The 57363-nt window shown below is 71.0% G+C and carries 52 protein-coding genes (1 of these 52 only partly in view); 38 read left to right on the top strand and 14 right to left on the bottom strand.

What is annotated here, in order from left to right; all coding sequences use genetic code 11:
* Nucleotides 1-59: the 5' portion of a uroporphyrinogen-III synthase gene (locus tag ACFY36_RS24350; protein WP_499748263.1), read on the bottom strand. It extends 1045 nt beyond the left edge of the window; the window shows 59 of its 1104 coding nt (coding positions 1-59); it begins with the start codon at nucleotides 57-59; its stop codon lies off the left edge, out of view.
* Nucleotides 60-695: 636 nt separating this feature from the next.
* Between ACFY36_RS24350 and rplM the strand changes: the two genes are divergently transcribed.
* From rplM to glmM, 3 genes are all read left to right on the top strand, one after another.
* Nucleotides 696-1139: a 50S ribosomal protein L13 gene (rplM, locus tag ACFY36_RS24345; protein ID WP_499748262.1), complete on the top strand. Its 444-nt coding sequence runs from the start codon at nucleotides 696-698 to the stop codon at nucleotides 1137-1139.
* Nucleotides 1140-1159: 20 nt separating this feature from the next.
* Nucleotides 1160-1657, top strand: a complete 498-nt coding sequence (gene rpsI, locus ACFY36_RS24340) for a 30S ribosomal protein S9 (RefSeq protein WP_245923377.1) — start codon at nucleotides 1160-1162, stop codon at nucleotides 1655-1657.
* A 140-nt stretch (nucleotides 1658-1797) separates the two neighbouring features.
* Nucleotides 1798-3150, top strand: a complete 1353-nt coding sequence (gene glmM, locus ACFY36_RS24335; RefSeq protein WP_499748261.1) for a phosphoglucosamine mutase — start codon at nucleotides 1798-1800, stop codon at nucleotides 3148-3150.
* On the opposite strand, the gene ACFY36_RS24330 is transcribed toward glmM, so the two are convergent.
* Nucleotides 3143-4321: a pyridoxal phosphate-dependent aminotransferase gene (locus ACFY36_RS24330; protein ID WP_499748260.1), complete on the bottom strand. Its 1179-nt coding sequence runs from the start codon at nucleotides 4319-4321 to the stop codon at nucleotides 3143-3145. The genes glmM and ACFY36_RS24330 overlap by 8 nt on opposite strands.
* A 5-nt stretch (nucleotides 4322-4326) precedes the next feature.
* Complete coding sequence (locus ACFY36_RS24325) at nucleotides 4327-5232, bottom strand: MmpS family transport accessory protein (protein ID WP_499748259.1); 906 nt, start codon at nucleotides 5230-5232, stop codon at nucleotides 4327-4329.
* Nucleotides 5233-5403: 171 nt separating this feature from the next.
* On the opposite strand from ACFY36_RS24325, the gene glmS reads away from it, so the two are divergent.
* Entirely contained in the window at nucleotides 5404-7275 is a 1872-nt protein-coding gene (gene glmS, locus ACFY36_RS24320; protein ID WP_499748258.1) for a glutamine--fructose-6-phosphate transaminase (isomerizing), read from the top strand.
* A 62-nt stretch (nucleotides 7276-7337) separates the two neighbouring features.
* On the opposite strand, the gene ACFY36_RS24315 is transcribed toward glmS, so the two are convergent.
* On the bottom strand, nucleotides 7338-8804 hold the full coding sequence (locus ACFY36_RS24315; protein WP_499748257.1) for an alpha/beta hydrolase: 1467 nt from the start codon (nucleotides 8802-8804) through the stop codon (nucleotides 7338-7340).
* Complete coding sequence (locus tag ACFY36_RS24310) at nucleotides 8801-9088, bottom strand: hypothetical protein (RefSeq protein ID WP_499748256.1); 288 nt, start codon at nucleotides 9086-9088, stop codon at nucleotides 8801-8803. The genes ACFY36_RS24315 and ACFY36_RS24310 overlap by 4 nt, the downstream gene beginning before the upstream one ends.
* Nucleotides 9089-9261: 173 nt before the next feature.
* Here ACFY36_RS24310 and ACFY36_RS24305 point away from each other — a divergent pair, with 173 nt between their 5' ends.
* The 12 genes from ACFY36_RS24305 (at nucleotide 9262) to ACFY36_RS24250 (ending at nucleotide 20688) form a co-directional block, all read left to right on the top strand.
* Complete coding sequence (locus ACFY36_RS24305) at nucleotides 9262-9630, top strand: holo-ACP synthase (RefSeq protein WP_499748255.1); 369 nt, start codon at nucleotides 9262-9264, stop codon at nucleotides 9628-9630.
* A 70-nt stretch (nucleotides 9631-9700) separates the two neighbouring features.
* Nucleotides 9701-11161: an NAD(P)H-hydrate dehydratase gene (locus tag ACFY36_RS24300; protein ID WP_499748254.1), complete on the top strand. Its 1461-nt coding sequence runs from the start codon at nucleotides 9701-9703 to the stop codon at nucleotides 11159-11161.
* 36 nt (nucleotides 11162-11197) lie between these two features.
* Nucleotides 11198-12316, top strand: a complete 1119-nt coding sequence (alr, locus tag ACFY36_RS24295; protein ID WP_499748253.1) for an alanine racemase — start codon at nucleotides 11198-11200, stop codon at nucleotides 12314-12316.
* A complete protein-coding gene (locus ACFY36_RS24290; protein ID WP_499748252.1) occupies nucleotides 12313-13371 on the top strand; it encodes an alpha/beta fold hydrolase in 1059 nt (352 codons plus the stop codon). Before alr ends, ACFY36_RS24290 begins: the two co-directional genes overlap by 4 nt.
* Nucleotides 13371-13835 (top strand): tRNA (adenosine(37)-N6)-threonylcarbamoyltransferase complex ATPase subunit type 1 TsaE, encoded by a 465-nt coding sequence (tsaE, locus tag ACFY36_RS24285; RefSeq protein WP_499748780.1) that lies wholly within the window; start codon nucleotides 13371-13373, stop codon nucleotides 13833-13835. Before ACFY36_RS24290 ends, tsaE begins: the two co-directional genes overlap by 1 nt.
* Nucleotides 13832-14524, top strand: a complete 693-nt coding sequence (locus ACFY36_RS24280) for a uracil-DNA glycosylase (protein ID WP_499748251.1) — start codon at nucleotides 13832-13834, stop codon at nucleotides 14522-14524. The genes tsaE and ACFY36_RS24280 overlap by 4 nt, the downstream gene beginning before the upstream one ends.
* A gap of 30 nt (nucleotides 14525-14554) precedes the next feature.
* The gene (gene tsaB, locus ACFY36_RS24275; RefSeq protein ID WP_499748250.1) at nucleotides 14555-15412 is read left to right on the top strand and encodes a tRNA (adenosine(37)-N6)-threonylcarbamoyltransferase complex dimerization subunit type 1 TsaB; all 858 of its coding nucleotides are present in this window, start codon (nucleotides 14555-14557) and stop codon (nucleotides 15410-15412) included.
* A complete protein-coding gene (rimI, locus tag ACFY36_RS24270) occupies nucleotides 15412-15849 on the top strand; it encodes a ribosomal protein S18-alanine N-acetyltransferase (RefSeq protein ID WP_499748249.1) in 438 nt (145 codons plus the stop codon). The genes tsaB and rimI overlap by 1 nt, the downstream gene beginning before the upstream one ends.
* Nucleotides 15842-16894: a tRNA (adenosine(37)-N6)-threonylcarbamoyltransferase complex transferase subunit TsaD gene (gene tsaD / locus ACFY36_RS24265; RefSeq protein WP_499748248.1), complete on the top strand. Its 1053-nt coding sequence runs from the start codon at nucleotides 15842-15844 to the stop codon at nucleotides 16892-16894. The genes rimI and tsaD overlap by 8 nt, the downstream gene beginning before the upstream one ends.
* A gap of 9 nt (nucleotides 16895-16903) precedes the next feature.
* Complete coding sequence (locus tag ACFY36_RS24260) at nucleotides 16904-17158, top strand: hypothetical protein (protein ID WP_499748247.1); 255 nt, start codon at nucleotides 16904-16906, stop codon at nucleotides 17156-17158.
* A gap of 51 nt (nucleotides 17159-17209) precedes the next feature.
* Entirely contained in the window at nucleotides 17210-18901 is a 1692-nt protein-coding gene (locus ACFY36_RS24255; protein ID WP_499748246.1) for an ABC transporter ATP-binding protein, read from the top strand.
* The gene (locus ACFY36_RS24250) at nucleotides 18898-20688 is read left to right on the top strand and encodes an ABC transporter ATP-binding protein (RefSeq protein WP_499748245.1); all 1791 of its coding nucleotides are present in this window, start codon (nucleotides 18898-18900) and stop codon (nucleotides 20686-20688) included. Before ACFY36_RS24255 ends, ACFY36_RS24250 begins: the two co-directional genes overlap by 4 nt.
* 63 nt (nucleotides 20689-20751) lie before the next feature.
* Here the strand turns inward: ACFY36_RS24250 and groL are convergent, their stop codons facing one another.
* Nucleotides 20752-22401 (bottom strand): chaperonin GroEL, encoded by a 1650-nt coding sequence (gene groL / locus ACFY36_RS24245; RefSeq protein WP_499748244.1) that lies wholly within the window; start codon nucleotides 22399-22401, stop codon nucleotides 20752-20754.
* Between the two features lie 72 nt (nucleotides 22402-22473).
* Nucleotides 22474-22782 carry a co-chaperone GroES gene (groES, locus tag ACFY36_RS24240; protein ID WP_015619077.1) on the bottom strand — a complete coding sequence of 103 codons (309 nt, stop codon included), beginning with the start codon at nucleotides 22780-22782 and terminating at the stop codon, nucleotides 22474-22476.
* 233 nt (nucleotides 22783-23015) lie between these two features.
* Here groES and ACFY36_RS24235 point away from each other — a divergent pair, with 233 nt between their 5' ends.
* The 9 genes from ACFY36_RS24235 (at nucleotide 23016) to ACFY36_RS24195 (ending at nucleotide 34334) form a co-directional block, all read left to right on the top strand.
* Entirely contained in the window at nucleotides 23016-24419 is a 1404-nt protein-coding gene (locus ACFY36_RS24235; protein WP_499748243.1) for a class I SAM-dependent methyltransferase, read from the top strand.
* A gap of 108 nt (nucleotides 24420-24527) precedes the next feature.
* Nucleotides 24528-25013: a Cys-tRNA(Pro) deacylase gene (gene ybaK, locus ACFY36_RS24230; RefSeq protein WP_499748242.1), complete on the top strand. Its 486-nt coding sequence runs from the start codon at nucleotides 24528-24530 to the stop codon at nucleotides 25011-25013.
* 368 nt (nucleotides 25014-25381) lie between these two features.
* Nucleotides 25382-26482, top strand: a complete 1101-nt coding sequence (locus ACFY36_RS24225) for a sugar ABC transporter substrate-binding protein (RefSeq protein WP_499748241.1) — start codon at nucleotides 25382-25384, stop codon at nucleotides 26480-26482.
* Between the two features lie 162 nt (nucleotides 26483-26644).
* Nucleotides 26645-27460 carry a sugar ABC transporter ATP-binding protein gene (locus tag ACFY36_RS24220; protein ID WP_498694397.1) on the top strand — a complete coding sequence of 272 codons (816 nt, stop codon included), beginning with the start codon at nucleotides 26645-26647 and terminating at the stop codon, nucleotides 27458-27460.
* Nucleotides 27457-28713, top strand: coding sequence for a sugar ABC transporter permease (locus tag ACFY36_RS24215; RefSeq protein ID WP_499748240.1), 1257 nt, complete (start codon nucleotides 27457-27459; stop codon nucleotides 28711-28713). The genes ACFY36_RS24220 and ACFY36_RS24215 overlap by 4 nt, the downstream gene beginning before the upstream one ends.
* A gap of 34 nt (nucleotides 28714-28747) precedes the next feature.
* Nucleotides 28748-29923 (top strand): ROK family transcriptional regulator, encoded by a 1176-nt coding sequence (locus tag ACFY36_RS24210; RefSeq protein WP_499748239.1) that lies wholly within the window; start codon nucleotides 28748-28750, stop codon nucleotides 29921-29923.
* Between the two features lie 46 nt (nucleotides 29924-29969).
* Entirely contained in the window at nucleotides 29970-30902 is a 933-nt protein-coding gene (locus ACFY36_RS24205; protein ID WP_499748238.1) for a hypothetical protein, read from the top strand.
* Nucleotides 30899-32608 (top strand): peptidase M16 family protein, encoded by a 1710-nt coding sequence (locus ACFY36_RS24200; RefSeq protein ID WP_499748237.1) that lies wholly within the window; start codon nucleotides 30899-30901, stop codon nucleotides 32606-32608. The genes ACFY36_RS24205 and ACFY36_RS24200 overlap by 4 nt, the downstream gene beginning before the upstream one ends.
* A 127-nt stretch (nucleotides 32609-32735) precedes the next feature.
* Nucleotides 32736-34334: a molybdopterin-dependent oxidoreductase gene (locus tag ACFY36_RS24195; RefSeq protein WP_499748779.1), complete on the top strand. Its 1599-nt coding sequence runs from the start codon at nucleotides 32736-32738 to the stop codon at nucleotides 34332-34334.
* Nucleotides 34335-34514: 180 nt separating this feature from the next.
* Here the strand turns inward: ACFY36_RS24195 and ACFY36_RS24190 are convergent, their stop codons facing one another.
* Nucleotides 34515-34904 carry a WhiB family transcriptional regulator gene (locus ACFY36_RS24190; protein WP_097322711.1) on the bottom strand — a complete coding sequence of 130 codons (390 nt, stop codon included), beginning with the start codon at nucleotides 34902-34904 and terminating at the stop codon, nucleotides 34515-34517.
* A 231-nt stretch (nucleotides 34905-35135) separates the two neighbouring features.
* Between ACFY36_RS24190 and ACFY36_RS24185 the strand changes: the two genes are divergently transcribed.
* Entirely contained in the window at nucleotides 35136-35984 is an 849-nt protein-coding gene (locus ACFY36_RS24185; protein ID WP_360245385.1) for a response regulator transcription factor, read from the top strand.
* Between the two features lie 137 nt (nucleotides 35985-36121).
* Here the strand turns inward: ACFY36_RS24185 and ACFY36_RS24180 are convergent, their stop codons facing one another.
* On the bottom strand, nucleotides 36122-36529 hold the full coding sequence (locus tag ACFY36_RS24180) for a DUF5319 domain-containing protein (protein WP_499748236.1): 408 nt from the start codon (nucleotides 36527-36529) through the stop codon (nucleotides 36122-36124).
* Nucleotides 36530-36653: 124 nt separating this feature from the next.
* On the opposite strand from ACFY36_RS24180, the gene guaB reads away from it, so the two are divergent.
* Genes guaB through ACFY36_RS24165 form a run of 3 tightly spaced genes read left to right on the top strand, consistent with a single transcriptional unit; the run spans nucleotide 36654 to nucleotide 40700 of the window.
* The gene (guaB, locus tag ACFY36_RS24175; protein ID WP_499748235.1) at nucleotides 36654-38141 is read left to right on the top strand and encodes an IMP dehydrogenase; all 1488 of its coding nucleotides are present in this window, start codon (nucleotides 36654-36656) and stop codon (nucleotides 38139-38141) included.
* A 15-nt stretch (nucleotides 38142-38156) separates the two neighbouring features.
* A complete protein-coding gene (locus ACFY36_RS24170) occupies nucleotides 38157-39275 on the top strand; it encodes a GuaB3 family IMP dehydrogenase-related protein (RefSeq protein WP_499748234.1) in 1119 nt (372 codons plus the stop codon).
* 9 nt (nucleotides 39276-39284) lie between these two features.
* Nucleotides 39285-40700 carry a M1 family metallopeptidase gene (locus ACFY36_RS24165; RefSeq protein WP_499748233.1) on the top strand — a complete coding sequence of 472 codons (1416 nt, stop codon included), beginning with the start codon at nucleotides 39285-39287 and terminating at the stop codon, nucleotides 40698-40700.
* Here ACFY36_RS24165 and ACFY36_RS24160 read toward each other — a convergent pair.
* The gene (locus ACFY36_RS24160; RefSeq protein WP_499748232.1) at nucleotides 40697-41764 is read right to left on the bottom strand and encodes an LCP family protein; all 1068 of its coding nucleotides are present in this window, start codon (nucleotides 41762-41764) and stop codon (nucleotides 40697-40699) included. The genes ACFY36_RS24165 and ACFY36_RS24160 overlap by 4 nt on opposite strands.
* Before the next feature lie 128 nt (nucleotides 41765-41892).
* Between ACFY36_RS24160 and ACFY36_RS24155 the strand changes: the two genes are divergently transcribed.
* The 3 genes from ACFY36_RS24155 to guaA all read left to right on the top strand — a co-directional run bounded on the left by ACFY36_RS24155 (nucleotide 41893) and on the right by guaA (nucleotide 46257).
* A complete protein-coding gene (locus tag ACFY36_RS24155; RefSeq protein ID WP_499748231.1) occupies nucleotides 41893-43671 on the top strand; it encodes a S8 family serine peptidase in 1779 nt (592 codons plus the stop codon).
* 104 nt (nucleotides 43672-43775) lie between these two features.
* Nucleotides 43776-44696: a S8 family serine peptidase gene (locus ACFY36_RS24150; RefSeq protein ID WP_499748230.1), complete on the top strand. Its 921-nt coding sequence runs from the start codon at nucleotides 43776-43778 to the stop codon at nucleotides 44694-44696.
* Between the two features lie 13 nt (nucleotides 44697-44709).
* On the top strand, nucleotides 44710-46257 hold the full coding sequence (gene guaA / locus ACFY36_RS24145) for a glutamine-hydrolyzing GMP synthase (protein WP_499748229.1): 1548 nt from the start codon (nucleotides 44710-44712) through the stop codon (nucleotides 46255-46257).
* 4 nt (nucleotides 46258-46261) lie between these two features.
* On the opposite strand, the gene ACFY36_RS24140 is transcribed toward guaA, so the two are convergent.
* On the bottom strand, nucleotides 46262-46462 hold the full coding sequence (locus ACFY36_RS24140; RefSeq protein WP_097322703.1) for a PspC domain-containing protein: 201 nt from the start codon (nucleotides 46460-46462) through the stop codon (nucleotides 46262-46264).
* Between the two features lie 204 nt (nucleotides 46463-46666).
* Here ACFY36_RS24140 and ACFY36_RS24135 point away from each other — a divergent pair, with 204 nt between their 5' ends.
* The 3 genes from ACFY36_RS24135 (at nucleotide 46667) to ACFY36_RS24125 (ending at nucleotide 50220) form a co-directional block, all read left to right on the top strand.
* Nucleotides 46667-47617 carry an NUDIX hydrolase gene (locus ACFY36_RS24135; protein ID WP_499748228.1) on the top strand — a complete coding sequence of 317 codons (951 nt, stop codon included), beginning with the start codon at nucleotides 46667-46669 and terminating at the stop codon, nucleotides 47615-47617.
* Between the two features lie 4 nt (nucleotides 47618-47621).
* Nucleotides 47622-49037: an NUDIX hydrolase gene (locus tag ACFY36_RS24130; protein ID WP_499748227.1), complete on the top strand. Its 1416-nt coding sequence runs from the start codon at nucleotides 47622-47624 to the stop codon at nucleotides 49035-49037.
* 301 nt (nucleotides 49038-49338) lie between these two features.
* Entirely contained in the window at nucleotides 49339-50220 is an 882-nt protein-coding gene (locus ACFY36_RS24125) for a CDP-alcohol phosphatidyltransferase family protein (RefSeq protein ID WP_499748778.1), read from the top strand.
* Between the two features lie 42 nt (nucleotides 50221-50262).
* Here ACFY36_RS24125 and ACFY36_RS24120 read toward each other — a convergent pair whose 3' ends face one another.
* The 3 genes from ACFY36_RS24120 to ACFY36_RS24110 are packed head-to-tail and all read right to left on the bottom strand — an operon-like array spanning nucleotide 50263 to nucleotide 53285.
* The gene (locus ACFY36_RS24120) at nucleotides 50263-51504 is read right to left on the bottom strand and encodes a phosphatidylserine decarboxylase (protein ID WP_499748226.1); all 1242 of its coding nucleotides are present in this window, start codon (nucleotides 51502-51504) and stop codon (nucleotides 50263-50265) included.
* 18 nt (nucleotides 51505-51522) lie between these two features.
* Nucleotides 51523-51873 carry a hypothetical protein gene (locus ACFY36_RS24115; RefSeq protein WP_499748225.1) on the bottom strand — a complete coding sequence of 117 codons (351 nt, stop codon included), beginning with the start codon at nucleotides 51871-51873 and terminating at the stop codon, nucleotides 51523-51525.
* Entirely contained in the window at nucleotides 51870-53285 is a 1416-nt protein-coding gene (locus tag ACFY36_RS24110) for a PspC domain-containing protein (RefSeq protein ID WP_499748224.1), read from the bottom strand. Before ACFY36_RS24110 ends, ACFY36_RS24115 begins: the two co-directional genes overlap by 4 nt.
* 154 nt (nucleotides 53286-53439) lie before the next feature.
* Here ACFY36_RS24110 and ACFY36_RS24105 point away from each other — a divergent pair, with 154 nt between their 5' ends.
* The 3 genes from ACFY36_RS24105 (at nucleotide 53440) to ACFY36_RS24095 (ending at nucleotide 57220) form a co-directional block, all read left to right on the top strand.
* Nucleotides 53440-54699 (top strand): PspC domain-containing protein, encoded by a 1260-nt coding sequence (locus ACFY36_RS24105; protein ID WP_499748777.1) that lies wholly within the window; start codon nucleotides 53440-53442, stop codon nucleotides 54697-54699.
* Entirely contained in the window at nucleotides 54696-55358 is a 663-nt protein-coding gene (locus ACFY36_RS24100) for a response regulator (RefSeq protein ID WP_499748223.1), read from the top strand. Before ACFY36_RS24105 ends, ACFY36_RS24100 begins: the two co-directional genes overlap by 4 nt.
* A 227-nt stretch (nucleotides 55359-55585) precedes the next feature.
* Nucleotides 55586-57220 carry a peptide ABC transporter substrate-binding protein gene (locus ACFY36_RS24095; protein ID WP_499748222.1) on the top strand — a complete coding sequence of 545 codons (1635 nt, stop codon included), beginning with the start codon at nucleotides 55586-55588 and terminating at the stop codon, nucleotides 57218-57220.
* Nucleotides 57221-57363 lie beyond the last annotated feature (143 nt).

The following is a 57363-nucleotide window of genomic DNA, read 5'->3' as shown; positions in this document are numbered from 1 at the left end:
GACGTTACTCCCACCGTGTAACCGGACAACTCGGACCGGTTGGCCACCTGGCTGGTCATGTTTTCCGAAGAAGTCGCGACGCGGCCGGCCGGTCCACCGAAGGGCACGCTCGGAGCCCGCCGTCCTCAGCGTCGACCCGCTCCCATGTCACGCTTGCGTTCTCCGCCGTACCTCCGGCCGGCGCGCGCCGCGACTCCTTCTCGCCGAACCGGGGAACCGGCTCGGCGGACACCGTCAGGTCCGTCCTCAACCCTGACGGTGGCTCTTCCATAGTGCGTCGGCCCGCGGCGTGCCGGCGATGACCGGCCCGCTTCGTCGAGGTCCCCGCACCGATGGCCATGCCGGAAGCGTGCCTTCCGGGAATTTCGCCCTCGCGTCCCGTTTGTTTCGAGCCTGCTAACCGTCGCTGGGTTGTGACCTCGGTGACCTTGGATCCCGGTGTCGGGCGTGTTCGAAAGGCCGGGTATGCTTGGCTCGCATATGTTTGGAGGTCACGTCGGCCTGGGTTTCATGAGGGCGACGGCGCGACCGCCGATCGCTGTGACCCTGCACGTTTTGACCACGCGCCGCGCGGCCGGGTATTGTTGCCTGCTGTTGTGCGACAGCTGCGAGCGTGCCCCCCGGGGTAGGCTTGATGTTCGCGTTCGCCGCGACCAGCGCGCGACCCCAGACCGACGACAAGACAAGGTAATTCTGTGCGTACGTACAGCCCGAAGCCGGGTGAGATCGAGCGTCAGTGGCACATTATCGACGCTTCTGACGTCGTCCTGGGCCGCCTGGCCACCCACACCGCGACCCTTCTGCGCGGCAAGCACAAGCCGACCTTCGCGCCGCACGTCGACACCGGCGACTACGTGGTGATCATCAACGCTGGCAAGGTGGCCCTGACCGGCAACAAGCGGCAGACCAAGGTCGCTTACCGCCACTCGGGCTACCCGGGCGGTCTCAAGCAGGTCGGCTACGAGGAGCTGCTCACCAAGCGCCCCGAGAAGGCGATCGAGCTGGCCGTCAAGGGCATGCTCCCGCACAACAAGCTCGCGCGGCAGATCATCAAGAAGCTGAAGGTCTACCCGGGCGCTGAGCACCCGCACGCCGCCCAGCAGCCCCAGCCGTTCGAAATCAAGCAGATCGCGCAGTGAGCGCGGGAGAAGGCAGCAGCATGTCCGACATCATCGAGCCCGAGGTCGTCGAGACCGTCGAGGAGCCCGCTGAGACGGTCGTCGTGGTCGAGACGCCCGCGCCGGCCCCGGTCCGCGCCCCGCGTCCCGGTGACCGTCCGATCCAGACCGTCGGCCGCCGCAAGGAGGCCATCGTCCGGGTGCGTCTCGTGCCCGGCAGCGGCAAGATCACCTGTAACGGCCGCGAGCTGGAGAGCTACTTCCCCAGCAAGGTGCACCAGCAGCTCATCCGTGAGCCGCTCGTCACCGCGGAGAAGGAAGAGCAGTTCGACGTGATCGCCAACCTGCGCGGTGGCGGCATCACCGGCCAGGCCGGCGCGCTGCGCCTCGGCATCGCCCGGGCGCTCATCACGAACGAGCCCGACGACCGTCCGGCTCTCAAGAAGGCCGGCTTCCTCACCCGTGACGCCCGCGTCAAGGAGAGCAAGAAGTACGGTCTCAAGAAGGCCCGCAAGGCTCCGCAGTACTCGAAGCGCTGATTTTGCGCCGAGTCTGACACGGCCGGGTTGCGCCCCTCGCGGGGCCGCGGCCCGGCCGTTTGCGTTCCCTCCCCTTCATCGACGCACGCACCCCGGATCGGCCCCTCCCTTCCCTGGGCCGCCGGCGAAAGGAAACCGCCATGGGGCGACTCTTCGGCACCGACGGCGTACGCGGGCTCGCGAATGGCGACCTCACCCCCGAACTGGCCCTGTCCGTCGCGGTCGCGGCCGCCCGCGTGCTGGTCGAGAGCGACGGCAGCCACCCTCCGCTGGCGATCGTCGGCCGTGACCCGCGGGCCAGCGGCGAGATGCTCGAGGCGGCCGTCGTGGCCGGCCTGACCAGCGCCGGCGCCAACGTGGTGCGGGTCGGCGTGCTGCCCACCCCGGCCGTGGCCTACCTGGTCGCGCAGACCGGCGCCGACCTGGGCGTGATGCTGTCGGCCTCGCACAACCCGATGCCCGACAACGGGATCAAGCTCTTCGCCGCGGGTGGCACCAAGCTCCCCGACGAGCTGGAGGAGCGCATCGAGAAGGCCATCGAGGACGGGCACGGTCTGGTCGGCCGTCCCACCGGCGCCGGCATCGGCCGGGTCAACGACCTGCTCGACGGGGCCGAGCACTACATCAAGCACCTGGTCGGCTCGACCCCGCACTCGCTGGCCGGGATCAAGGTCGTGGTCGACTGCGCCAACGGCGCGGCCAGCGAGGTCGCCCCGGTGGCCTACGAGGAGGCCGGCGCCGAGGTCATCGCGATCCACGCCGAGCCGGACGGCCTGAACATCAACGACGACTGCGGCTCCACCCACCTGGAGAAGGTGCAGGCGGCCGTCCTCGAGCACGGCGCCGACCTGGGCATCGCGCACGACGGCGACGCCGACCGCTGCCTGGCCGTGACGGCCGCGGGCGAGGTCGTCGACGGCGACCAGATCATGGCGATCCTGGCCCTGGCCATGCGCGACGCGGGCACGCTGACCGACGACACCCTGGTCGCGACCGTGATGAGCAACCTGGGCCTGCGCATCGCCATGAAGCAGAACGGCATCAAGCTGCTCGAGACCAAGGTCGGCGACCGGTACGTGCTGGAGGCGCTGGCCGCGGACGGCCTGGCCCTGGGCGGCGAGCAGAGCGGGCACATCGTGATGCCGGCGTTCGCCACCACGGGCGACGGCGTGCTGACCGGCCTGCACCTGATGGCCCAGCTCGCGGCGAGCGGCAAGTCCCTGGCCGACCTGGCCTCGGTGGTGCACACCCTGCCCCAGGTCCTGATCAACGTGAAGGTCGGCGACCGGGAGGCCGGCGCGGCCGCCCCGACGGTGCAGGCGGCCGTGGCCCTGGCCGAGGACGAGCTGGGCGAGACCGGCCGGGTGCTGCTGCGCCCGTCGGGCACCGAGCCCCTCGTCCGGGTGATGGTCGAGGCGGCAACCGAGGAGCAGGCCCGCGCGGTGGCGTCGCGGATCGCGGACGAGGTGCGGGCGGCCAGCCCGGCTAGCTAGAGAGCTTGGAAAGGCGGCGGGCTGCCTCCTCGATGACCTCTTCGCGCTTGCAGAAGGCGAAGCGGATGAGGTGGCGGCCCGCCGCTTTGTCGTCGTAGAAGACCTGGGTGGGTACGGCCACGACACCGCACCGCTCGGGGAGGGCGCGGCAGAACTCGATGCCGTCCGTGCCACCCGACCGGGTGATATCGGCCGTGACGAAGTAGGTGCCCTCGGAGGGCAGGACGTCGAAGCCGGCCTCGGTGAGGCCGGTGACGAGCCGGTCGCGCCGGGCCTGCAAGCCGGCGCGGAAGCCGGTGAAGTAGTCGTCGGGCAGGCCGAGAGCGACGGCGACGGCGGGTTGCAGCGGCCCGGCGTTCACAAAGGTCAGGAACTGCTTGACCCGCATGAGGGCGGAGACGAGCGGGGCCGGGCCGGTGGCCCAGCCGACCTTCCAGCCGGTGCAGGAGAAGGTCTTGCCGGCCGAGGAGATCCGCAGCGTGCGCTCGCGCATGCCGGGCAGGCTCGCCAGTGGCACGTGGGGCTCGGCGGCGTCGGTGAAGACCAGGTGCTCGTAGACCTCGTCGGTGACGGCGTACGTGCCGTACTCCTGGCAGAGACCGGCGATCAGGATGAGCTCGGCGCGGGTGAAGACCTTGCCGGTGGGGTTGTGCGGCGAGTTGAGCAGGACGAGACGGGTGCGCGGGCCGAAGGCGGCGCGGAGCTGTTCCTCGTCGAAGCCGTAACGGCCGTCGGGGCCGGGGCGCAGGGTCACCGGGCGGCGGACGGCGCCGGCGAGAGAGATCGAGGCGGCGTACGAGTCGTAGTAGGGCTCGAAACAGACGACCTCGTCACCGGGCTCGCAGAGGGCGAGGATCGCGGCCGCGACGGCCTCGGTGGCGCCGACGGTGACCACGATCTCGGAGTCGGGATCACGAGACAGGCCCCAGAAGCGCTGCTCGTGGGCGGCGACGGCCTGGCGCAGGGCGGGAATGCCGGGCAGCGGCGGATATTGGTTGGCGCCCTCGCGGAGGGCCCGGGCGGCGGCGTCGAGCATCTCGGCCGGTCCGTCGGTGTCGGGGAAACCCTGCCCGAGGTTGATCGAGCCGGTGCGGACGGCCAGCGCGGACATCTCGGTGAAGATCGTGGTGCCGAACGGGCGCATCCGTTCGACGAGGGGATCGCTCGTCATCGTCCCTATTCAAACGCGAAGTGGTTGCAGGTGACTGTGCCGAAGGTACCGGGGTCGGAGGTGTTCCGCGCGACCTCTTCGCCGTTGACGAGGACCCGGCAGCTGATCGTGCCGTCGGGATCGCCGAGGCGGAAGGCGGTGACGTTGAGCACGGTCGGGGTGTCGATCTCGCCGGTGAACTTCCAGGGCAGCTTGACGCTCTGCAGGCGCTGGGGAGACTCGCTGAGCGACTCGACGTAGAGCAGCTGGGAGGCCGGGCCGTCGCCGGTCACCTCGTACGTCACGGTGACCTTGGCCCCGAAGGCCGGCCCTTCGGTCGGCACGGCCGGCACCTCGGGCTTGATCGTGGGCAGCGGAGGGACGGCATCCTTCGCGGTTTGTGTGACGTTGCGCGCGATGAGCACGCCGGCGGTCGCGACGCCGCCGCAGAGCAGAAGGGTGACCGCGATGATCACCGCCACGATGGGCACGCTGCTCTTCCGCGGCGGCCGCGCAGGCGGCGGATATCCACCGGGGTCGGCCGTGTAACCGGCGCCTCCGTCGTACGCGCCGCCGCCTCCTCCTGCGCCTCCGTCGTACGCGCCGCCGCCCCCTCCTGTAGCGCCGCCGTATCCCCCTCTTCCCCCTCCTCCCGCGCTGTGCGGGTCGTAGGGGGTGCCGTAGCCAGGTGGCGGATAGCCGGGTGGGACGTTGTCGGAGGTGGTGGCCGGGAACTCCGACGTGGGTGGGTAGTCCGGGTCCGGCGGCTGGGGGAGTGAGGCGTACCCCGGGCTGAATGTCGGCGATGGCCGGTAGGGGTCTGCGGCGAGCGGGTCACCCGACGGGGTGGACCAGGGCTGGCCCGAGGCCGGCGCGGGCGTCGTCCGGTCGGGGTCCGGCTGCGGCTGGTCGGGCCGAGAATTGCTGCTCAACGTCTCTCCCGGGGCGAGCGCTGGTCAGATGTCCGTCAGCCGACGGTACGCCGGTGACGCCAGCCGATCGGCGGCGCCACCCGCCGTTCGGACCGTTTTGCGCATACCGCATGCTCGAAAGGGTGCTTCTCGCGCATGACGAATGAGCGGACGTCGGCTACAGTGCCCGTCATGTGTGGCATCGTGGGGTACGTCGGCGGTCGTCCGGCGCTCAGCATCGTTCTCGACGGCCTGCGCCGGCTGGAGTACCGCGGATATGACTCCGCCGGCGTCGCGGTCATCGACGGCGGCACCGTTCTGACCGAGAAGAAGGCCGGCAAGCTCGCCAACCTGGAGAAGGCGCTGGCCGCGGGCTTCTCCGAGGGGCCGACCGGCATCGGGCACACCCGGTGGGCGACCCACGGCGGCCCGACCGACCGCAACGCCCATCCGCACCTGTCGGCCGACGGCCGGGTCGCGGTCATCCACAACGGCATCATCGAGAACTTCGCCCGCCTGCGCGCCGCGCTGGAGGCCGACGGCATCGAGTTCACCAGCGACACGGACACCGAGTGCGCGGCCCACCTGCTCGCGGCCGAGGTGCGCAAGCTGCGCGAGTCCGGCGCCGTCGACGGCCCGCAGCTGCTGGCCGAGGGCATGCGCCGCACGGTCAGCCAGCTCGAGGGCGCGTTCACGCTGCTCGCCGTCGACGCCGACGTGCCGGACGCGGTCGTCGCCGCCCGCCGCAACTCGCCGCTGGTGGTGGGCCGCGGCAAGGGCGAGAACTTCCTGGCCAGCGACGTGTCGGCGTTCATCGAGCACACCCGCGAGGCGATCGAGCTGGGCCAGGACCAGGTCGTCCTGATCACCCCGGACGCCATCGAGATCACCGGCTTCGACGGCTCGCCCGCCGTCGGCCAGGAGTTCCACATCGACTGGGACGCGTCGGCCGCCGAGAAGGGCGGATACGACTACTTCATGCTCAAGGAGATCGCCGAGCAGCCGCAGGCCATCGCCGACACGCTGCTGGGCCGCCTCTCCGACCGTGGCGAGATCGTGCTCGACGAGGTGCGCCTCACCGACCAGGACCTGCGCGACATCGACAAGGTCTTCATCGTCGCCTGCGGCACGGCCTATCACGCCGGCATGGTCGCCAAGTACGCGATCGAGCACTGGGTGCGCATCCCGTGCGAGGTCGAGCTGGCCAGCGAGTTCCGCTACCGCGACCCGATCCTGGACCGCTCCACGCTGGTGATCGCGATCAGCCAGTCCGGCGAGACCATGGACACGCTGATGGCGCTGCGCCACGCGAAGGAGCAGAAGGCCCGCGTGCTGGCCATCTGCAACACGAACGGCTCGACGATCCCCCGAGAGTCCGACGCGGTGCTCTACACCCACGGCGGCCCGGAGATCGCGGTGGCGTCGACGAAGGCGTTCCTGACCCAGCTGGTCGCCACCTATCTGATCGGCCTGCACCTGGCCCAGATCCGCGGCGTCATGTACGCGGACGAGGTCGCCGCGGTGGTCGAGAAGCTGCGCAGCACCCCCGACGCGCTCCGCGAGCTGCTCAACTCCATGGAGGACGTCCGCGCCCTGGCCCGCGACCTGAAGACCGCCTCGACGGTGCTCTTCATCGGCCGCCACGTCGGCTTCCCGGTCGCCTTGGAGGGCGCCCTGAAGCTGAAGGAGCTGGCCTACATGCACGCCGAGGGCTTCGCCGCCGGCGAGCTCAAGCACGGCCCGATCGCCCTGATCGACCAGGGCACCCCGGTCGTCTGCGTGGTCCCCTCCCCGGCCGGCCGAGGCGTCATGCGCGACAAGGTCGTCTCGAACATCCAGGAGGTACGGGCCCGGGGCGCCCGCACCATCGTGATCGCCGAGGAGGGCGACGAGGACGTCCGCGCCTACGCCGACCACCTCATCGCGGTCCCGCAGACCCCCACCCTGCTGGCCCCGCTGATGACCACGGTCCCGCTGCAGATCCTGGCCTGCGAGATCGCCGCCGCCCGGGGCCACGACGTGGACCAGCCCCGCAACTTGGCCAAGTCCGTCACCGTCGAGTAACCACCCGCGGCACAAGCTCCCGAGGCCGCCCCAGCGCCCACAGCGCCGGGGCGGCCTCCGTGTCATCGGGTTGTGCCGAGGGCGATGGCGGCCATCGTGTCCAGGGCCGGGTTGCCGGGGTCCCAGTAGCCGACGTGGCCCTTCGGGGCGCTCGCGAAGACGCGGGCGCCGAAGCCGGGGTCGCTCGGGTTGTGGCCGAACCACAGGTCGTCCTCCGGGCGGCCGAAGGCCAGCCACGGGCCCACGAAGGGGACCGCCACGGCCGCGGCGAGGTCGCGGGCCAGGCCGTCCGGGGCGCGGGCGGCCCACTGGATCACGTCGTTGCGGGCCGTTGAGGACCAGACCTCTCCGGACCGCGGGTGCAGGTCGCGCGCGGAGTCGACGCCGACGCCCGGTGAGCCCACGAAGACGACGCTGTCGGCGTCGATGCCGGGACCGGCCGCCGCCCGGCCCACCACGAGCGAGCCGTAGCTGTGGCCGAGCACCGTGTGCCGCGCCGGCGGCCCTTCGTGACCGGCCCGAAGTCCCTCCTGGAACCGCCGCAGGGTCGGTGCCGCCGCCTCGGCCTGGCGTGGACGGGCGGCCTCGTCGACGAAGTCGGGGGCGTCGTAGTCGAGCCACAGCACGGCGCTCGAAGCGACCCGCGGCCCCAGCTCGGCGGCCCGGTTCACGACCCGCTCGGCCCGCGTCAGCTCCCCGCCGAAGGACACCAGGTCGGCCGTCATGCCCGGCACGTGGGTGAGCACGGTGCCGGCCCGGTCCGGATCGCCGAGAGCCACCACCGCCCGCCCTTCCCCGGCGAGGTCGAGCCGCAGCAGGTAGGCCCTCGGACCGTCGCCGTCGGCCAGCCGGTCGCTCAGGGCGGCGAGCCCGTCGCGTACCTCACGCAGCCGGTCCCGGTCGCCACCGCGGGCGTCGGCGACGGCCCGATCGATCTCGGCCCGCCGGTTGTCGAGCAGCAGGCGGTTGGCGACGTCGCGGTCGGACGCCGGGACGCCGTCGAGCCCGGCCAGCGCGCCCGGCTCGGTGACCAGCAGCCACTGCCGGTGGGCTGGTGACAGGCCGGCCCACCATTTGTGCACCTCAGCGGGTGATGCCGTGCAGTTCGGCCTGGGCCCATCGGGTGGCTCGGCCGTAGTCAGAAGCGTGTCGGTTAGCCGGCTAAGGTCACCGGCGGCCTGCGCGTCGGCACTCGCAGCGACCGCGTCTCCGTCGGCGGGGGACGCGCGGGACAGCAAGCGCCGGGCGCGTTCCAGGGCAGCGGCGAACTCGCTGACGATCTGGTCGGCCCGCCAGCAATGGAGGCGGAAGAGCACGAGCCGGCGCCGGAGTCCCTCGAGGCGGTGGGTGGCGGCCGCGGAGGCCGCGCCCGTCCAGGAGCGGCCCAGCGCCACCAGCCGGGCGGCCAACTCGGCCGCCAGCCGGCCGGCCAGGTCGGCCCACCGGCGCCAGGAGAGGGCGAGCGCCCGCCACCGGCCGGGGTCGGTGACCCGGAGACGAGCGTGCACGACGCCGGGGTCGCTGGTCATCGGCTCAGCCTCAGGCGAGTGACGGCCCGGGCGTCGGCCAGCTCGTAGTCGGCGGCGGCGGCCGTGACGCGCCGGGCGGTCTCGGCCACCTCGGCGCCGATCATGCCGAGCTGATGGCGGGCCGCCTCGGCGGCCAGCGTGGCCGCGTCGGCCGTGACCCACCGGGGAGTGGTGTCGGGGGATGGAGCCTGGGCCGTCCCGGAGATGATCCGGGACGCCGTGCCGGCCACGGCTGAGGCGTCATGGCGCAGCTCGTCGGTGTCGACTTCGAGATCGGGTTGCATCGGCGGCCTCCAGGCGGTGCGAAGGGATGCGCCGACGTTAGGGGCCGCGGGATGTCCGTGGGCGGCCCTGTGGACAACCGCCCCGGATCACGCGGCGGAGTCGTCCACAGGAGTTGAGCACAGCCCCGGCTGGTGCTAGGGCCGCCCGGCCAGGGGACCGTTAGGGTGGGCGAGTGATCGTGGCTGTCGGCATCGACGTGGTTCTGGTGGAGCGCTTCGCGCGCGCCCTCGACAGGACACCGCTGCTGGGGGTCCGGCTCTTCACCGAGGACGAGCGGCTGACCGGCTCCGGGAGCCCGCGCTCGCCCGAGTCGCTCGCCGCGCGGTTCGCGGCCAAGGAGGCGGTGGCCAAGGCCCTCGGCGCTCCGGCCGGGCTGCGGTGGCACGACTGCGAGATCGTCTCCGATCCCGACGGGCGCCCCTGGTTGACGGTTTCCGGTACGGTCGCCGCGGCCGCCACCGCGCGAGGGATCAACCGGTGGCACCTCTCCCTGTCGCACGACGGGGGAATCGCCTCGGCGATGGTGGTCGCCGAGTCCTGACCAGCGCCGATGCGAAATTGTCGTACCCACGGCATAGAACTCTCGGCACACCCAGCGGCTGGAGGACGAGATGCGGCAGGCATGGCGGGTCGCCGATGTGCGGGCGGCCGAGAAGGCTCTGATGGCCACGCTGCCCGAGGGCACGCTCATGCAGCGGGCGGCGGCCGGGCTGGCCCGCCGGTGCGCCCTGCTGCTTCAGGACAGCGGCGGCGTCTACGGCGCCCGGGTGCTGCTGCTGGTCGGCAGTGGCGACAACGGCGGCGACGCCCTCTACGCGGGCGCCGCGCTGGCCCGCCGGGGCGCTCAGGTCCGAGCTGTGCTGCTGCGGCCCGAGCGGGTCCATCTCGCCGGCCTGGCCGCGCTGCGGGCCGCCGGCGGCTTCACCGCCCGCGATCTGCCCGACCGCGCCGACCTGGTGCTCGACGGCATCGTCGGGATCGGGGCGAGCGGTGGTCTGCGCCCGCCGGCCACGGTGATCGTCGATGCGCTCGGTGGGCTGCGAGGGCGTACGGGCGCTCGGGCTCCGATCGTGGCCGTCGACGTGCCGAGCGGGGTCGCGGTCGACACCGGCGACGTTCCCGGCGAGGCCGTGACCGCTGATGTCACCGTCACCTTCGGCTGCTACAAACCGGCCCATTTCGTGGGTGCCGCGGCGCCGCGCTGCGGTCAGGTCGAGCTGGTCGACATCGGTCTCGGCCCGGTTCTGCGGGCCGATCCGGCCCTGCGCGTGCCCGACGCCGACGACATCGTGGGCTGGTGGCCCGAGCCGGGCCCGGCCTCCGACAAATACACCCGCGGGGTCGTGGGCGTCGCGACCGGCTCAGCGACCTATCCGGGCGCCGCGATCCTGTCCACGACGGGCGCGCTGGCCGGCCCGTCCGGCATGGTGCGTTATGCCGGCAGCGGTCATCAGGAGGTGGTCCGGGCCCATCCGTCGGTCGTGGCGGTGCCCAAGGTCAACGACGCCGGCCGGGTGCAGGCCTGGGTGTGCGGCTCCGGGCTCGGCACCGACGAGGAGGCGCGGACCGCGCTGCGCAGCGTGCTCGCGACCTCGGTCCCGGTGGTCCTCGACGCCGACGCGCTGACCCTGTTGGTCGACGGCAAACACGCCAAGGACCTGCGGCGCAACGCGCCCCTGGTGATCACGCCGCATGACGGCGAGTTCAAGCGGCTGGCCGGTGAGGCGCCGGGCGCCGACCGCGTGGGCGGCGCGCTGCGGCTCGCCTCGTGGATGAACGCGGTGGTGCTGCTCAAGGGCGATCGCACGATCGTGGCCACGCCGGCCGGTGAGGTCTGGATCAACCCGACCGGCTCGTCCGCGCTGGCCACCGCGGGCAGCGGCGACGTGCTGGGCGGGCTGCTCGGCTCGCTGCTGGCCGGCGGGTTGCCGCCCGAGCGGGCCGCCGTGGCCGCAGCCTATGCGCACGGGCTGGCCGGGCGCCGGGCCGCAGCCGACGGGCCGGTCACCGCTCCCGACGTGGCCGCCGCCCTCCGACCGGTCGTCGGAGACCTCCTCCGGGGCAAGCCGTGACGGAAATCGTCATACCGAATAAGTAGGCTGGGAATCATGTGGCAGGCCGAGGTCCGGGTCGATCTGGACGCAATCCGGGACAACGTCGCGTTGCTGCGCGGGCGCACCACCGCCGAGGTCATGGCGGTCGTCAAGGCCGACGGCTACGGGCACGGCATGGTGCCGGCCGCCCGGGCCGCGCTGGCGGGCGGGGCGACCTGGCTGGGCGTCGTGACCCTCGAGGAGGGCCTCGAGCTGCGGCGGGCGGGCATCGACGCGCCCGTGCTGTCGTGGCTGCATTCGCCGGGCATGCCGCTGCACGAGGGCGTGGCGGCCGACATCGATCTGAGCGCGGGCAGCCTCGAACTGCTCGGCGAGCTGGTCACGGCCGCGCGGAAGGCGGGGCGGCCCGCCCGCGTACACCTGAAGATCGACACGGGTCTGGCCCGAGGCGGCGCGACGCCGGCGGAATGGCCGGCGCTGCTCGAAGCGGCGGCCAAAGCGCAGGCCGACGGTGATGTCGACGTGGTCGGCATCTGGAGTCACTTCGTCTACGCCGACGAGCCCGGCCACGAGACCATCGACCACCAGCTCGCCGTCTTCGCCGAAGGGCTGGCCACCGCCGAGCGGTTCGGCATCACCCCGCGCTATCGGCACATCGCCAACTCGGCGGCCACGCTGACCAGGCCCGACACCCACTACGACATGGTCCGGCCGGGCATCGCGGTCTACGGGCTGTCGCCGATCGCGGGCGAGACCTTCGGGCTGCGCCCGGCGATGACGGCCCGGGCCCGGGTGGCGCTCACCAAGCGCGTCCCGGCCGGGCAGGGCGTGTCGTACGGCCACACGTACTACACCGAGCGCGAGACGACCCTGGCCCTGGTGCCGCTCGGCTACGCCGACGGCGTGCCGCGTCACGCCTCCAACGCCGGGCCGGTGCAGCTCGGCGGCAAGCGGCGGACGATCGCCGGGCGCGTCTGCATGGACCAGATCGTCCTCGACATCGGCGACGACCGGGTCGAGTCCGGCGAGGTGGCCACCCTGTTCGGGCCGGGCGACGACGGCGAGCCGACCGCCGACGACTGGGCCGAGGTGGTCGGCACGATCAACTACGAGATCGTGACGCGGTTCGGGAGCGCGCGGGTGCCGCGGGTCTACGACGGGGGCCGCCCATGAGCCGGGCCAAGCAGGTCGGCATCGCGGGCGCCGCGGTCGGTGTTGTGGCGGCCGGTCTCGCGACCGCGTTCGCCGTCGAGCGGGCGCTGGTGCGCCGTTCGGTGAACGCTCCCGGTGATCCGCATGTGGACGAGCCGTTCGGCGATCAGGCGTTCGACCATGAGCTGACGGTGACCGCGGCCGACGGCACCGACCTGCATGTCGAGATCGTCGAGCCCCGGAAGACGACCGGAAAGCCGACGATCGTCTTCGTGCACGGCTTCGCGCTCGACATGGGCACCTTCTACTTCCAGCGCAAGGCCCTGACCGAACGCGGCGACCAGCGGCTGGTCTTCTACGACCAGCCGGGGCACGGCAAGTCGAGCCGGCTGAAATCGGGCGACTACGACATCGCCGCGCTGGGCAAGTCGCTGGCCGCGGTGCTCGACGCCACCGTGCCGGACGGGCACATCATCCTGGTCGGCCATTCGATGGGCGGCATGACCATCATGGCGTTCGCCGAGCAATATCCGGAGTGGTTCGGCGAACGGGTCACCGGCGTCGTGCTGATGTCCACCTCGGCCGGCCTGATCGACAAGGCCAAGATCGGCGTCCCGTCGCTGGTGGCCCGGGCCAGCGCCCCGTTCTTCCCGCTGTGGGGCAAGGCGGCCCAGCTCGGCGGGAGCCACATCGACCGGGCCCGGATGGTCTCGTCCGACCTTTCCTGGCTGCTGACCCGCCGGTACGGCTTCGGTGAGCCGAAGCCCAGCCCCTCCCTGGTCACGTTCGTCGAGAGCATGAACTCGAAGACCTCGGCCGAGACGCTCACGAAATATCTGCACACGCTCTACACCCACAACCGCTTCCCGGCCCTGTCCGCCCTGCGCGGCGTGCCGGTGCTGGTCATCGTCGGCACGAAGGACTATCTGACGCCGGTCACCCACTCCGAGCAGATCCTCAAATATCTGCCCCAGGCCGAGCTGGTCAAGATCGAGAACAGCGGGCACGTGGTGATGCTGGAGAAGGCGGACGAGGTCAACGCGGTGCTGCTGCCCTTCCTGGAGAAGATCTCGTGATCAAGCTGCCGACGGTCGACGACACCCACGCGTTCGGCGAGCGGCTCGCGGGCATCCTCCGCGCCGGCGACCTGGTGCTGCTCACCGGGCCTCTCGGCGCCGGCAAGACGGCCCTGGTGCAGGGCATCGGGGCCGGGCTCGGCGTGACCGACGCCATCACCTCGCCCACGTTCGTGATCGCCCGGGTCCATCGCGGGCGTACGCCGTTGGTGCACGCGGACGCGTACCGGCTGGGCGACAGCCCCGACCCGCGCGCCGAGATCGACGACCTCGACCTGGACGCCTCGGCCGACGACGCCGTCACGGTCGTCGAATGGGGCGCCGGGATGGTCGAGCAACTGAACGACGAATATCTGCAGGTCCGCATCGACCGGCTGGACGACGACACGCGGGTGATCGAGCTGATACCGCACGGCGGCGACTGGGCGAACAGGGTGAAAAACGAACTGAAGGGGAAACCGTGAATCTGGCGGAACTGCTGCCGGCCGACTGGCGAGCCGAGCTCGCCGGCTTTCTCGACGAGAAGGAGACGGCCGCGCTGGGCGAGTTCGTGGCGGCCGAGTACGCGGAACACACGATCTATCCGCCGATCGAGGACCTGTTCGCGGCGTACCGGCTCTGCCCGCCGGAGCAGACCCGCGTGCTGATCCTGGGCCAGGACCCGTACCACGGCGCCGGCCAGGCGCAGGGCCTGAGCTTCAGCGTGCGCGACGGCGTGCGGATCCCGCCGTCGCTGCGCAACGTGTTCAAGGAGCTGGCCGAGGACGTCGGTGTCGCGCCGCCGAAGAGCGGCGACCTGACCGGCTGGGCGCGGCAGGGCGTCCTGCTGCTCAACGCGGTCCTCACCGTCCGGGCCGGCGCGGCCGCGTCGCACGGCGGCAAGGGCTGGGAGGCCTTCACCGACGCGACGATCAAGGCGCTGAACGCGCGTGAGGAGCGGGTGGTCTTCCTGCTCTGGGGTGGTTACGCGCGTAAGAAGGCCGCCCTGATCACCAACCCGGCCCACGCGGTGCTCGAGGCCGGTCACCCCAGCCCGCTCAACCCCAAGGGCTTCCGTGGGTCGCGGCCGTTCAGCGCGGCCAACAAGGCACTGGCCGACGGCGGCCGTCCCGTGATCGACTGGGACCCGCGAGCCGAGCCGGTCGCCGGATAACGGTGACCGCGGCGCGTTAGGGTCGGGGACGTGCTCGTACTGGCTCTGGACACCGCGACCCCCGCGTCGACGGCCGCCCTGGTGGAGGTCACCGCCGACCGCCTCATCGGGGTCGCCGAGCGGCGCACCGTCGACCCACGCGCCCATGGGGAGAAACTCGCGCCCGAGATCTCCGCCACGCTCGCCGAGGCGGAGGTCCGGCCGGGTGATCTCGGCGCGATAGTCGCCGGGCTCGGGCCGGGGCCGTTCACCGGTCTGCGGGTCGGCCTGGCCACCGCCGCGAGCATGGGACAGGCTCTGGGCATTCCCACGTACGGGGTGTGCTCGCTCGACGGGATCGGCCGGGCCGCCGGGCCCGGGCGGGTGCTGGTCGCCACCGACGCCCGGCGCCGCGAGGTGTATTTCGCGACCTATGTGGACGGTGTGCGGCTGTTCGGTCCCGAGGTCGCCAAGCCGGCCGACGTGGCCGAGGTGCTCGGTCAGGCGTACCGGAAAAGGACCAGCGAGGCCGCCGAATCGGCCGCCCTGTCCGAGTCCGAGATCATCGAGTCGGCCACGGCGCTGGCCGGCGTCGAGGCCGCCCGTCTCGCGGCCGTCCTGGCGCGGGCCGAGATCGACGCCGTGGTGGACGACCCCGACGAGGACCGGAGCTACTGGGCCAAGAAACTCCGGGCGTTCGACCGCGCGGCCGGCGAGGGCGCTCTCAAGTACGGGGACATCTTCGGCGTACCCGTGGAAGAGCACCTTCTCTATCCGCCCGGAGCCGCCCTCGTCGCGCTCGCGGCCGAGCGCATCCGGTCGGCCGCGCCCAGCGAGCAGCTCACACCTCTCTATCTCCGCCGGCCGGACGCCGTCGAGCCGGCCGGGCGCAAGCCGGTGCTCACCTGATGCGGATAGAGCGTTTCCGCTGGTGGCACATCGCCGATGTGATGGCGATCGAGGCCGACCTGTTCGGTGAGGAGAAATGGTCGCCGGCGATGTTCTGGAACGAGCTCGCCCAGCGGCATTTCTACTTGGTGGCGCTGACCACCCAAGACGAAGTGATCGGTTACGCCGGTCTCTCCACCATGCCGGACGAGGCCTGGGTGCAGAACATCGCGGTCAAGCGTGACGGCCAGCGGCGCGGCACCGGCCGGGCCCTGCTCGAGGCGCTGCTCGCCGAGGCCACCCGGCTCGGCATCAAGCAGACGCTGCTGGAGGTCGCGGTCGACAACGCGCCCGCGCAGCGGCTCTACGCCACATACGATTTCGAGCCCGTCGGAATCCGGCGCGGCTACTACCAACCCAGCAACACGGACGCCCTGGTGATGATGCGCAATGCCTGACGAGCCCCTGGTCCTCGGCATCGAGACCTCCTGCGACGAGACGGGCATCGGCATCGTCCGCGGGCACACCCTGCTGGCCGACGCGCTGGCGTCCAGTGTGGACCAGCACGCCCGCTTCGGCGGTGTCGTGCCCGAGGTGGCCAGCCGCGCCCACCTCGAGGCTCTCGTGCCGACCATGCAGCGTGCGCTCGACGAGGCGAAGGTCACCCTGGCCGACATCGACGCGATCGCGGTGACCAGTGGTCCCGGTCTGGCGGGGGCGCTGCTGGTCGGGGTCGCGGCGGCCAAGGGGTACGCCGTGGCGGCCGACAAGCCGTTGTACGGCGTCAATCATCTGGCGGCGCACGTGGCCGTCGACACCCTCGAGCACGGCCCGCTGCCCGAGCCCGCGATCGCCATGCTCGTCTCCGGCGGTCACTCCTCGCTGCTGCTCGTCGACGACCTCACCAACGGCGTCAAGCCCCTCGGCGCCACGATCGACGACGCGGCGGGCGAGGCCTTCGACAAGGTCGCGCGTCTGCTGGGGCTGGGCTTTCCGGGAGGACCGATCATTGACCGTACGGCTCGTGAGGGCGGCTCCGCGTCGATCGCGTTCCCGCGTGGGCTGACCGCGGCCAAGGATCTCGCGGCGCACCGTTTCGACTTCTCCTTCTCCGGGCTCAAGACCGCGGTGGCCCGCTGGGTCGAGGCCCGGCAGCGCGACGGCGAGCCGGTGCCGGTCGCCGACGTGTCCGCCTCGTTCCAGGAGGCCGTCTGCGACGTGCTCACCGCCAAGGCGATCGACGCCTGCCTGACCCATGGCGTCCGCACGCTGGTGATCGGCGGGGGAGTGGCCGCGAACTCGCGCCTGCGGGTGCTGGCCGAGGAGCGGGCGGCCAAGCACGGCATCGAGGTCCGCGTGCCCCGGCCGCAGCTGTGCACGGACAACGGCGCCATGGTCGCGGCTCTTGGATCGCGGCTGGTCGCCGCTGGTGTCGTACCCAGTCGTCTCGATCTGCCCGCCGATTCCGCGATGCCATTGACCTCGGTCAGCGTGGCGGGGTAGGAAGCGAACATGATCGCGCGGATGTGGGAGATACGGGCGTCCAAGAGCGGCTTCGACGAGCTGCTGGCCTGGGTCTGTGATGTGGCCGTGCCGCGGATCGAGGTGCTTCCGCAGCACGTGTCGAGCGACGTCTACTCGTCCACCGACAACCGGATCGTGGTCATCTCGAAGTGGCGGAACACGCCGGAGAACCTGCCCGCGCCGCCGCCCCATCTGATCGCCCGGGCGGCCCATGTGTGGGACTTCAACCAGGTCGACCGCTGAGAGAAAACGCGTCGCGAACTGTCGTACCCCCGCCGTAACGTCGGGGCCCTGATGAAACAGCTCCCCGATGCCGATCCCGGCACCCCCGACGGCCGGTCACCGGTCCGCTATCTGCGATGGCTGATCCGGCGCGACCGGTTCTCCGTGTACGCGGCGATCGTCATGGCCGTGCTCTGGATGCTCTGCCAGGCCGTCGTGCCCGCCGTGGTCGGCAAGGCGATCGACGCCGCCACCGACCGTGACCGGCGCGATCTGGTGACCTGGTCGCTGGTGCTGCTGGCCGCCGGTCTCGGCCAGGCATTCTTCGGCGTGGTGCGCCATCGGTTCGCGGTCGTCAATTTCCTCGGCGCGATGTTCCGGACCGTGCAGGTCACGGTCCGGCAGGCCGGCCGGCTCGGTTCGGCGCTCCCCCGCCGGCTCGACACCGGCGAGGTCGTCGCCATCGGCACGTCCGACATCCGCCAGATCGGCTCAGCCATCGACATCACCGCCCGGGGCACGGGCTCGCTCATCGCCGTGGTCGCGGTGACCGTCATCCTGCTCACCACGTCGGTGCCGCTCGGCCTCGTAGTCGTGCTCGGCGTGCCGCTGCTGATGGCGGTCGTGGGCCTGCTCATCCGCCCGCTCCACCGGCTCCAGCAGGCCTCCCGCGACCAGCAGGGCCTGCTCACCGGCCGGGCCGCCGACCTGGTGGGCGGTCTTCGGGTGCTGCGCGGCATCGGCGGCGAGGCGGTGATGGGCGAGCGCTACCGGGCCGAGTCGCAGCGGCTGCGCGGGGCCGGCGTGCGCACGGCCCGTGTCGAGTCGCTGCTCGAGGCGGCCCAGGTGCTGCTGCCCGGCATCTTCCTGGTGCTGGTCACCTGGCTCGGCGCGCGCTTCGCCCTCACCGGCCACATCACGGTGGGCCAGCTGGTCTCCTTCTACGCGTACGCCGCGTTCCTGGTCACGCCGCTGCGGCAGCTCACCGAGGCGATCGACAAACTCACCCGGGGGCACGTCTCGGCGCGGCGGGTCGTGTCGATGCTGGCCGCCCGGACCGACCTGCCCGACCCGGCCGAGCCACGGCCGGCGAGCGAGCTCGCGGGCGAGCTGGCCGATCCGGCCTCCGGCGTGACGGCCCGGCCCGGCGAGGTCACCGCGATCGTCGCGGCGGTGCCGGCCGACGCCGCCGCCATCGCCGACCGCCTCGGGCGATACGCCGAGGGTGGGACCGTCGGCGGGCGTCCGCTGTCGTCGTTCGACCTGGCCACGGTCCGCGAGCGGATCCTGGTCGGCGACAACGACGCGCGGCTGTTCACCGGGCCGTTGCGCTCCGATCTCGACCCGGCCGGCGACGACCGGCTTCCCGCGGCGCTGCACGCGGCGGCCGCCACCGACATCGTCGAGGCGCTGCCCGGCGGCCTCGACAGCGAGGTGGCCGAGCGTGGGCGCTCCTTCTCCGGCGGGCAGCAACAACGGCTGCGGCTGGTTCGCGCCCTGGTCGCCGATCCCGACACGCTGGTGCTGGTCGAGCCGACCAGCGCCGTCGACGCCCACACCGAGGCGCGGATAGCCGACCGGCTCGTCGTGGCCCGGGCCGGGCGGACCACCGTGATCTGCACGTCCAGCCCGCTCGTGCTCGACCGCACCGACCGGGTGCTCTATGTGGATCAGGGCCGAGTGGTTGCCGCGGGCACCCATCGCGAGCTGTTGGAGACCGAGCCGGGCTACGCGCGGGCGGTTCTGCGAGAGGACGCCGCGTGAGCAACCTGTTGCCGGTGGCCGACACGGCCCAGGTCCGGCGGTACGCCCGCGACCTCTTCCGGCGCTACCCACGCGCCCTGACCGTCGCGGTCGGGCTGCACGTGCTGGGCGCGCTGGCCGGGCTGGTCGGCCCGCGCCTGCTCGGCGATCTGGTCGAGGCGATCCGGCACGGCGAGGGCGTCGGAGTGGTCGACCGGCTGGCCGCGCTGATCGCCGGATTCGTTGTGCTGCAAGCGATCCTGGTCCGTTTCGCCTATCTGGCCTCGGCCCGGCTCGGCGAGCGGGTGCTGGCCCGGCTGCGCGAGGAGTTCGTCGACCGGGTGCTCGCGCTTCCGCTCTCCACAGTGGAACAGGCGGGCTCGGGCGACCTGCTGACCCGCACCACCCGCGACGTCGACGCGTTGTCGCGATGCGTGCGGCTGGCCGTGCCCGAGACGATGATCGCGCTGATCACCGTCGTGCTCGTGGTGGGCGCGCTCGTCGTGGTCACGCCCGTGCTGGCGGTGTCGCTGCTGGTCGCGGTGCCGATCCTGGTGGTCGGCACGAGGTGGTATCTCCGGCGGGCCCCGGCCGGATATCTCAAGCAGAACGCGGCCTATTCCACGGTGACCGACGGGCTGGCCGAGACGGTCGAGGGCGCCCGCACGGTCGACGCGCTGCGCCGTCAGCGGCAGCGCGCCGAGCGCTCCGACGCCGACCTGAGCAAGAGCTGGGTGGCCGAGCGGTACACGCTGTTCCTGCGCATGGTGTGGTTCCCGGTGGTCGAGGCGGCCTACGTGCTGCCGGTGGTGGCCACATTGGTCCTCGGTGGGTGGCTCTATCTGCGCGGCACGGTCTCGCTGGGGCAGCTCACGGCCGCGGTGATCTACGTGCAGCTGCTGATCGACCCGCTCGACCGCCTGCTGGGGTGGCTCGACGAGCTGCAGATCGGCGGCGCGTCCCTGGCCCGCCTCCTCGGCGTCGAGGAGGAGGCGCGGGAGAGCGAGGCCCGCGAGATCAGGGAGCCGGTGGGCACGCGCGTCGAGGTCACCGGTGTGCGCTTCTCCTATGTGGCCGGCCGGGAAGTGCTGCACGGCATCGATCTGACGCTCGAGCCGGGGGAGAGGCTGGCCATCGTCGGGCCGTCCGGCGCCGGCAAGTCGACGCTGGGCCGGCTGCTGGCCGGTGTGCACGAGCCGACCAGCGGGACGATCACGGTGGGCGGGGTGCCGCTGGGCGAGCTGCCGCTCGACCGGTTGCGCACCGAGGTGGCGCTGGTCAGCCAGGAGCATCACGTCTTCATCGGCACGGTCCGCGACAACGTGGCCATGGTGCGGCCCGGCGCGGGCGAGGAAGAGGTGCGGGCGGCGCTGGCGGCGGTGCGCGCGCTGGAATGGGCCGAGGTGCTGCCGGACGGGCTCGACACGGTGGTCGGCTCGGGCGGGCAGGCGCTGACGGCCGCGCAGGCGCAGCAGCTCGCGCTGGCCCGGCTCGTCCTGGCCGACCCGCACACGCTGGTGCTCGACGAGGCGACGTCCCTGCTCGACCCGAGGGCCGCCCGCGATCTGGAGCGGTCGCTGGCGGCGGTGCTCCACGGCCGTACGGTGGTGGCGATCGCCCATCGGCTCTTCTCGGCCCACGACGCCGACCGCGTCGCCGTGGTCGAGGACGGCCGCATCACCGAGCTCGGCTCCCACGACGAGCTGGTCGCGGCCGACGGCCCCTACGCCGCGCTGTGGCGCTCCTGGCACGGCGAACGCGTCCCCGACCCGCTGGGCGAGGAGGAGGCCGCCACCGCCACCCGCTGACCCGCGCCGGGTAAAGCGAAAGGGCGCACCCGCCAGGGTGCGCCCTTTCGTGATGCTGTCCGGTCAGAAGCCCGGGCCGTGCTGGTGGCCGTGGCCACCGTGGCTGTGGCCGTGGCCGCCGGCGGCGGCGGGCTCCGGCTCGGCCGGCTTGTCGACCACGAGGCTTTCCGTGGTCAGCAGCAGGCCGGCGATCGAGACGGCGTTGGAGACCGCGTTGCGGGTCACCTTCACCGGGTCGAGGATGCCGGCCGCGGCCAGGTCCACGTACTCGTCCGTGGCCGCGTTGAGGCCGTGGCCCCAGCCCAGCTCGTTGACCTTGCCCACCACGACATAGCCGTCGTGGCCGGCGTTCTGCGCGATCCAGCGCAGCGGCTCCACCAGCGCCTTGCGGACGATCGAGACGCCGATCGCCTCCTCGCCGGTCAGGCCGAGGCCGCCGTCGAGCTCCTTCGCCACCTGGGCGAGGGCGGCGCCACCGCCGGGCACAGTGCCCTCCTCGACGGCCGCCTTCGTCGCTGCGATGGCGTCCTCGATGCGGTGCTTGCGCTCCTTCATCTCGACCTCGGTCGCGGCGCCGACCTTGATGACCGCGATGCCGCCGGAGAGCTTGGCCAGCCGCTCCTGAAGCTTCTCGCGGTCCCAGTCGGAGTCCGACGCCTCGATCTCCTTGCGGATCTGCGAGACCCGGTCGGCGACCTCGGACGACTTGCCGCCACCGTCGACGATGGTGGTGTTCTCCTTGTCGACCACGATGCGCCGGGCGCTGCCCAGCGACTCGAGGCCCACCTGGTCGAGCTTGTAGCCGAGCTCGGGGGCGATCAGCTCGCCACCGGTCGCGATGGCCAGGTCCTGCAGGATCGCCTTGCGGCGGTCACCGAAACCGGGCGCCTTCACCGCGGCGACCTTGATGGTCTTGCGCAGCGCGTTGACCACCAGGGTCGAGAGCGCCTGGCCCTCGACGTCCTCGGCCACGATCAGCAGCGGCTTGCTGTTCTGGAGCACCTTCTCCAGCAGCGGGAGGAGCTCCTCGATGCTGGAGATCTTCTGGGTGGTGAGGAGGATGTACGCGTCCTCCAGCACCGCCTCCTGCGACTCGGCGTCGGTCACGAAGTTCGGCGAGATGAAGCCCTTGTCGAACTGCAGACCCTCGGTGACATCGAGCTCGGTCGCCATGGCCGAGCCCTCCTCGACGGTGATGACACCGTCGCGGCCGACCCGGTCCATCGCCTCGGCGATCAGCTCGCCGATGGTGGCGTCCTGGGCCGAGATGGTGGCCACGTTCGCGATCGCCTTGTGGTCGGCGACCTCGACGGCCTTGCCGAGCAGCGCCTCCGAGACGACCTCGGCGGCCTTGTCCATGCCCCGCTTGAGCGAGATGGGGCTGGCACCCGCGGTGACGTTGCGCAGACCCTCGCGCACCAGCGCCTGGGCCAGCACCGTGGCCGTGGTGGTCCCGTCGCCGGCGACGTCGTTGGTCTTCGTCGCCACCTCCTTGACCAGCTGGGCGCCGAGGTTCTGGTACGGGTCGGTGAGCTCGATCTCCTTGGCGATGGTGACGCCGTCGTTGGTGATCGTGGGAGCGCCGAACTTCTTGTCCAGGACGACGTTGCGGCCGCGCGGGCCGAGGGTGACCTTGACCGTGTCGGCGAGCGAGTTGACCCCGTGCTCGAGCAGGTGGCGGGCGTCGTCCGAGAAGCTGAGAATCTTCGCCATGTTTAAGGTCCCTTCACGCACCACCGCCCTGGCCCGTGATCACGGGCCAGGGCGGTCAGCACTGTCAGTAGGTCACTTCTCGATGACCGCGAGGACGTCGCGGGCGGAGAGCACCAGGTACTCCTCGCCGGCGTACTTGACCTCGGTGCCGCCGTACTTCGAGTAGAGCACCGTCTCGCCGACCTTGACGTCAACCGGGATGCGGTTGCCCTTGTCGTCGATGCGGCCGGGGCCGACAGCGAGGACGGTGCCCTCCTGCGGCTTCTCCTTGGCGGTGTCGGGGATCACGATGCCCGACGCCGTGGTCGTCTCAGCCTCGTTCGCCTGGACCACGATGCGGTCCTCGAGCGGCTTGATCGCAACCTTTGTCGCGGTAGTCACGGGCATACCCTCCTGGGTACAGGTTTCGCCGGTCAAGGTGATGGCCGGTCTGATGCCTCATGCCACCGGGCGGGGCCGTCGTCGCGGGTGCCGGTCCGCCTGGTGCCTCACCGCCCGCCCGGATAGGCGCACGGCTGGCACCCTCGTGATGAGAGTGCTAATCGGAGATTAGGCCGGAACTAGCACTCCGTCAACCAGAGTGCCAATGAAGTCGCGCGGGGGAGAATGCCTGCGTGACTGCGGAATCGACGGCCTTGCTGCGTACCCCCGAAGGGATGAAGGCGCTGGACAGCGCCATGGAGGTCGCCGGGAGCGATCCGCTCGCGGCCGCTTCGGCGCTGCGGGCGCGCGGAGTGCCGCCGGAGCTGGCCTCGGCCGCGCTGACCCAGGTCGAGCTGCGCCGCCGCGCGGTCGCGAAGTTCGGCGCGGACGCGGCGTCGATGTTCTTCACCCGGGCCGGTCTCGAACAGGCGACGCGGGCCGTCGTCGCCGAGAGGCGGGCGCGGCGCCTCGCGGCGGCCGGGGTCAGGACCTTGGCCGATCTGGGGTGCGGGCTGGGCTCGGACGCCATGGCGGCGGCGAGGGCGGGCATTTCGGTGTACGCCGTCGACGCCGACCCGGAGACGGCCGCGATGGCCGCTGCCAACGCCGAGGCCCTGGGCTTGGATGTACGGGTCGAGTGCGCCGACGCCACGACGGTGCCGGTCGAGAGGTACGACGCGGTCTTCGCCGACCCGGCCCGCCGGAAGGCCGGCCGGGGGCGGGTGTTCGACCCGAGGTCGTACTCGCCGCCCTGGGATTTCATCGCTTCTCTGCCCGAACGCGTGCCGCGCACGGTGCTCAAGCTGGCTCCCGGCATCGATCACGGCCTGCTGCCGCCCGGGGCGGAGGGCGAGTGGACCAGCGTCGACGGCGACCTGGTCGAGGCGGCTTTCTGGTGCGGCCCCTTGGCCGAGGTGCGCCGCCGAGCCACGCTACTTCGCGAAAAATCCGATAAATCGGTCGCAAAGATGGGCGGCGCGTGGTTGGGCGGGGCGGCGGGGTCAGGCGGAGCGCAGGTTGGTGGGGCAGGCAGGGCGGGGCTTGGTGGCGCGGCGGTAGGTGGGGCGCAGGTTGGTGGCGCCGAGGTAGGCGGGGCGGAGCTTGGTGGGGCGCAGATGGGCGGCGCCGGGGTTGGCGGGGCGCAGGTGGGTGGCGCCGAGATGGACGGGGCGCAGGTTGGCGTCTCTGAGCTCACCGGGTCTGGTCTGGAAAAGGCGCCTGTGGGTGCGGTGGGGGCGTTTCTGTACGACCCGGATGGGGCTGTGGTTCGGTCGCATCTGGTGGCCGAGCTCGGTGCGGTCATCGGGGGGCGGCTGGGGGATCCGGAGATCGCCTATCTGTATACCGACGAGGCGGTGGCGACGCCGTTCGCCCGGCGGCTGGAAATCACCGATGTGATGCCGTTCTCGCTCAAGCGGCTTCGGGCTCTGCTCCGGGAACGTGGCGTCGGTCGCATCGAGATTCGTAAGCGTGGGTCGGCGCTCGAACCGGAGCAGCTTCGTAAGGATCTTCGGCTGTCCGGCCCGCACGGGGCGTCTCTGGTGCTCACGCGGGTGGCCGGGGCGCCTACGGTCATCCTCTGCCGTCCGATCTGACCGAACGGGCACGACCTTCTGAACGCAGGGGAACGGCCGCCGGTTCGAGGGGCGTGTGTGAGCTAGCAGTCACTGAGGGAGATTCGGTGCGGTAGTAGCGTTCCGGGCATGCCGAAGAAGGCCGCCGCCGGAACCCCGGCCACCGCGTTGCTCACCGCGGAGAAGGTGGAGCACGCGCTGCATCCGTACGACGTGTCGCCGGACGCTCCGAACTATGGGGCGCTGGTCGCGCAAGCGCTCGGGGTCGAACCCGAAAAGGTTTTCAAGACGCTGGTCGCCGACGTCGAGGGCGCTCTGGTGGTGGGGGTGGTGCCGGTCACCGGCGATCTCGATCTCAAGGCGCTGGCGCACGCCGCCGGCGGGAAGCGGGCCGGCCTGGCCGACCGGGCCGCGGCCGAGCGCAGCAGCGGCTACGTGCGAGGGGGCATCAGCCCGCTCGGGCAGCGCAAGAGGCTGCCGACCGTGGTGGACGACTCGGCGCTCGCGCTTGATCTGATGTTCATCTCGGCCGGCCGCCGAGGGCTCCAGGTCAGCCTCGCGCCGGCCGATCTCATTCGCCTCACGGGCGCGAAAACCGCCCAGATTCGGACATAGCACGCGCTAAGCGCGGGCCGTTACGACAACGTTACGCGCCGGGTGGATCTTTCTCCCGAGAACGGTCCAGATCGGGCATCGGGGTGACTTAGCGTCACGTGGTGAGCGTGGTTAGCGATCTTGCTCAGCTGGTCTCCAGGCCCTCACCAGGGCCGAAGTCCCTGTATCACCGCCGTGTTGCCGGATTGTTATCCCCGGTTACGAGATCGGCTGGCGTCACCGCTTGTGCTACCGGTCGCAACGGGAATACGTTGCCGGACACAACAAACTAGATCCTGATCACACGGCGTCTCGGGGAGCGACACTCCCGACAGCGCAGAACATCGAATCCGATCGAAGGCCCGGATTTACCCGAAAGGACACAAGGAATGCGTAAGGGACTGTTCGCCCTTGCCGCGGTCGGCCTGCTGGCCACCGGCAGCGTCGCCGCGTGTGGCGACGACAGCAGCGATTCCGGCAGCAGCAGCGGCTCGAGCTCGACCGGCAAGGTCGGCGTCATCCTGCCCGACACCAAGAGCTCGCAGCGGTGGGGCACCGACGACCCGAAGTTCCTCAAGGCGGCCTTCGAGGCGGCCGGGGTACAGGTCGACATCCAGAACGCGCAGGGTGACAAGACCGCGTTCCAGACCATCGCCGACGGCATGATCTCCAGCGGCGTCAAGGTTCTGATGATCGTCAACCTCGACTCCGGCACCGGTAAGGCCGTCCTCGAGAAGGCCAAGAAGGCCGGTATCGCGACGATCGACTACGACCGCCTCACGCTGAGCGGCGGCGCGGACTACTACGTGTCGTTCGACAACGTGAAGGTCGGCGAGCTGCAGGGTCAGGGCCTGGTCGACTGCCTGACCGCCAAGAAGTACACCAAGCCGGTCGTCGCCGAGCTCAACGGCTCCCCGACCGACAACAACGCGACCCTGTTCGCCCAGGGTTACAACTCGGTCCTCGACCCGAAGTACGCGGACGGCACCTTCACCAAGGGCCCGAACCAGGATGTTCCGGACTGGGACAACGCGCAGGCCGGCACCATCTTCGAGCAGATGCTGACCTCGAACAAGAACATCAAGGGCGTTCTGGCGGCGAACGACGGTCTCGGCAACGCGGCCATCTCGGTGCTGAAGAAGAACAAGCTCAACGGCCAGGTCCCGGTCACCGGCCAGGACGCGACCGTTCAGGGTCTGCAGAACATCCTCGCCGGCGACCAGTGCATGACGGTCTACAAGGCGATCAAGAAGGAGGCCGACGCGGCCGCCGAGCTTGCGGTCTCGCTGGCCAAGGGTGAGAAGCCCACCACGGCCACCGGCACCACGAAGGACCCGGAGTCGGGCGCCTCGATCCCCTCGGTGCTGCTGACCCCGACCTCCATCACCAAGGAGAACGTCAAGGACGTCATCACCGACGGCTTCGTCACCAAGGACGCGGTCTGCACCGCCGACTTCGCGAAGGCCTGCACCGAAGCGGGCATCAGCTGATCTGAGCTGATATCGGGGCCTGCCCCGAAATCCTGACGACGGCGCCGTTCGCTTCCGATAGAGGAAGCGGGCGGCGCCAGAGTCAGGTGCCCCCCACCCTGCCGCCCCGGGCAACCCCCGCCGTGGGCGGCAAAACCGGTCACTCAGCGAAGGAGAAACACCGTGGCCGCGACACCCCTCCTGGAGCTCAGCGGGATCAATAAAGGCTTTGGTCCCGTTCAGGTCCTGCACGACGTCGGACTGAGCGTCTACCCCGGCGAGGTCACCGCCCTCGTCGGTGACAACGGCGCCGGAAAGTCGACGCTCGTCAAGTGCATCAGTGGCATCTACCAGATCGACTCCGGCACGGTGACCTTCGAAGGTAACCAGGTCTCGATCAACGGACCGAGCGACGCCTCCGCTCTCGGCATCGAGGTCGTCTACCAGGACCTCGCGCTCTGCGACAACCTGGACGTCGTCCAGAACATGTTCCTCGGCCGGGAGAAGAAGCGGGGCATCGTCCTCGACGAGCCCACCATGGAGCAGATGGCCGGCGACGCGCTCGCCAGTCTGTCGGTGCGCACCCTGAAGTCGCTGCGACAGCTGGTCGCCAGCCTCTCCGGTGGGCAGCGGCAGACCGTGGCGATCGCCAAGGCCGTGCTCTGGAACTCCAAGGTCGTCATCCTGGACGAGCCCACCGCCGCCCTCGGCGTGGCGCAGACCGCCCAGGTGCTCGAGCTCGTGCGCCGCCTGGCCGACAACGGCCTCGGCGTCGTGCTGATCTCGCACAACATGAACGACGTGTTCGCGGTCTCCGACCGCATCGCGGCGCTCTACCTCGGCCGGATGGCCGCCCAGGTCAAGACCACCGACGTGACCCACTCCCAGGTCGTCGAACTGATCACTGCCGGTCGCAGTGGCAACATCGGCCTGCCTCCCGAGAAGCCCGCGGACTTCAACGGCGACGTCGTCGACATCACGCCGGGAGGCGACAAGTGAGCACCACCACGACCACCACGGCCGGCGGCGTCAAGGTCGTCAAGCCGACCGTCAACAGCTTCATCCGCGATTACTGGGGCCGCATCCGCGGCGGTGACCTCGGCGCCCTCCCGGCCATCCTCGGCCTGATCGTGCTGAGCCTGATCTTCGGCATCTCGACCGACACGTTCTTCTCCGGCCTGAACTTCGCCAACCTGTTCAACCAGGGCGCGCAGGTCGTCTTCATCGCCATGGGCCTGGTCTTCGTCCTGCTCCTGGGCGAGATCGACCTCTCCGCCGGTTTCGCCTCCGGCGTGTGTGGCGCGGTCGTCGCGATCCTCCTGACCAACCACGGCTGGGAGTGGTACACGGCCATCCCGGCCGCGCTGGTCACCGGCATCGTCATCGGCCTCGTGCTCGGCTTCCTGGTCGCGAAGATCGGCATCCCGTCGTTCGTCGTCACCCTGGCCGCGTTCCTCGGCTTCCAGGGCCTGCTGCTCGTGCTGCTCGGTGGCGGCACGAACATCTCGACCCGCGACAACTTCTTCAACTCCCTCAACAACGACAACCTGTCCGTTGCCTGGAGCTGGATCCTCACCATCGTCGCGGTCGTCGGCTACGCCGCTGTGCAGTTCAACAACGTGCGCAGCCGGGCCAAGCGCGGCCTGGTCACCGACCCGATCGGCGTCGTGGCGCTGCGCGTCGGCGGACTGGCCGTGCTGCTGATCGTCGCGACCGTCGTGCTCACCCAGGAGCGCGCGATCAACCCGGCGATCAACTCGCTCAAGGGCGTGCCGATCGTCGTCCCGATCATCGGTGTGTTCCTGGTCCTCTGGACGTTCGTCCTGGGCCGCACCGCCTACGGCCGGCACGTCTACGCGGTCGGCGGCAACACCGAGGCGGCCCGCCGGGCCGGCATCAAGGTCGACCGGATCCGCATCTCGGTCTTCGTCATCGGCTCGTTCATGGCCGCGATCGGCGGCATCATGGCCGTCAGCCGGGCCAGCTCGGTCGACCCGAACACCGGTGGCAGCAACATCCTGCTGTACTCGGTGGGCGCGGCCGTCATCGGCGGTACCAGCCTCTTCGGCGGTAAGGGCAAGGTCATCAACGCCGTCATCGGTGGTGCGGTGATCGCCGTGATCGACAACGGTATGGGCCTGCTCGGCTTCAGCTCCGGCACCAAGTACATCGTGACCGGTCTGATCCTGCTCGTCGCCGCCAGCGTCGACGCCCTCGCCCGGCGCAGAGCGGCCGCTACCGGCAACCGATGAGCCGGACCATCCTGGGTACGGGGACGGCGCGCTGATGCGGGCCGGCCCCAGCCAGGAGGAGGTGCGGCGGCACAACCTCGGGACCCTGTTGCGTTACGTGCACGTGCACGGCGCCACGTCCCGGGCGGAGCTGACCAGCCTGCTCGGTCTCAACCGCAGCACCATCGGGGCCCTGACCGCCGAGCTGACCACCGCAGGGCTGGTCAGCGAGGCGGCACCACGTGAGACCGGCCGGGCCGGGCGACCGTCGCTGGTCGTCCGGCCCGAGTCGTCGAAGGTCTACGCGTACGCCCTCAGCATCGAGGTGGACCGCCTGCGGGCGGCCCGGGTCGGCCTCGGCGGCCGCATCCTGGACCGCCGTGAGACCGCCCGGCCGCGCGGCATGCAGGTGCTCGACGCGGTGCAGCCGCTCGCCGGTTTCGTCCATGACATGCGCAAGGACGTCCCCGGCGACGCGCGCTACGTGGGCACCGGGGTCGCGGTGGCCGGCATGGTCCGCCGGGCCGACGGGGTAGTGCGCCTGGCGCCCACCATCGGCTGGGTCGAGGAGCCGGTCGGCGAGGCGCTCGGGGCCGAGCTCGGCGACGCCGGCAAGCTCACCGTCGGCAACCACGCCGACGTCTCGGCCCTGGTCGAGCACAGCCGCGGAGCCGCCGTCGGCTGCGACAACGTCATCTACCTCTACGGCGACGTCGGTGTCGGCGCCGGCATCATCGCCGACGGCCACCGGGTGGCCGGTCACGGCGGGTACGGCGGCGAGGTCGGCCACATGGTCGTCAACCCGTACGGCCGGGAGTGCAGCTGCGGCTCGCGCGGCTGCTGGGAGACCGAGATCGGCGAGTACGCGCTGCTCAAGCACGCCGGCCGGGGCGACCGGACCGGGCGCGACGCCGTGCTGGGCGTGGTCGACGCGGCCATGCGCGGCGACAGCCAGGCCCAGTTCGCCGTCCGCCAGGTGGGCGACTGGATCGGCTTCGGCGTCGGCAACCTGGTCAACATCTTCAACCCGGAGGCGGTGATCTTCGGCGGCACGCTGCGCGACGTCTACCTCGTCGCCGCCGCGCAGATCCGCAGCCGTCTCACCTCGATCGCCCTGCCCGCCTGCCGCGAGCACATCCGCCTGCGCACGCCCGAGCTGGGCGACGACGCGGGGCTCATCGGGGCCGCCGAGCTCGCCTTCGAGCATCTGCTGAACGATCCCGTCGGCTGAACCGGCGGGCACATGGTGAAGATCAAAATCATCTATGCTGCCCGCCATGCCAGCCGAAGTGCTGTTCGATGTGGCCGATCACTACCCCGAGGCCCGCGTCGTCCGGACAGCTATGACCGCCCGCGACTGGACCGCTGTCCGCGCCGTCGCCGACCCGTTGACACCCACCGGCCGCTCGATGCTCCTGAGCGTGGTGGCCGAGGTCCCCGGCGCCGAGGAGACCCTGCAGAAGGTCCTCGCCGACGACCCGGACGACAGCACGGCCGCCGCGGCCCTCGGCCGCCGCTGGACCATCATCGGCTGGAAGATCCGGACCGGGGCCCGGGCCCAGCACGTGAGCGCCGGCCAGTTCGCCTCCTTCCACGAGCGGCTGCGGCGGGCCGAGGCGGTGCTGATCGAGGGCGTCGCCCGTAACCCCGGCGACCCGGCGCTGTGGACGGCCCGGCTGACCTCCGGGCGCGGCCTCGAAGTGGGCCTGGCCGAGATCCGCCGCCGCTACGACAAGGTCATCGCGCTGACTCCGCACCACCTGTCCGCGCAGAGCGCCCTCCTCCAGTCGCTCTGCCCGAAGTGGAGCGGCAGCTGGGAGCTGCTGCACCCGTGGGCCCGCGAGGCGGTGCTGGCCGCGCCCGAGGGCGCGGTGCAGGGACTGCTGGTCGTCGACGCGTACCTCGAACACTGGATCGAGCTGCCGGAGGACGAGGGCCGGCGCTTCTTCGAGGGCGAGCAGGTCCGGGCCGAGATCTACGAGGCGGCCCGGCGCAGCGTGCTCCATCCCGCCTTCGGCCGCGACTACGGCTGGGTGCACGCGGCGAGCAGCTTCGCCCTCATCTTCAGCATGCTCGGCGACCGGGCCTCGACCGCCGCGATGTTCCGGATGCTCGGCGATCTCGCCGAGGAATATCCGTGGCACTATCTCGGCGACCCGGCCACCGAGATCCGCGCGCGTCGCGCCTGGGCCCTCGGAGGTACCCGATGATCAAGCAGCTGGATGTCGACGGCGTACCCACCCTGCTCGCGCCGGGCACCGGGCCGGCGCACGCCGGGCTGGCCTTCCGGGTCGGCTTCGCCGACGAGCCGCTGTACCGCCGCGGCATCACCCACCTGGTCGAACATCTCGCCCTGTACTCGACCGGGGTCGCCGACTATCACTACAACGGCGCCACCGGCGTCGAATACACGTTCTTCCACATGCAGGGCTCCGAGGAGGACCTGGCCGCCTTCCTCACCGGCGTGTGCTCCTCGCTGCGCGACCTGCCGATGCAGCGCCTGGCCGTCGAGAAGGACCTGCTCCAGGCCGAGGCCAACGGCCGTAACCAGGGTGCGGCCGACAGCATGTCGCTGTGGCGGCACGGCGCCCGCGACTTCGGCATGCCGAGCTATCCCGAGTGGGGCCTGCCCGCGATCACCGAGGACGACCTGCGGGCCTGGGTGGAGCGCTACTTCACCCGGGAGAACGCGGTGCTGTGGCTGGCCGGCGAGGGCGTGCCCGAGGGCCTGCGGCTCGACCTGCCCAGCGGCGCCCGCCAGCCGGCGCCCACGCCGTCGTCGGCGCTGCCGGTCAGGCCGGCCTACTTCACGGCCAACTCCGGCGTCCTCGTCTGGGACGCCGAGGTGGAACGGGCCGCGCGCTCGTCGGTCTTCGCCGGCGTCCTGGAGCGGGCGATGCGGCGCGAGCTGCGGCAGGAAGCCGGGCTCTCCTATACGGCGCAGGCCAACTACGAGCCCCTCGGCGCGGACCGGGCGCTGGTCACGGCCGTCGCCGACTCGCTGCCGGACAAGCAGGGCGCGGTTCTCGGCGGCTTCGTCGACGTGCTGGCCGCGCTGCGCGTGGGCCGGATCGACGAGGCGGACGTGACGGCCGTCGTGAAGCAGCGGACCGAGGCGCTGCGCCACGCCGAGGAGCAGGGAGCGCGGCTGCCCGGGCAGGCGCTCAACCTGCTCGCCGGTCGGCCCGTGCAGAGCGCCGACGAGGCGATCGCCGAGACGCGCGCGGTCGGCCCGGCCGAGGTGGCCGAGGTGGCGGTCGCGGCCTCGGCCGACGGCCTGCTCATGGCTCCGCGCACGCGCGCCGACTGGGCGGGCTTCACGGCCGCGCCCAACCGGTCGGAGGCGGCGGTGCCGGGCACCGCGTACGCCTCCCTCGAAGGCCCGGACGAAACCCTGGTCATCGGGCCGGAAGGCGTCAGCCTGGTGCGTGCGGAGGGTCCGGCGACCGTACGCTTCGACGCCTGCGCGATCGTGCGGGCGTGGCCCGACGGCGCGCGGTACTTCATCGGACACGACGGCATCGTGGTGGCGATCGAGCCGACCCTGTGGTCCGGCGTCCCGGGCGCGCTGCCCTGGCTCGACTCGCACATCCCGGCCGCGCTCCGCGTCGACCAGCCGCCGCGCGACCCGGCGCAGATCCCGCAGCCGGACGTCTCCGGCTGGCCCGCCCCGCAGCGGTCCCGCCCGCTGACCTCCGGGGCGCGCGTGTTCACCACCCTCGGCGCGGTCGGCCTGGGCCTGGTGGCGCTGGTTTTCACCGTCGGCGCGCTCATCCTGGGCATCGGCATGACCGACGACAGCTTCACCCCGTCCGACCGGGTCGCGGTGTCGGTGGTCCTCGTCATCTGCCTACTGATCGCGGCCGGCGCCGGATTCGGCATCCACCGTCTGCTCCGCCGCCTCTACCGAGGCTGAGATTACGAGGTGCTTACGGCGTCGTCGCGGGCGCTGGTGAGGGGAGCAGGATGGAGAGGTGAATCTTTCTGTGCGCTCCGGGCTCTCCGGTGTGGCGGCGGCCGCGGTCGCGGTGGGTGCGGCCGAGATCGTCGCGGTGCTGACCGGGCCGCTGTCGGCGCCCCTGCTCGCGGTGGGCGGCGTGGTCGTGGACAACGTGCCGGGGCCGGTCAAGGACTTCGGTGTACGGGTCTTCGGTGTGCACGACAAGACGGCGCTGATCGTGGGGACGGCCGTTCTGCTGGCGATCTACGCGTACGGCGCCGGGCTGCTGGCGGCCCGGCGCTGGTGGGCCGGGGTGGCGGCGATCGGGCTGTTCGCGGCGATCGGGGTGGCGGCCGCGATGACACGCCACGACGCGGGAGTGTTCGCCTGGCTGCCGACGGTGGCGGGGGCGGCGCTGGCCGTGTGGGCCCTGCGCAAGCTGCTGGAGCTGGCGGGCGCGCCGTCGGTGGCCACGGCCGGCAGCGCGCGGCCGGTGGTCGCGACGCCGGTTGCTGTGGGGTTGAGCGCGAGCAGGCAGGACAGCCCGCAGCGCGCGGACGGCCCGGACCACGACGGACCCGAGTCCGTCGGGCCCGGTGCTTCTGACGACGCGTACTTCAAAAGCCCGGAGAGACTCACGCAGAGTGAGAGACGACGGTTTTTGAAGGCTCTGGGGCTGGCGGCGGGGTTCGCGGTCGTCAGTGGGGTGGCGGGGCGGCTGCTGACCGGACGGCAGGCGGTCCGGCAGGCGCGGAGTGAGCTGGTGCTGCCCCAGCCCCGGCAGGCGCCGCCGACGGTGCCGACGGGCGTGCAGGTGCCAGGGGTGACGCCCTACGTTTCGAAAAATGCGGACTTCTATCGGATCGACACGGCGCTTTATCCGCCGCAGGTCGATCCGTCCACATGGCAGCTGCGGATCCACGGGATGGTGCGCAATCCGATCACGCTGACCTGGGAGCAGCTGCTCCAGCGGCCGATGATCGAGCGGTACGTGACGCTCGCGTGCGTGTCCAACGAGGTCGGCGGCGATCTGATCGGTAACGCGCTGTGGCTGGGCACGCCGATCAAGGAGCTGCTGGACGAGGCCGATCCGCTGCCCGGCGCCGACCAGGTGGTGCAGCGCTCGGTCGACGGGTGGACCTGCGGAACGCCGACGGCCGTGCTGCGGGACGGACGGGACGCGCTGCTCACGATCGGGATGAACGGGGAGCCGCTGCCGGTCGATCACGGGTTCCCGGTGCGCATGGTGGTGCCTGGTCTGTACGGCTATGTGAGCGCTTGCAAATGGATCACCGAGATCGAGTTGAGCCGCTTCGAGGACTTCGACGCCTACTGGGTGCCGCGCGGGTGGTCGGCCCAGGGACCGATCAAGACGGAGTCGCGGATCGATACGCCGCGTGACGGGGCCAAGCGCGAGGCGGGCCAGGTCGTGATCGGCGGGGTGGCGTGGGCCCAGCACACGGGCATCGCGAAGGTCGAGGTGCAGGTCGACGACGAACCCTGGGCCGAGGCGACGCTGGCCGCGACGGTCTCGGTGGACACGTGGCGGCAGTGGAGCTATACGTGGCAGGCGACCGCGGGGGAGCATCGGCTGCGGGTGCGGGCGACCGATCGGAACGGGCAGACCCAGACGAGCACCCCGGCGCCGCCCGCTCCGGACGGTGCCACGGGCTGGCATGCGATCAAGGTGAAAATCGACTGACCAGAACGCGCGCGTGCCACTTCGTCGCAGGCCGCACTACCGGTCCGTCTTGAAAGCGCAAGTCGCTCATACGGTGGCTTGCATGTCCACCGAAGCGGTTGTTGAAGAGCCGTCGAACAACCCGACCCGGCCCCCGGAGGGGGACCGGATCGTCATGATCATGCCGGGTGTGGCCCAGCGTCAGGCCGCCGGTGCCTGCCGCTGCGCGGGTACCGCCGACTTGTGGGGCCGGCCGAGGCGGGCCTCGAGACGAGCAAGGTCGACGCGTCCGTGATGACGGTCGGCGAGGTCCTCCCAGCCGACAGCGAGCAGCCGCAGCCGCTCCGCTTCGCTGAAGCCTCCCCAGACCCCGTACGGCTCACGCACCGCGAGGGCGTGGGCGGCGCACTCGGCCCGAACCGGGCAGGCGCCGCACATGGCCTTAGCTTTGGCCTCCCGGCGGTTGCGGGACGAACCGCGCTCGCCGTCGGGGTGGAAGAACTGAGCACTGTCCCGGCCCCGGCACAGACCCAGTCTCTGCCAATCCCAGAGATCGGCGATGGGCCCGGGCAGTCTGCGAACGTTCGACATGAAAAACCCTCCTCCCGCGTGGCCACGCGGAGTGTGGTCATGAGGGCCCTTGCTCAGGCCTGCCGCGGTGTTACCCCGGTGATCCCTGAATCACACGCACCATGTCGATGTCTTCTGAAGCCGCATGACATCGGTCGAGCAACTCATACCGATCTTTCCCATTTTTTCCATCTAAAGCGCGTAATGCTGCGGCCCTCGCGTGATCTCCTCTGAGAGAGAAGGAGGATCACTGTGCGTACCGTCCTCGTGTGCGTCCGTACCCCGCTGGCGGCCCAGACCGTCGCGTCCACCGCGGCCCGGCTCGGCATGACCGGCGTCGTCCGGACAGCGGTCAGCGAGACCGAGGCCATGATCCGCCTGGCTGAACGGCCGGCTGAAGTGGTCCTGGCTGACACCGCCGTGACCCGTCCCGACAGCGTCGGCTTCACCCGGCGTGTCCTCGCCCGTGCCCCGCAGGCACAGGTCGTCCTCTTCGGTGCCGAGGACCCGCGCGTCGCCGCGGCGGCCGTGGCCGCCGGCGCCCGCGGAGTCATCCGCGGCGTGGAGCACGACCTGGTCAGCGTGGTCGCCAAGGCGCTGCTGCTGCTCCTGCTCCCGGTCCGCCCGCAGGGCATGCCGATGAACGGGGCCAACGCCCAGCCGGCCACCGTCGCCGGCGGCGCCCGCAACAGCAATTCGACCGCGGCCCGGGCCGCCTATCAGAACGGTCTCAGCGTGGGCTCGCCCAACGCGGCGGCCGTGCCGGCCATGCTGCCGAACTCGCCGATGGTGCCGGCGCAGCGTGGTGATGCCCCGATCGATCCCGCGACCGGCCGGCCGATGGTGGCCTGGCCGGGCAACGAGACCCAGGTCGGCGTGGCCGACCCGGCCCCCGCCGGACGGCGGCTCACGCTCACCGAGCGCGAGTTGCAGGTGTTGCGGGGGATGGCCGACGGCAAGAGCAACGCCGAGATCGGGCGGGAGCTCTTCGTCTCGGAGGACACCGTCAAGACCCACGCGCGGCGGCTCTTCCGCAAGTTGGGCGCTCGCGACAGAGCGCACGCGGTGGCAGCCGGCTTCCGAGCCGGGTTGGTTGCTTAGCTAACTGCTCACCACGCAATCGCCGCCGGTGAGGAGGCGTGTGATTTTTCGACGCCCGCGGGGTTTGCGGGTGGCGGAAAATTGCCCGCCTCCTCACCGGTTACAAGGCGATTGCCCGCGGAGCGAAGCGGAGCCAGCTAGCTCTGCGGACCCCCCTCCTCTGTTCCCTCGGTCAAGGTGTCGTGTACGCCGTCGGCGTAACCGCGGGCGTACTCCCACGTGACGTAGTGATCAGGGTCCGGGTCGTAGGCCGGCTCGTGCACCCTCGGCCGCCCGCTGGTCAGCAGATGGCGCAGGTTGCCGCGCAGCAGATCCCAGTCGAAGTAGTGCGGCTCGTGGCAGTCCTCACACTCGATGACCAGGCCACGGACCCCGGTCGGACTCAGCAGCGCCTGGTAGATCTCCAGGTCGGAGAGGTCCTCGAGCACGTCCTGCCGTTCGGCCTCGGACAGCGGCTCGGGCTCGGCGTCCTCGGTGAGGTCGTCGAGCTCGGCGGCCGGGTCGGTGGGGTCGCCGTTGAACGGGTCGATCGGCTCTTCTTGCACCCCCTTACCGTACTCACCCTTCCGCGATGTGTGCTGGCCCGCACGGGCGGTCCGGCCGCCCGGGTGTCCCGAGGTGGATAGGTACGATGAACCATCCGTCCTCTTGCAGTTAGGGATGCTTTCCGTGGAGACAGATTCCGCTCGTACGGTTCCGCTAGGTCTGACTTTCGACGACGTGCTGCTCCAGCCCGGTGAGTCGGACATCGTGCCCAGCCGGGTGAACACGAGGACACGCCTGACCCGGAACATCGAGTTGACCATCCCGCTGCTCTCCGCCGCGATGGACACGGTCACCGAGGCGCGCATGGCCATCGCGATGGCCCGCCAGGGCGGCATCGGCGTGCTGCACCGCAACCTCTCGCCCGAGGACCAGGCGACCCAGGTCGACCTGGTGAAGCGGTCCGAGTCCGGCATGATCACCAACCCGGTCACCTGCGGCCCGGACGCCACGCTGCGTGAGGTCGACCAGCTCTGTGGGCAGTTCCGCATCTCCGGCGTGCCGGTGACCGACGCCGAGGGCGTGCTCGTCGGCATCGTGACCAACCGGGACATGCGCTTCGTCAGCGACCAGGACGCCAAGGTCCGCGACGTCATGACCAAGATGCCGCTGATCACCGCGCCGGTCGGCGTGAGCAAGGACGAGGCGCTGAGCCTCCTGCAGAAGCACAAGATCGAGAAGCTTCCGCTGGTCGACGACAGCGGCCGCCTGCGCGGGCTGATCACGGTCAAGGACTTCACCAAGAGCGAGCAGTTCCCCGACGCGACCAAGGACGACCAGGGCCGGCTGCGGGTCGCCGCGGCCGTCGGTGTCGGCGACGAGTCGTACAAGCGGGCGCGCGGCCTGATCGACGCCGGCGTCGACGTGATCATCGTGGACACCTCGCACGGTCACCAGCGCCAGGTGCTCGACATGATCGCCCGGCTCAAGCGCGACACCGCGACCGACATCATCGGCGGCAACGTGGCCACCTTCGCCGGCGCCAAGGCGATGGCCGAGGCCGGCGCCGACGCGGTCAAGGTGGGCGTGGGCCCGGGCGCGATCTGCACGACGCGCATCGTCGCGGGTGTGGGCGTTCCCCAGATCACCGCCATCATGGAGGCCGCGCGGGCGTGTGGCCCGGCCGGCGTCCCGGTGATCGCCGACGGCGGCATCCAGTACAGCGGCGACATCGCCAAGGCGCTGGTGGCCGGGGCCGAGACGGTCATGCTGGGCGGTCTGCTGGCCGGCTCCGAGGAGAGCCCGGGCGACCTGATCTTCCTGAACGGCAAGCAGTACAAGTCGTACCGGGGAATGGGCTCGCTCGGCGCCATGCAGTCGCGGGGGCAGGCGAAGTCGTACTCCAAGGACCGCTATTTCCAGCACGATGTGCCGGAGGAGAAGCTGGTTCCCGAGGGCGTCGAGGGTCAGGTGCCGTATCGTGGGCCGCTGTCGCGGGTGGTCAGCCAGCTCGTCGGCGGTGTCCGCCTGGCCATGGGCTACGCGGGCGCCGAGACGATCACTGACCTGCAGGAGCGCGGCCAGCTCATCAGGATCACGGCGGCGGGCCTCAAGGAGAGCCACCCGCACGACATCCAGATGACTGTTGAGGCCCCTAACTACCACTCCCGCTAAGAAGAGGTCGGAGCCATGCGCGACGTTGTGGAGATCGGTCTGGGTAAGACCGCCCAGCGGGGATACCACCTGGACGACATCGCCATCGTCCCGAGCCGGCGCACCCGCGACGTGGACGACGTGTCCACCGAGTGGCGGCTCGACGCGTACCCCTTCAAGATCCCCTGCGTCGCGCATCCGTCCGACGCCACCATGAGCCCGGAGTCCGCGGTCGCGCTGGGCCGCCTCGGCGGCCTGGGCGTGCTCAACGCCGAGGGCCTCTGGACCAGGTACGAGGACCCGACCAAGATCCTCGAGGAGCTGGCCTCGCTCGACGAGGACGCCGACGCCACCAAACGGCTCCAGGAGGTCTACTCCGAGCCGATCCGGCCGGAGCTGATCGCCGAGCGGGTGCGGGTCATGCGCGAGGGTGGCATCACCGTCGCCGTGCGCGTCTCGCCGCAGCACACGCTGGCCCTGGCCCCGGTGGTGCTCGACGCCGGCGTCGACCTGCTCGTCATCCAGGGCACCCTGGTCAGCGCCGAGCACGTGTCCACCACGGACGAGCCGCTGAACCTCAAGGAGTTCATCGCCGACCTCGACCTGCCGGTGATCGTCGGTGGCTGTACCGACTACAAGACCGCCCTGCACCTGATGCGCACCGGCGCCGCCGGCGTGATCGTCGGTGTCGGCGCCGACGAGTGGTCCACCACCGACACCGTCCTCGGCATCCGGGTGCCGATGGCGTCCGCGATCGCCGACGCCGCGGCCGCCCGCCGCGACTATCTGGACGAGACCGGCGGCCGCTACGTTCACCTGATCGCGGACGGTGGCATCTCCACTTCGGGTGATATCGCTAAGGCGATCGGGTGCGGCGCCGACGCTGTGATGCTCGGCGAACCCCTCTCGCTGGCCGAGGGAGCGCCCGCCGGAGGGGCCTGGTGGCATTCCTCGGCGAGCCACCCGCAGCTGCCCCGGGGTGGCTTCTGCATCGCCGGTGAGCCCGACGGCACCCTCGATGAGCTGCTGTTCGGCCCGGCCGACCGGCCCGACGGGCAGCTCAATCTGTTCGGCGGACTCCGGCGCGCGATGGCCAAGTGCGGCTACAGCGACGTCAAGGAGTTCCAAAAAGTCGCGTTGGTCCTCGACCGCTAATCTCGCGCCATGAGGCGTGCAGGGGTGCTGCTCGCGGTCGTTCTGGTGGCCGCGGGATGTTCGGACGATCCGGATGCGACGACGAGCCCGTCATCCTCGGCGCCGGCCTTCACGGCCGGCGCCGACGGTGCCGGCGATCCGTACTTCCCGAAGTACGGCAACGGCGGGTACGACGTCGGGGCGTACGACCTGAAGGTGAAGTTCGATCCGAAGACGGACCAGCTCACCGGCACCGCCACCATCACCGCGACCGCCACGCAGGATCTGGCGGCGTACAACCTCGACCTCTCCAAGCTGACCGTGAGCGACGTGACGGTCGACGGCGAGAAGGCGACCTCCTCGGTCTCCGGCGCCGAGCTGACCGTCAAGCCCTCCACCGGCATCGCCCGCGGCCGCGAGTTCACCACGGTCATCCAGTACGGCGGTCAGCCGTCCCGCCTGGCCAACGCCACCCTGGGCGAGGGCGGCTGGCTCGAGACGCCGACCGGCGCGATCGCGCTGGGCCAGCCCGAGTCGGCCAGCACCTGGTACCCGGTGAACGACCATCCCTCGGACAAGGCGAGCTGGCATCTGGAGATGACCGTGCCGTCGGGGCTCGAGGCGATCAGCAACGGCGTCCAGGGCGCGACCCGGGACGCCGGCGGCTGGACCACGTGGACCTGGACCGAGAGCTCGCCCATGGCCAGCTATCTGTCCTACGTGGTGATCGGCCAGTACCGGATCACCACGGCGACCCACGGCGGCAAGCCGATGATCACCGCGATCGCCGACTCGCTGCCGGCCGACGGGCCGGCCGCGGTGTCGATCGCCAAGACCGGCGAGATCACCGACTTCCTGGCCACGAAGTTCGGTCCGTACCCGTTCGACGCCAACGGCGGTGTGGTCGTCGACGAGCAGCGCATCGGCTACGCGCTGGAGACCCAGAGCCGCCCGGTGTACGGCCCGTCGTTCTTCAACGGCGGCGAGAACGAGACCGTCGTCGCCCACGAGCTGGCCCACCAGTGGTTCGGCGACAGCGTGGCGCTCGACCGCTGGCAGGACATCTGGCTCAACGAGGGCTTCGCCACGTACGCCGAGTGGCTGTGGGACGAGCACGAGAAGGTGCAGACCGTCGAGCAGGCCTTCGACGACACGTACGAGAACTACGGCTGGCTGCAGACGAATGAGACGACCGGCGACCCGGGCGCCAACCGGATCTTCGGCGACGCCGTCTACCAGCGCGGCGGCATGACCGTCTACGCCCTGCGCAAGACCATCGGCGACGCGGCCTTCGACAAGCTGCTCAAGCAGTGGACCACCCAGCACCGCGACGGCAACGCCACCACGGACGACCTGATCGCCCTGGCCGAGCAGGTCTCGGGCAAGCAGCTCGACGGCTTCTTCCAGAAGTGGCTCTTCGAGAAGACCAAGCCGCCGAAGCCCTAGTTTTTGTCGATCAGCTTGGGGTGGCTCGCGAGATAGCCGGCCGCCTTACCCTGCGCGACGGCGGTGACGAAGCCCTTGCCCTCGGAGGTCAGCCGCTCGCCCAGATAGCCGCTGTTCCCGGAGACCCCGTCGCCGGGCAGGGTGACCCGGGTGATGTTCTTCGCGGTCAAATTCCTCAGCGCGTACGCGTACTCGACCGGCCGCCGCCCGCCGAGGTAGACCAGCGTGTCGCCGAGCGCTTCGATGATGTTTTCCAGGGCGGCCGGGTCGTCGGCCAGGTCGCGGCTCAGCGCCTTGTCGAACAGGGCCGAGACCAGCTGCCGCTGGTGCCGCTGCCGGTCGTAGTCGCCGTTGGGCAGGCCGTAGCGCTGGCGGGCGTAGTCGATCGCCTGCCAGCCGTTGAGGTGCCGCTTGCCGGCCTGATAGACGGCCTGCGGGCCGATGTAATCGCCGCCGGAAAGCGGCCGCAGGGTGCCGTCCGGCTTGCGGTGCCGCGACTTGACCGTCTGGTCGATCACCAGGTCGACCCCGCCGAGCCGGGCCGTGAGCCGTTCCAGGCCGCCGAAGTTGAGGACGGCGCCGGCCTGGAACTCCTTGATGCCGGTGTACTGGCTGATCGTCTTCGAGAGCAGCTCGTACCCCTTCTTGACGTCCCGCTTGTCGCCGGCGCCGCGGCTCATCGCCTCGGTGAGCTTGTGGGTGCCGCCGCTGTAGCTCACCCGCAGATCGCGGGGCAGGGAATAGAGGTAGGCCTTCTTCAGCCCGGGCTCGACGTGCAGCAGCATGACCGCGTCCGCGTGCGGCTGCCAGTCGGGGATGCTGACCCGGGTGTCCACACCGATCAGCAGCAGGTCGAGCGGGCCGGTGATGTCCGCCCCGGGCGACGGCGGCGGCGTGGTCGGAGCGGTCGTGGGCGGCGTGGTCGCGGGCACGGCCGAGATCGACGGGGCTGGTGCGGCCGCCGGCTCGTCCCCCGATCGGACCGCCCAGGCGATGCCCCCGCCGACCAGCAGCGCCAGCACGACGGCGGCGCCGATCCATAGACCAAGCCTGCTGTTCCGCATGGCGGAACACTAATTCAGGATGATCACCAGCTCAACGGCGGCCCGATCCCGCACTGTGAAACAGGTCATTGCGATTCACCCGAACGGCCGTACGCTGGCCGCCGCCATCAACGGGGGAGGCAGCTTCGATGAAGCTCACCAAGCGACGGATCACCGTCGGCGCAATCGGCACGGCCGTCGTCGTGGCCATGACGAGCGTGACCACCTGGGCCCTGGCCGACACGCCGCAGTCGGGTTCGCCCGTGCGCCTGGTCATCGGCTACAAGGACGGCGCCAACCGCGTCGCGGCCACCAACACTCTTTCCGCGGCCGGTGCCCGCAAGCTCAACGCGTCCACCGACAGCGCGGCCCTCGACCAGATCCGCGCGTCGACCGTGCAGGTTCCGGCCGCCCGCAGCAAGGCCACGATCGCCGCCCTGCGCAACGACCCGAATGTGGCCTACGTCGAGGTCGACCAGCGGCGCACGGCCACGCTGGTCCCGAACGACGAGACCTACCAGGAGGGCGAGCAGCCCGAGATCGACGAGGTCCGCGCCCCGCTGGCGTGGGACACGACGACCGGCGGCTCCTCGCCCGTGAAGATCGCGGTCGTGGACACCGGCGTGAACGCGGTCGGCGACCTCGCCGGCGGCGCGGTCCTGGCCGGCTACGACTTCGTCAACAAAGACTCGTCCCCGGCCGACGACGCCGGTCACGGCACCCGGGTCGCCTCCCTGATCGCCGCCCGCGGAAACAACACCAAGGGCATGGCCGGTGTCTGCTGGACCTGCCAGGTCATCCCGGTGAAGGTGCTCGACAGTCAGGGCAACGGCTGGGACAGCGACGTGGCGGCCGGCATCACCTGGGCCGTGCAGCACGGCGCCAAGGTGATCAACCTGTCGCTCGGCGGTTCCGCCTCGTCCAAGGTGCTCTCCGACGCGGTGGCCTACGCCAACACCAACGCTGTGCTGGTCGTGGCCGCGGCCGGCAACAAGGGGGACGACGACGACCCGCTGACCAACCGTTCCTACCCGGCCGCCTACGGCGACGTGGTGGCCGTGGCCGCCACCGCCAGGCGGTCGAACGCCCTCGCCTCGTACTCCTACCGGAACAAGCCCGGCGACACCTGGGTCGACCTCGCGGCGCCCGGCACCGTGACATCCATGGACCGGTACGGCAACTACGACGTCAAGGACGGCACCTCGTTCGCGGCGCCGATCGTGTCCGGCATCGCCGGCCTGATCAAGGCGAAGAACCCGAGCTTCACCGGCTGGTCGCTGATGAACGCGCTGCAGAACTCGGCCGCGCAGCACAAGATCAGCGGCACCGGCGTCAACTACGGCAAGATCGACGCCCCGCACGCGCTGACCTACAACACCGACACCGTGGCGCCGCGTTCGACCGGCATCATCCCGTCGCAGAACGCGCTGGTCCGCGGCACGGCGACGATCACGGCGGGCGGCCTGACCGACAACAAGTCGGGCATCCGGCTGGTCCAGATGTTCGTCAACGGCGTCTACAAGGGCTACGCGGCCAAGGCGCCGTGGAGCGTCCCGCTCGTCACGAACGCGTACAACGGCCCGACCAAGATCAGCATGAAGGTCTTCGACAAGGCCGGCAACACGTTCCAGCCGTCGGTGCGCACGGTGATCGTCGACAACATCGCCCCGGTCGTGAAGATCACCTCGGCCCCGAAGAGCGGCTCGAAGATCACCGGCACCGTGACGATCAAGTTCGCCGCCTCCGACGCCCGTGGGCTCAAGGTCACCCAGCTGCTGATCAACGGCAAGGTGGCGCAGGTGCGGTCGACGACCACCCCGTTCACCTTCAAGGCGACCTCGGTGCCGAACAACACCACGGTGCAGGTGCGGTCGTACGACAAGGCCGGCAACGCGGGTCTCTCGGCGAAGTACACGTACAAGAGGTGAACAACCTGACCGCAACCGGGAGGGACCGGAACGGTCAGTGAGCGAACCGAAGTGAAGGGAGCCGGCCACTCAGGCCGGCTCCCTTTCGCTTCGGAGGTTCTCGCGTGCTCGGTCGGGTCGGAAAGCTCTTCGCTGGTCTGCTGGCCGGTGCCACGATGGTCGTGGCGCCCTCTTCAGACGCCGCGATGGCCTCGGCCGACGGCTGGTCGAAGCCGAACGACCCAGGCTTCTCGACCCAGTGGGGCCTCAAGCAGACGCGCGTCGACCAGGTGTGGAACACCCTCCGCGGCAACACCCGGGTGGTCGTCGCCGTGCTCGACACCGGCGTGAACCCGCTGCCCGACCTGCGCACCCGCATGCTGCCCGGCTACGACTTCGTCAACGGCGACAGCAACCCGGCCGACGACAACGGCCACGGCACGATGGCGGCCGGCGTGGTCGCCGCGGGCGGCGCCAACCGCACCGGCATCGCCGGCATCTGCTGGAACTGCCGCATCCTGCCGGTCAAGGTGCTCAACGCCAAGGGCAGCGGCAGCTACACCGCCATCGCCCAGGGCATCCGGTTCGCGGCCGACCGCGGCGCCGGCGTCATCAGCCTGTCGCTGGGCGGCAACGCCGACAGCAGCGTCCTGCGCGACGCGGTGACCTACGCCGAGGGCAAGGGCGCCCTGATCGTCGCCGCGGCCGGCAACAAGGGCGTCTCGGCCCCGCACTACCCGGCGGCCATCCCGTCGGTCCTGGCCGTCGGCGGCGTCACCTCCACCGGCGCCCGCTACAGCTGGTCCAACTACGGCTCGTGGGTCGACGTGACCGCCCCCGGCTGCAACCCGGCCCAGGGCCCGTCGGGCGCGATCGGCCAGTACTGCGGCACCTCGTCGGCCGCCCCGTTCATCGCCGGCGTGGCCGGTCTGCTCGCCTCGTCGCCGTCACGTCCGACCGCCGCCCAGATCCGCTCGGCCATCGTCGCCACCAGGACCCTGCCGTCGGGCCGGGTCGACGCTCTCCGGGCGCTCCAGGCCCTCTAGGTAAACTTTGCCGGTGAGTACTCCCCGACCCGTTCTCGTCGTCGACTTCGGCGCCCAGTACGCCCAGCTGATCGCCCGCCGCGTCCGCGAGGCGCGGGTCTACTCGGAGATCGTCCCGCATTCGATGCCGGTCGCCGAGATGCTGGCCAAGAACCCCGCGGCGATCATCCTGTCCGGCGGCCCGTCCAGCGTCTACGAGCCGGGCGCGCCCGTGCTCGACCCGAGCCTGTTCGACAACGACGTGCCCGTCTTCGGCATCTGCTACGGCTTCCAGGCCATGGCGCAGGCGCTGGGCGGCACGGTCGCGCACACCGGCTCCCGGGAGTACGGTCGCACCCTGCTCAGCGCGCAGGGCGGCACCCTGCTGCGCGAGCTCCCCGACGACCTGCCGGTCTGGATGAGCCACGGCGACAGCGTGGCGGTGGCGCCGCAGGGCTTCGCGGTGACCGCGTCGACGCCGGGCGCCCCGGTGGCCGCGTTCGAAGACCTGACGGCCAAGCGGGCCGGTGTGCAGTTCCACCCCGAGGTGGCGCACACGGTGCAGGGACAGGAGATGCTCAAGCGTTTCCTGTACGACATCGCGGGCATCGAGCCGACCTGGACCTCGTCGAACATCATCGACGAGCAGGTGGCCGTGATCCGCGAAAAGGTCGGCGACAAGCAGGTGATCTGCGGTCTCTCCGGCGGTGTCGACTCGGCGGTCGCCGCCGCGCTCGTGCACAAGGCCATCGGCGACCAGCTCACCTGCGTCTTCGTCGACCACGGCCTGCTGCGCGCGGGCGAGGCGGAGCAGGTCGAGAAGGACTTCGCGGCCGCCCTGGGCATCCGGCTCAAGGTGGTCGACGCGGCCGACACGTTCCTGGGCCACCTGGCCGGGGTGACCGACCCCGAGCAGAAGCGCAAGATCATCGGCCGCGAGTTCATCCGCGCCTTCGAGGCCGCGGCCCGCGAGCTCGACGCCGAGCGGCACGTCGAGTTCCTGGTGCAGGGCACCCTCTACCCCGACGTGGTGGAGTCGGGTGGCGGCACCGGCACGGCCAACATCAAGTCGCACCACAACGTGGGCGGTCTCCCCGACGACCTCCAGTTCGCGCTGATCGAGCCGCTGCGCACCCTCTTCAAGGACGAGGTGCGGGCGCTCGGCAAGGAGCTGGGCCTGCCCGACGAGATCGTCCAGCGCCACCCGTTCCCCGGTCCGGGCCTGGCCATCCGCATCATCGGCGCCGTCGACCGCGAGCGGCTCGACCTGCTCCGCGCGGCCGACCTGATCGCCCGTGAGGAGCTGACCGCGTCCGGCCTCGACCGTGACGTGTGGCAGTTCCCGGTAGTGCTGCTGGCCGACGTGCGCAGCGTCGGTGTGCAGGGCGACGGCCGCACGTACGGTCACCCCGTGGTGCTGCGGCCGGTCTCGAGCGAGGACGCCATGACGGCCGACTGGTCCCGCCTGCCCTACGACGTGATCGCCAAGATCTCGACCCGGATCACCAACGAGGTCCGCGAGGTCAACCGGGTCGTGCTCGACGTGACGAGCAAGCCGCCGGGCACCATCGAGTGGGAGTGACGACTCACCACTCTTCAGGCATCAGGAACCACATCAGGGGATAGGCGAGCAGGGCCGCGCCCCAGGTGGCGGCGGCCAGCACGACGAAGGCGACCCGGACCAGCACCGGGTCGATGCCGAAATAGCGGCCGATGCCGCTGCAGACGCCGGCCCCGACACGGTCGTCCTTGGGGCGGCGGAGGAGCTTGTAGGGTGCCTCGTTCATGCCCCCATGGTGGGACTGGACGGGGCCTTACGACCTCGGTGAAGGCCCGGATACGTACCCTGAAATGATGGTTACGGGCCGTGGTCGATCTAGTGCACGTTGTCCTTGGCAACGCTCTGATCAGGGATTACTCAGCGCGAGCACCCTGTCAGGAATCCGACAGATGTTTTCTGCAGTTAACATATTCCGGGCAGAATGCCGCCCGTGACCCCCGCACTCGAACCGCTCCGCCGGATCGCCGCCTACGCCGTCGCCCGAGACGACGAGGGCCGCGTGCTGCTGGTCCGGGCCTCCACCAGCTCCGGCACGCCGGGCGTCTGGTCCCTGCCCGGCGGCGCCGTCGACCACGGCGAAGACCCCAACCACACCGTCGTCCGCGAGACGGCTGCCGAGACGGGCCTGTCCGTGGCCGTCACCGGCCTCCAGGACGTCCTGGCCGACATGCGCTCCCTGCCGCACCGTGGCGTCACCATCCACACCGACCGCCTCATCTACGAGGTGTCGATCCGGGGCGGCACGCTGGTGGACCGCATCGGCCACCCGACCGACCTGGCCCGCTGGCACACCCTGGAGGAGGCCGGGCGCCTCAAACTCCGCCAGTTCACGGCGGACGCGCTCGGGCTGGGCAGCGCCTCGGCCGACCTGCGGCCCGAGCCGGCGCCGACGTTCCCGTCCTTCTACGCCTATCCCGGGCCGGACGGGCTGCACCGGGCCCAGCGTTTCGCGGCGTACGCGATCGCCACCGACCCGCAGGACACCAGCCTGCTGCTGACCCGCATCGCCCCCGGCTATCCGGGCGAGGGCCGCTGGCACCTGCCCGGCGGCGGCACCGACTACGGCGAGCAGCCCGGCACGGCGCTGATCCGCGAGCTGGTCGAGGAGACGGGCCAGGAGGGCCGCCTGGTCGAGTTGCTCGGCGTGGCCAGCCACCGCGACGCGGCGTCGCTCGGCCCGGAGGGCTACCCGATCGACTGGCACGGCGTGCGAGCGTTCTACCGGGTGATCGTCGACGGCCCGACCGAGGTGATCGTGAAGGACGTCGGCGGCTCCACGTCCGAGGCCCGCTGGATGCCGGTCAAGGAGGTCGCCGACCTGCCCGAGGACCAGCTGACCGAAGTGACGGCCGAGGCGCTGCGAAAGGCGCGGCTAATCTGATCGAGTGAAGATCAGACGCGTCGGGGCCTACGGAATCTGCCGCGACGAGTCCGGGCGGGTGCTGCTCGCCCGGAACTCGCCGCGCAGCGAGTTCCCCGGCTTGTGGACCCTCCCCGGCGGCGGCGTCGAGCAGGGTGAACACCCGAACGACGCCCTGGTGAGAGAGTTCGCCGAGGAGACCGGTTTAGAGGTACGCCTCGACGCCCTGAACAGCGTCACCGCCGACGTCTTCCCGTTGTCGAACGGCGCCCTCGAACACACGGACCGCATCATCTACGACGTCACAGCCACCGGCGGCACCCTGCGCAACGAGACAGAGGGCACCACAGAGCTCGTCGAGTGGGTGGCTGACCCCGCGTCGCTACCGCTGATGCCCTTCACCGCCGCCGCCCTCAACCTGGCGCCCAAAGCTCGCGAACCTCAGCTTCCGCCCGCCCCCGAGACTCAGCTCGCGCCAGGGGGTGGCCCCGAGTCTGACCTTGCGCCCGCTGGTGTCGCCGAGTCTGACCTTGCGCCTGGAGGTGGCCTCGAGTCTGACGTTGCCCCCGGTCTCGGCTCCGAGTCGCACCCTGCGCCCGGAGCCGGCTCCGGGCCCCACCTTCCGCCCAGCGTCGAGTCGGAGCCTCACTCCCTGGCGGATATTTCCGAAAAGTCGGGCAGAGGTGAGGGTGGCGCAGGCGTTGAGGTCGGCGCGCGCAGGGGAAGCGGGGTCGCGGCTAGAGCGGGCGGGGCCAGCGGAGACAGGGAAGGCGCGGGCGAGGCCAGCGCGGTTGCGGCCAGCGGAGACAGGGAAGGCGCGGGCGAGGCCAGCGCGGTCGCGGCCGGCGGAGACAGGGAAGGCGCGGGCGAGGCCAGCGCGGTCGCGGCCGGCGGGGTCGCGGCCAGAGCGGGCGGGGAAAACGCAAGCGAAGTCGGGGCGCCTGGGGAAAGCGCGGGCCAAGGCAGCACGGCGGGCGAAGAGCCGGTGCGGCTGGGGGCTGTGCAGCGGTTTGGGGCCTATGCGGCGGCTTCTGATCCTGCGGGGCGGGTTCTGCTGGCTCGGATCGCTTCCGGATATCCCGGTGCTGGGCGGTGGCATGTGCCCGGGGGTGGCACCGATCATGGGGAGACGCCTGAGGTTGCTCTGGCCCGGGAAGTCTTCGAGGAGACCGGGCAACACGGGCGGGTGACCGGGCTCGTCGAGATCTCGCATCGTTATGACCCGGCGGCCGTGGGGCCCGAAGGGGTGCCGGTCGACTGGCATGTCATTCGTGTTCTGTTCCGGGTCGAGGTCGACACGCCGACCGAACCTGTGGTCAAGGAGGTCGACGGCTCCACCGCTGAGGCCCGCTGGTTCACGCTGGCCGAGGCCCGGCGGCTGGCGCTCACCGAGCCGGCGGCCGTCGCCGTAGCCCGAATCGGGGCGGAACGGGCGAGTTAGAATCGTTATCCGGGACGGGCCGTGAGAACGCCCTCCCGGACCCACCCGGCCAAGGAAAGACCCGGAGGAGCACCTGCCAACGACTGTCGATCGACTTCTCGCCAAGGTCGTCCGGCTGTGCGATGGTGTACACCGCGAATTTCCCCGGTCCGCGTGTGCGGCGGGCTACCGGGCCACAACCCACCGCAAACGTGCAGGTGGGCCACCTATCCCATGGAGGAAGCACGTGCCGAGAACCCCTTGGCGCCGGCGTCGATCGACGGATAGCCCCCGTCCCGCCGGTCGTCGTTGGGCAGGCCGTCTGCGCCGCGGAGGAACCATCGCGCGGCAGGCCCTGATGGTGCGGGTCGGCCGCCGGAACGCTGAGTCCGGCCGGGCCGCCACCGCGACCAGGGCAGAAGTCATCTACACCGGTGCCGAGCACGGGCGGGCCCTCGGGCCGGCCGCTCCGCACCTGGCGATCCCGTCGGTTGTCACCGAGGAGGCCGCGCCGGTCTCCCTGCTGCCCGGCGAGCACACCGCCGCCCGCAAGGTGCGGTTCGCCATCGTCAACGGCTGCACGATCGCCAGCCTGGCCCTCGGCCTGACGGCGATCTTCCTGGCTATGCACGGCGATGTCCGCCTGGCCGCTGCCTGCCTGGTCGCCTGCGTCGCGTTCGACGGCCTCGACGGCGCGCTGGCCCGCAAGCTCGGTGTGTCCAGCCCGTTCGGCGCCCAGATGGACTCGCTGGCCGACATGTGCTCGTTCGGCCTGGCCGCGCCGGTCGTCGTCTACGCCTCGCTGGCCCACACGGTGCCGACCCCGGCCGCCGCCGTGGCCTGCGTGCTCGTCGCGGCCTGCGCCGCGATCCGCCTGGCCCGCTTCAACGTCTCGCCCAAGGACGGCAAGTTCTTCTGCGGCGTGCCGACCACGATGGTGGCCGCGGTCCTCGCGGTGTCCGTGCTGATCGGCCTTCCGCTGCCCGGCCTGGCCCTGCTGGGCGGGGTGGCGTTGCTGGCCTTCGCCATGGTTTCGAGTTTCCCGTACGCCAAACTGGCCCGCCTCCTGCGGCTCCCGGCCTGGCTGTGGCTGCTGCCGATCGTCGGCGCCCTGGTCGACGCACGTTTGACCTTCGTGATGGTCGTGGCGGCGTACCTGCTCAGTGGCCCGGTCCTCTGGATGCGCCAGAGAACCACCGCGTAATGAAAAAGGCCGCCGAGAGGCGGCCTTTTTCATATCCGGAAGTCAGAGCCAGCGGGCGATCACCGAGGAACCGCCGATGACCTTGTCGTTGACGGCGACCAGCGGCTCGGCCGAGCCGGCCGGCAGGTAGACGTCGGTGCGCGAGCCGAACCGGATCAGGCCCATCCGCTCGCCCTTGGCGACCAGCGTGCCGACCGGGGTGCGCTGCACGATGCGGCGGGCGATCAGGCCGGTCCGCTGGGCCACCACGACCGTGCCGTGCTCGGTGTCGAGCACCGTGTAGGCGGCCACGTTGTGCTCGGCCGCGGCGGTCATCGCGTTCGCGTAGCCGCCCTCCTCGACGAAGAAGTCGGACACCCGGCCCGCCACCGGCACCCGGTTGACGTGCACGTCGAGGACCGACAGGAAGACCGCGATCCGCAGGAACTCGCCGCCGCCGAAACGCTCGTCGGTCATCCGCTCGACCGACAGCACCCGCCCGTCGGACGCCGCCACCACGGCCGAGGCGTCGTCGGGCACGTCGCGCTCGGGGTCACGGAAGAATGCCGCGACCGGGGCCGCGGCCAGCGCCGGCAGCAGCCACAGCTTCGACTTGGGCCGGGCCCGGCGGGCCAGCGCGGCCAGGCCGAGCGCGATGCCGGCGGCGGCCACGCCGTTGGAGTCGATGTGCATCGAGCGGGTCACCGGCACGCTGGACGGGCGGTAGGCCGGGGCCAGCGTCGCCGCCACCCGCGGGTCGGCCGCGGTGAACCGCAGCTTGTGCACCCGCAGCGGCGGCGGGTTGCGCAGCACCAGGTCGGAGCCGACGCCGAACAGCGCGCCCTGCCGGAACAGCTCGGCCGCCGCGCCGCCGGTGCGGCCCGGCGTGGCCGGGGTGGCCACGGTGAGCACGGCGCCCTCGTTCAGATATTTCCCCAGACGGTCGAGCAGGACCCGGACCTCGTCGGCGGTGCCGGTGAGCGGCTCGCCCACGATCACCACGTCGGCCGGCTCGGCGTCCTCCAGGGCGTCGACCACCCGCACGCGGTCGGCGATCCAGCTGCCCAGCCCGGTGATGTGGTCGCGCAGCAGGTCGGCCGTGCTGCGCTCGCCGGCCACCAGGGTGAGCTGGTCGGCCGGCAGCAGGGCCTCGACCGCGGCCGCCACCACCTCGGTGGCGTGGTCGGCGGCGAACACCAGGGCGGTGGTGGGCGCGTTGTGCCGGGCGAACTCGGCGGTCAGGGCCCGGGCGGCGACGGGGCCGACCCCGGCGATCGGAGCGTTGGACACCACGGGGTACGTCATGGCCACGAGCATATGGGGCTACTTCTCCGGTGACGCGGGGTGCTCCTTGGTGAACCGCTCGGACGGCTCCTCCAGGAGCTCCCGGACGATCGACGCGTGCATCTCGGGCGGGAGGTCGCCGGGGATCTCCGGCGCGGGCGCCTCGGCCGGGACGGCGGTCGCCATGGCCGGCTCGGGCACGCTGCCCCGGGCCGACCGGAGCGCGCCGAGCAGGCCGATCACGCCGAAGACGATCAGGCCGCCGGCCACCAGCCAGCCCACCGCGGGCAGGTGGACGGTGACCACCGCCGACACCGCCCACCAGGCGACCACGATCAGGAACAGGATGCCGAAGCTGAGCGAGACGCCGTCGGCGCGGTGTGGCCTCATCGGTGCACCTCCAGGTTGCCCGCGTCCAGCCGCAGGTCGAGCTTGAGCGTGCCGCCTCCGGCCCCGTCCGGGCCGAGGTCGGTCAGGTCCTCGTTGTTGAGCGACTCGCCCTCGAAGGTCTTGCCGAAGACCTCGGCGCGGCCGTTCTCGACCTGGAGGGACGCGGTCGTGTCGACGGTCGGCGGCAGCAGCACCCGCACCTGGCCGAACTTCATGTTCACGGTGATCGTCTGCTGCTGGCCGGCGAAGTCGATCTGCCGGAGGTCGATGGTGGCGTCGCCCAGTGTGAAGTCGTACCGGTCGGCGACCTGGGCCAGGGTGGCCGGTTTGTAGACGCTGTTGGCCACGTCGTCGCCCCAGCGCTCGGAGCCGGTCGAGGCGAACAGGCCCATCGTGGCGATCAGGCCGAGCGCGATCAGGCCGCGGGCCCGGCCGAGCCAGGTGCCGACGATCAGGCCGGCCGCGATGGTGGCCAGCGCCGCCGCGAAGTAGGCCGAGACGGCGATGCTCGCGCCGGCCGTGTCGATGGCGGCCATCACGCCCATCACCACGATCAGGGCGAAGAAGGTGAGACGGCCCAGCTTGGAGCGTTCCTTCGGCTTCTTCGGCGGCTTGGCGGCGGGCGGTGCCGGAGGTCCGGGTGGATAGGTGGCCGGTGTCGGCCGGGCGTACGGGCCGTGGGGCGCGAACGGAGGCCGGTAGGCGCCCGGCGGCGGCGCGAACGGCGGCGCGAACCCCGACGTCGGGGGAGCCGGCGTCTCGACCGGCGGGATCGGGGCGGTGACCGGCTCGACGGGCGGCTCGGTGGCCTCAGGCGACGTGGCCGCGGGCGCCGGGTCAGCGGTCTTTTCCGGAGCCGCGGGCGGCGCGGCGAACTCCGCGGTGCCGAAGCCGGCCGGCGGGAACGGGTCGGCCGGGGGTGGCGGCGGCGGAGGTGTGGCGGACGAGTGGGAGCTCGACCGCTTGATCAGGATGATCGCGCCGAAGATGACCGCACAGGCCAGCAGGCTGGCCCGTACCCCGTCCTGCACGATGAAGGCGAACGAGAGCACGGCCGCGCCGCCGAGGACCACCACCGAGATCGGGGTCATGCCGGCCCGGCCCTTGCCGAGCAGCGACTCGATCGGTGAGGCGGTGTCGCCCTCGGCCGGGATGATCAGCCAGCCGATGAGGTAGAGGAGCACGCCGACACCGCTGATCACACCGAGCACGGCGAACAGCACACGCCACAGCACCGGGTCGGTGTTGGTGGCGCGGGCCAGGGCGCCGGAGACGCCGGCCAGGTAGCGGCCCTGACGCGGGCGGACCAGCTTGTCCCGCGAGAAGGGCGGCCCACCGGCCCACGGCGGGGCGTTGCGGTCCGCAGCTCCAGGGGCCTGTGTGGCCTGCGGTTCGGCAGCTTCCTCGTTCATGGCATCGATCCTCGCCCCTCGGGCACCCGAGACGCTTCAGGCGGCGACCCTGAGGCCACCCTGAGATCCTGGCCGCCGGATACCAGGGGAAGTTCCCCGTGGTCCGCGCGGCCGGAACGTGTGACGATCGGAGGGACACAACCGAGGAGGAGCCATCAGCGCCGCCGCCGCACCGCCCACCCGCCGCCTGTCCAGGCCGCGCGACCACCGCATCATCGCGGGCGTCGCGTCCGGGCTCGCGCAGCACCTCGGTGTGCCCGTGCTGGCCGTGCGCATCGCCCTGGTCGTCCTGCTCGGCTTCAACGGTCTCGGCCTGCTGCTCTACGCGGCCTTCTGGGCCGTGCTGCCGCAGCAGATCCCGGCCGCCGGCGAGCCCGCCAAGCGGCGCGACCTGGCCATGCTGCTGCCGTTCGGCGCCATCGGCCTCGGTGTGATCCTGCTGCAGGCCCTGGTCTTCGAGGACAACGTGGCCGGCACCGTGGGCTGGCTGATCGCCGTGGTCGCGGTCGGCGCCGGCATCATCTGGCACCAGGCCGACCCCACGCGGCGCCAGTGGGGCGCCAACATGCCGCAGACGCCCTGGCTGGCCGCCGTGGTGGCCGAGAGCGACCGGCGTTTCTTCCTTTTGCGCTTCATCGGTGGCGGCGTTCTGGTCGCGACCGGTGTCATCGGCGTGGTCGCGGTCTACGCGCCGGCCGGCAGCCTCACCTCGGTCATCAACGGTGTGATCTTCGCGCTGGTCGGCCTGCTCGGCGTCGGCGTGGTCGCCGCGCCGCTGCTGTGGCGCATGTTCAACCAGCTCCGGGCCGAGCGCGAGGGCCGCATCCGTGAGCAGGAGCGGGCCGAGGTGGCCGCCATGATCCACGATCAGGTGCTGCACACGCTGGCCCTGATCCAGCGCAACTCGGCCGACATCAAAGAGGTGCAGCGGCTGGCCCGGGGCCAGGAGCGCAGCCTGCGCAACTGGCTCTACAAGCCCACCGCGTCGCCCACCGAGCGGTTCGCGGCCGCGCTCGAGCAGGCCGCGGCCGAGGTCGAGGACACCTACGCGATCAGCGTCGAGACCGTGGTGGTCGGCGACACCGAGTGCGACGAGCGGGTCGCGGCCTTGGTCGCCGCGGCGCGTGAGGCCCTGGTCAACGCGGCCCGCCACGCCGGCGTGCAGACCGTTTCGCTCTACGCCGAGGTCGAGCCGGACGAGCTGAGCGTCTTCGTCCGCGACCGCGGGGCCGGATTCGAGCTCAAGGGTGTGCAGGAGTCGCGGCACGGCGTGCGAGGCTCGATCATCGGACGGATGCAGCGTCACGACGGCAAGGCGGAGATCCGCAGTGCCGTCGGCGACGGCACAGAGGTCCGGCTGACGCTTGCCGTGTCGCGGGACAGCGTGACGGCCGGTAAGGAGGCAGCACGATGACCGAGCCCGCGAGCGAGAGCCGGCGGCTCACCGTCTTCCTGGTGGACGACCACGCGATGTTCCGCGCGGGAGTGCGCGCCGAGCTGGGCGCGCACGTCGACGTCATCGGCGAGGCCAGCACGGTGGCCGAGGCGGTCAGCAAGATCGCGGCGGCCGGGCCCGACGTGGTGCTGCTCGACGTGCACATGCCCGACGGCGGTGGCCGCGCGGTGCTCGACGCCATGCGGCGCACCCACCCGCACGTGCGGTTCCTGGCGCTGTCCGTCTCCGACGCGGCCGAGGACGTGATCGGCCTGATCCGGGCCGGCGCCCGGGGCTATGTCACCAAGACGATCTCGCCGGACGAGCTGGCGGCGGCGATCCGACGGGTGGCCGACGGCGACGCCGTCTTCAGCCCGCGGCTGGCCGGCTTCGTGCTCGACGCCTTCGCCTCCCGGCCCGACGTGCCGGTCGCCGATCCGGAGCTCGACCAGCTCACCAACCGCGAGCGCGAGGTCCTGCGCCTGCTGGCACGCGGATACGCGTACAAGGAGATCGCCAAGGAATTGTTCATCTCGATCAAGACCGTCGAGACGCACGTATCGAACGTCCTGCGCAAGCTCCAGATGAGCAACCGTTACGAATTGTCACGTTGGGCGGCCGATCGCCGGCTCGTCTGAACGGTCGGAAAGCGAGCGCTGCGGTGGGTTGCGGCGTGTGCACCGAACGACGTTTTCCCAGCTAGAGCCGGTTCCTTATATCGAAGAACCGGTCGGGGAGCAAGCGTGGCACCGGGCCTGTCTAATATCGGCTTGGTAACGGGGCCTTGGCTGTCATTGGCTCTGTGTCACAGTTGCTGGCGACTCACACGACCCCCGTGAGCGCCCCTGAAGGAGGCACCCACCCCATGCCTGGGAAAATGCCATGGAAGATGGCGGCCGGAGCGGCCGCCATCGTCTTGTTGGCGTCCGGCTGCAGCGGTAGTTCCTCGGACGACGCCGAAGCTCTGCCGAACAGCATCAGCATCGGCATCGTCGAGCCGACGAGCCTGATCCCGTCCAATGTGGTGGAAACGGGCGGCTCGCAGGTGCTGGCGTCGCTGTACTACCCGCTCGTCCGGTTCAACGCGAACAGCGAGCCGTACGTGGTCGCCGCTCAGACGATCACGCACGACAAGGCCAACCGGGTCTGGACGATCAAACTCAGGCCGGGCTTCACCTTCAGTAACGGCGAACCGGTCACGGCGGACAACTACATCACCGCCTGGAACTACGGTGCGTACGGCCCGAACGGCCAGCTCGCGTCCTACTTCTACAGCCGGATCCAGGGCTTCGCCGACCTCCAGTCCAAGGACCCCGACGACGAGGGCCCGGCCGAGGCGCCCGAGCCCAAGGCCAAGACGCTGAGCGGCCTCAAGAAGGTCAACAACACGACCTTCACGGTCACGCTCTCCGCGGGCTTCGCCGGCTGGGAGTCGGTGATGGGTTACGACGCTTTCTACCCGCTGCCCAAGGCGGCGTGGGAGAGCGAGGGCGTGCTCAAGAAGGAGTTCGCCGACGCGCCGATCGGCAACGGGCCCTTCAAGATCAAGGGCAAGTGGCAGCACGACCAGCAGATCCAGGTCGAGAAGGTCGCCGACTTCAAGGGCACGGTCCCCAAGGTCAACGGCATCACCTGGAAGATCTACCAGGACCTGACGACGCAGTACAACGACCTGGTGGCGGGCAACCTCGACGTCGAGACCCAGATCCCCGTCGAGAGCCTCTCGCAGGCCTCCGGCGACCTGGGCCCCCGCTTCCTCAAGAGCCCGAGCTCCGGCTTCGCGTTCGTCGCCTTCCCGATGTACGACGACAAGTACAAGAGCCCGCAGGTGCGCCGGGCCATCTCGATGGCGATCAACCGTGAGGAGATGACCGAGCAGGTCTTCCTCGGCTCCGAGACCGCCGCCACCTCGTTCGTCTCGCCGGTGCTCCAGGACGCCCGCAAGGACACCTGCAAGCAGAACTGCGAGTACAACCCCGTCAAGGCCCGGCAGATGTACGACGCGGCGAACGGCCCGAAGGAAATCAAGATCACGTACAACGCGGACGGCGGCCACAAGCCCTGGATCGACGCGATGTGCAACCAGATCAAGTCGTCGCTCGGCGTCAACTGCGTGGGCGTCACCGTGCCCAAGCTGACCGACCTTCTGGCCAAGGTCCGCGCCCACGAGGACGTCGGCATGTACCGCCTCGCCTGGTCGATGGACTACCCGCTGATGGAGAACTACCTCGGCCCGCTGTACACCAGCGACGGCTCCTCGAACTACGGCGGCTACAAGAACGCGGCGTTCGACAACCTGGTCCGGCAGGGCTCCGAGGCGCCGACCATCGCCCAGGCCACGAAGTACTGGCAGAGCGCCGAGGACATCCTGGCCCAGGACATGCCGGTGCTGCCGCTGCGGTTCAGCCAGAACGTCTTCGGCCACTCGGAGCGGGTCACCGACGTGACCATGGACCTGTTCGCCAAGGTGGACATCTACAAGATCGATATCGCCAGTTAGTCTGACCGTTCTTACGGTGGTGGGGGGGGGGGGGGGGGGGGGGCGGCGGGCCGGGCGCGGGCGGGGCCCCCTCCGGCCCCCCCACGGGCACACCACCAGAAAACCCCAACACCGGCGGCGCCGGCGCCGCGGGGCGACGCACC

This window comes from Actinoplanes sp. NPDC000266 (assembly GCF_042899005.1).
Taxonomy (GTDB): Bacteria; Actinomycetota; Actinomycetes; order Mycobacteriales; family Micromonosporaceae; genus Actinoplanes.
This window is presented reverse-complemented; position numbering and strand designations above follow the sequence as displayed.

Coding starts and splice junctions, on each gene's coding strand:
- ACFY36_RS24290 (WP_499748252.1), top strand. CDS start 12,313: ATGAGCCGGGCCAAGCAGGTCGGCATCGCGGGCGCCGCGGTCGGTGTT.
- ACFY36_RS24260 (WP_499748247.1), top strand. CDS start 16,904: ATGATCGCGCGGATGTGGGAGATACGGGCGTCCAAGAGCGGCTTCGAC.
- ACFY36_RS24300 (WP_499748254.1), top strand. CDS start 9,701: ATGCGGCAGGCATGGCGGGTCGCCGATGTGCGGGCGGCCGAGAAGGCT.
- ACFY36_RS24210 (WP_499748239.1), top strand. CDS start 28,748: ATGCGGGCCGGCCCCAGCCAGGAGGAGGTGCGGCGGCACAACCTCGGG.
- ACFY36_RS24095 (WP_499748222.1), top strand. CDS start 55,586: ATGCCTGGGAAAATGCCATGGAAGATGGCGGCCGGAGCGGCCGCCATC.
- tsaD (WP_499748248.1), top strand. CDS start 15,842: ATGCCTGACGAGCCCCTGGTCCTCGGCATCGAGACCTCCTGCGACGAG.
- ACFY36_RS24165 (WP_499748233.1), top strand. CDS start 39,285: ATGAGGCGTGCAGGGGTGCTGCTCGCGGTCGTTCTGGTGGCCGCGGGA.
- rimI (WP_499748249.1), top strand. CDS start 15,412: ATGCGGATAGAGCGTTTCCGCTGGTGGCACATCGCCGATGTGATGGCG.
- ACFY36_RS24315 (WP_499748257.1), bottom strand. CDS start 8,804: ATGACCAGCGACCCCGGCGTCGTGCACGCTCGTCTCCGGGTCACCGAC.
- ACFY36_RS24310 (WP_499748256.1), bottom strand. CDS start 9,088: ATGCAACCCGATCTCGAAGTCGACACCGACGAGCTGCGCCATGACGCC.
- ACFY36_RS24205 (WP_499748238.1), top strand. CDS start 29,970: ATGCCAGCCGAAGTGCTGTTCGATGTGGCCGATCACTACCCCGAGGCC.
- ACFY36_RS24100 (WP_499748223.1), top strand. CDS start 54,696: ATGACCGAGCCCGCGAGCGAGAGCCGGCGGCTCACCGTCTTCCTGGTG.
- glmS (WP_499748258.1), top strand. CDS start 5,404: ATGTGTGGCATCGTGGGGTACGTCGGCGGTCGTCCGGCGCTCAGCATC.
- ACFY36_RS24115 (WP_499748225.1), bottom strand. CDS start 51,873: ATGAGGCCACACCGCGCCGACGGCGTCTCGCTCAGCTTCGGCATCCTG.
- rpsI (WP_245923377.1), top strand. CDS start 1,160: ATGTCCGACATCATCGAGCCCGAGGTCGTCGAGACCGTCGAGGAGCCC.
- ACFY36_RS24255 (WP_499748246.1), top strand. CDS start 17,210: ATGAAACAGCTCCCCGATGCCGATCCCGGCACCCCCGACGGCCGGTCA.
- ACFY36_RS24155 (WP_499748231.1), top strand. CDS start 41,893: ATGAAGCTCACCAAGCGACGGATCACCGTCGGCGCAATCGGCACGGCC.
- ACFY36_RS24160 (WP_499748232.1), bottom strand. CDS start 41,764: ATGCGGAACAGCAGGCTTGGTCTATGGATCGGCGCCGCCGTCGTGCTG.
- alr (WP_499748253.1), top strand. CDS start 11,198: ATGTGGCAGGCCGAGGTCCGGGTCGATCTGGACGCAATCCGGGACAAC.
- ACFY36_RS24200 (WP_499748237.1), top strand. CDS start 30,899: ATGATCAAGCAGCTGGATGTCGACGGCGTACCCACCCTGCTCGCGCCG.
- ACFY36_RS24110 (WP_499748224.1), bottom strand. CDS start 53,285: ATGAACGAGGAAGCTGCCGAACCGCAGGCCACACAGGCCCCTGGAGCT.
- glmM (WP_499748261.1), top strand. CDS start 1,798: ATGGGGCGACTCTTCGGCACCGACGGCGTACGCGGGCTCGCGAATGGC.
- ACFY36_RS24330 (WP_499748260.1), bottom strand. CDS start 4,321: ATGACGAGCGATCCCCTCGTCGAACGGATGCGCCCGTTCGGCACCACG.
- ACFY36_RS24170 (WP_499748234.1), top strand. CDS start 38,157: ATGCGCGACGTTGTGGAGATCGGTCTGGGTAAGACCGCCCAGCGGGGA.
- ACFY36_RS24120 (WP_499748226.1), bottom strand. CDS start 51,504: ATGACGTACCCCGTGGTGTCCAACGCTCCGATCGCCGGGGTCGGCCCC.
- ACFY36_RS24140 (WP_097322703.1), bottom strand. CDS start 46,462: ATGAACGAGGCACCCTACAAGCTCCTCCGCCGCCCCAAGGACGACCGT.
- ACFY36_RS24225 (WP_499748241.1), top strand. CDS start 25,382: ATGCGTAAGGGACTGTTCGCCCTTGCCGCGGTCGGCCTGCTGGCCACC.
- ACFY36_RS24190 (WP_097322711.1), bottom strand. CDS start 34,904: ATGTCGAACGTTCGCAGACTGCCCGGGCCCATCGCCGATCTCTGGGAT.
- groL (WP_499748244.1), bottom strand. CDS start 22,401: ATGGCGAAGATTCTCAGCTTCTCGGACGACGCCCGCCACCTGCTCGAG.
- ybaK (WP_499748242.1), top strand. CDS start 24,528: ATGCCGAAGAAGGCCGCCGCCGGAACCCCGGCCACCGCGTTGCTCACC.